Annotated in this window: 52 protein-coding genes (2 of these 52 cut by a window edge); 21 read left to right on the top strand and 31 right to left on the bottom strand. The window is 68.8% G+C overall.

What is annotated here, in order from left to right; translation table 11 throughout:
* The 4 genes in view from MNR00_RS05605 to sdhC are tightly spaced (at most 19 nt apart) and all read right to left on the bottom strand, a layout consistent with a single transcriptional unit that may run on beyond the window.
* On the bottom strand, positions 1 to 279 hold the 5' end (the start) of the coding sequence (locus MNR00_RS05605) for a succinate dehydrogenase iron-sulfur subunit (protein WP_241928177.1). Its footprint begins 510 nt before the window's first position; the window shows 279 of its 789 coding nt (coding positions 1-279); the start codon lies at positions 277 to 279; its stop codon lies beyond the left edge, outside the window.
* Positions 279 to 2,105, bottom strand: a complete 1,827-nt coding sequence (sdhA, locus tag MNR00_RS05610) for a succinate dehydrogenase flavoprotein subunit (protein ID WP_241928178.1) — start codon at positions 2,103 to 2,105, stop codon at positions 279 to 281. The genes MNR00_RS05605 and sdhA overlap by 1 nt, the downstream gene beginning before the upstream one ends.
* A gap of 19 nt (positions 2,106 to 2,124) precedes the next feature.
* Positions 2,125 to 2,565 carry a succinate dehydrogenase hydrophobic membrane anchor subunit gene (locus MNR00_RS05615; RefSeq protein ID WP_241928179.1) on the bottom strand — a complete coding sequence of 147 codons (441 nt, stop codon included), beginning with the start codon at positions 2,563 to 2,565 and terminating at the stop codon, positions 2,125 to 2,127.
* Positions 2,565 to 2,999 carry a succinate dehydrogenase, cytochrome b556 subunit gene (gene sdhC / locus MNR00_RS05620; protein WP_241928180.1) on the bottom strand — a complete coding sequence of 145 codons (435 nt, stop codon included), beginning with the start codon at positions 2,997 to 2,999 and terminating at the stop codon, positions 2,565 to 2,567. The genes MNR00_RS05615 and sdhC overlap by 1 nt, the downstream gene beginning before the upstream one ends.
* A 162-nt stretch (positions 3,000 to 3,161) precedes the next feature.
* On the opposite strand from sdhC, the gene MNR00_RS05625 reads away from it, so the two are divergent.
* The 9 genes from MNR00_RS05625 to MNR00_RS05665 all read left to right on the top strand — a co-directional run bounded on the left by MNR00_RS05625 (position 3,162) and on the right by MNR00_RS05665 (position 15,446).
* A complete protein-coding gene (locus tag MNR00_RS05625) occupies positions 3,162 to 4,274 on the top strand; it encodes a mannose-1-phosphate guanylyltransferase (protein WP_241928181.1) in 1,113 nt (370 codons plus the stop codon).
* 155 nt (positions 4,275 to 4,429) lie between these two features.
* Positions 4,430 to 5,527, top strand: coding sequence for a BMP family ABC transporter substrate-binding protein (locus MNR00_RS05630; protein ID WP_241928182.1), 1,098 nt, complete (start codon positions 4,430 to 4,432; stop codon positions 5,525 to 5,527).
* A gap of 96 nt (positions 5,528 to 5,623) precedes the next feature.
* On the top strand, positions 5,624 to 7,186 hold the full coding sequence (locus MNR00_RS05635) for an ABC transporter ATP-binding protein (RefSeq protein WP_241928183.1): 1,563 nt from the start codon (positions 5,624 to 5,626) through the stop codon (positions 7,184 to 7,186).
* A complete protein-coding gene (locus MNR00_RS05640; protein ID WP_241928184.1) occupies positions 7,183 to 8,445 on the top strand; it encodes an ABC transporter permease in 1,263 nt (420 codons plus the stop codon). The genes MNR00_RS05635 and MNR00_RS05640 overlap by 4 nt, the downstream gene beginning before the upstream one ends.
* A complete protein-coding gene (locus MNR00_RS05645; protein ID WP_241928185.1) occupies positions 8,442 to 9,725 on the top strand; it encodes an ABC transporter permease in 1,284 nt (427 codons plus the stop codon). The genes MNR00_RS05640 and MNR00_RS05645 overlap by 4 nt, the downstream gene beginning before the upstream one ends.
* 46 nt (positions 9,726 to 9,771) lie before the next feature.
* Complete coding sequence (locus tag MNR00_RS05650; protein ID WP_241928186.1) at positions 9,772 to 10,170, top strand: cytidine deaminase; 399 nt, start codon at positions 9,772 to 9,774, stop codon at positions 10,168 to 10,170.
* The gene (locus tag MNR00_RS05655; protein WP_241928187.1) at positions 10,167 to 11,471 is read left to right on the top strand and encodes a thymidine phosphorylase; all 1,305 of its coding nucleotides are present in this window, start codon (positions 10,167 to 10,169) and stop codon (positions 11,469 to 11,471) included. The genes MNR00_RS05650 and MNR00_RS05655 overlap by 4 nt, the downstream gene beginning before the upstream one ends.
* Complete coding sequence (locus tag MNR00_RS05660; RefSeq protein WP_241928188.1) at positions 11,468 to 12,583, top strand: adenosine deaminase; 1,116 nt, start codon at positions 11,468 to 11,470, stop codon at positions 12,581 to 12,583. Before MNR00_RS05655 ends, MNR00_RS05660 begins: the two co-directional genes overlap by 4 nt.
* Before the next feature lie 82 nt (positions 12,584 to 12,665).
* Positions 12,666 to 15,446 carry a BTAD domain-containing putative transcriptional regulator gene (locus MNR00_RS05665; RefSeq protein ID WP_241928189.1) on the top strand — a complete coding sequence of 927 codons (2,781 nt, stop codon included), beginning with the start codon at positions 12,666 to 12,668 and terminating at the stop codon, positions 15,444 to 15,446.
* 22 nt (positions 15,447 to 15,468) lie between these two features.
* On the opposite strand, the gene MNR00_RS05670 is transcribed toward MNR00_RS05665, so the two are convergent.
* The 13 genes from MNR00_RS05670 to MNR00_RS05730 all read right to left on the bottom strand — a co-directional run bounded on the left by MNR00_RS05670 (position 15,469) and on the right by MNR00_RS05730 (position 28,259).
* Positions 15,469 to 16,263: an HAD family hydrolase gene (locus MNR00_RS05670; protein ID WP_241928190.1), complete on the bottom strand. Its 795-nt coding sequence runs from the start codon at positions 16,261 to 16,263 to the stop codon at positions 15,469 to 15,471.
* Positions 16,263 to 17,675, bottom strand: coding sequence for an MFS transporter (locus MNR00_RS05675; RefSeq protein ID WP_241928191.1), 1,413 nt, complete (start codon positions 17,673 to 17,675; stop codon positions 16,263 to 16,265). The genes MNR00_RS05670 and MNR00_RS05675 overlap by 1 nt, the downstream gene beginning before the upstream one ends.
* Positions 17,676 to 17,782: 107 nt before the next feature.
* Positions 17,783 to 18,565: an alpha/beta hydrolase gene (locus MNR00_RS05680; protein WP_241928192.1), complete on the bottom strand. Its 783-nt coding sequence runs from the start codon at positions 18,563 to 18,565 to the stop codon at positions 17,783 to 17,785.
* Positions 18,566 to 18,574: 9 nt separating this feature from the next.
* Positions 18,575 to 19,522, bottom strand: a complete 948-nt coding sequence (locus MNR00_RS05685; protein WP_241928193.1) for an SDR family oxidoreductase — start codon at positions 19,520 to 19,522, stop codon at positions 18,575 to 18,577.
* Positions 19,519 to 20,511, bottom strand: coding sequence for a bile acid:sodium symporter family protein (locus MNR00_RS05690; RefSeq protein ID WP_241928769.1), 993 nt, complete (start codon positions 20,509 to 20,511; stop codon positions 19,519 to 19,521). Before MNR00_RS05690 ends, MNR00_RS05685 begins: the two co-directional genes overlap by 4 nt.
* Complete coding sequence (locus tag MNR00_RS05695) at positions 20,511 to 21,815, bottom strand: NAD(P)/FAD-dependent oxidoreductase (RefSeq protein ID WP_241928194.1); 1,305 nt, start codon at positions 21,813 to 21,815, stop codon at positions 20,511 to 20,513. The genes MNR00_RS05690 and MNR00_RS05695 overlap by 1 nt, the downstream gene beginning before the upstream one ends.
* Before the next feature lie 87 nt (positions 21,816 to 21,902).
* On the bottom strand, positions 21,903 to 22,622 hold the full coding sequence (locus MNR00_RS05700; protein ID WP_241928195.1) for a sulfite exporter TauE/SafE family protein: 720 nt from the start codon (positions 22,620 to 22,622) through the stop codon (positions 21,903 to 21,905).
* 47 nt (positions 22,623 to 22,669) lie between these two features.
* Positions 22,670 to 23,866: a mannitol-1-phosphate 5-dehydrogenase gene (locus tag MNR00_RS05705; RefSeq protein ID WP_241928196.1), complete on the bottom strand. Its 1,197-nt coding sequence runs from the start codon at positions 23,864 to 23,866 to the stop codon at positions 22,670 to 22,672.
* Complete coding sequence (locus MNR00_RS05710) at positions 23,863 to 24,297, bottom strand: PTS sugar transporter subunit IIA (RefSeq protein ID WP_241928197.1); 435 nt, start codon at positions 24,295 to 24,297, stop codon at positions 23,863 to 23,865. Before MNR00_RS05710 ends, MNR00_RS05705 begins: the two co-directional genes overlap by 4 nt.
* Positions 24,294 to 25,967, bottom strand: a complete 1,674-nt coding sequence (locus MNR00_RS05715) for a PTS mannitol transporter subunit IICB (RefSeq protein WP_241928198.1) — start codon at positions 25,965 to 25,967, stop codon at positions 24,294 to 24,296. The genes MNR00_RS05710 and MNR00_RS05715 overlap by 4 nt, the downstream gene beginning before the upstream one ends.
* Positions 25,968 to 25,993: 26 nt before the next feature.
* A complete protein-coding gene (gene ptsP / locus MNR00_RS05720; protein WP_241928770.1) occupies positions 25,994 to 27,592 on the bottom strand; it encodes a phosphoenolpyruvate--protein phosphotransferase in 1,599 nt (532 codons plus the stop codon).
* Positions 27,593 to 27,663: 71 nt separating this feature from the next.
* Positions 27,664 to 27,939, bottom strand: coding sequence for an HPr family phosphocarrier protein (locus MNR00_RS05725; RefSeq protein ID WP_241928199.1), 276 nt, complete (start codon positions 27,937 to 27,939; stop codon positions 27,664 to 27,666).
* Positions 27,936 to 28,259: a hypothetical protein gene (locus tag MNR00_RS05730; RefSeq protein ID WP_241928200.1), complete on the bottom strand. Its 324-nt coding sequence runs from the start codon at positions 28,257 to 28,259 to the stop codon at positions 27,936 to 27,938. The genes MNR00_RS05725 and MNR00_RS05730 overlap by 4 nt, the downstream gene beginning before the upstream one ends.
* 152 nt (positions 28,260 to 28,411) lie before the next feature.
* On the opposite strand from MNR00_RS05730, the gene MNR00_RS05735 reads away from it, so the two are divergent.
* Positions 28,412 to 30,328: a PRD domain-containing protein gene (locus MNR00_RS05735; protein WP_241928201.1), complete on the top strand. Its 1,917-nt coding sequence runs from the start codon at positions 28,412 to 28,414 to the stop codon at positions 30,326 to 30,328.
* A gap of 29 nt (positions 30,329 to 30,357) precedes the next feature.
* On the opposite strand, the gene MNR00_RS05740 is transcribed toward MNR00_RS05735, so the two are convergent.
* The 3 genes from MNR00_RS05740 to MNR00_RS05750 are packed head-to-tail and all read right to left on the bottom strand — an operon-like array spanning position 30,358 to position 33,193.
* Entirely contained in the window at positions 30,358 to 30,624 is a 267-nt protein-coding gene (locus MNR00_RS05740; RefSeq protein ID WP_241928202.1) for an HPr family phosphocarrier protein, read from the bottom strand.
* Positions 30,621 to 32,327 carry a phospho-sugar mutase gene (locus MNR00_RS05745; protein ID WP_241928203.1) on the bottom strand — a complete coding sequence of 569 codons (1,707 nt, stop codon included), beginning with the start codon at positions 32,325 to 32,327 and terminating at the stop codon, positions 30,621 to 30,623. The genes MNR00_RS05740 and MNR00_RS05745 overlap by 4 nt, the downstream gene beginning before the upstream one ends.
* A 32-nt stretch (positions 32,328 to 32,359) precedes the next feature.
* Complete coding sequence (locus MNR00_RS05750) at positions 32,360 to 33,193, bottom strand: purine-nucleoside phosphorylase (protein WP_241928204.1); 834 nt, start codon at positions 33,191 to 33,193, stop codon at positions 32,360 to 32,362.
* 48 nt (positions 33,194 to 33,241) lie between these two features.
* Here MNR00_RS05750 and MNR00_RS05755 point away from each other — a divergent pair, with 48 nt between their 5' ends.
* Positions 33,242 to 34,690 carry an NAD(P)H-quinone dehydrogenase gene (locus MNR00_RS05755; protein ID WP_241928205.1) on the top strand — a complete coding sequence of 483 codons (1,449 nt, stop codon included), beginning with the start codon at positions 33,242 to 33,244 and terminating at the stop codon, positions 34,688 to 34,690.
* An 86-nt stretch (positions 34,691 to 34,776) separates the two neighbouring features.
* On the opposite strand, the gene MNR00_RS05760 is transcribed toward MNR00_RS05755, so the two are convergent.
* Both MNR00_RS05760 and MNR00_RS05765 read right to left on the bottom strand, forming a co-directional pair.
* A complete protein-coding gene (locus tag MNR00_RS05760) occupies positions 34,777 to 36,546 on the bottom strand; it encodes a biotin carboxylase N-terminal domain-containing protein (protein WP_241928206.1) in 1,770 nt (589 codons plus the stop codon).
* 78 nt (positions 36,547 to 36,624) lie between these two features.
* On the bottom strand, positions 36,625 to 37,281 hold the full coding sequence (locus MNR00_RS05765; protein WP_241928207.1) for a Maf family protein: 657 nt from the start codon (positions 37,279 to 37,281) through the stop codon (positions 36,625 to 36,627).
* A gap of 34 nt (positions 37,282 to 37,315) precedes the next feature.
* Between MNR00_RS05765 and MNR00_RS05770 the strand changes: the two genes are divergently transcribed.
* Genes MNR00_RS05770 through MNR00_RS05785 form a run of 4 tightly spaced genes read left to right on the top strand, consistent with a single transcriptional unit; the run spans position 37,316 to position 41,498 of the window.
* Positions 37,316 to 38,554: a TRAM domain-containing protein gene (locus MNR00_RS05770; protein WP_241928208.1), complete on the top strand. Its 1,239-nt coding sequence runs from the start codon at positions 37,316 to 37,318 to the stop codon at positions 38,552 to 38,554.
* 58 nt (positions 38,555 to 38,612) lie between these two features.
* On the top strand, positions 38,613 to 39,275 hold the full coding sequence (locus MNR00_RS05775) for a response regulator transcription factor (RefSeq protein ID WP_241928209.1): 663 nt from the start codon (positions 38,613 to 38,615) through the stop codon (positions 39,273 to 39,275).
* Positions 39,265 to 40,500 (top strand): ATP-binding protein, encoded by a 1,236-nt coding sequence (locus tag MNR00_RS05780; RefSeq protein WP_241928210.1) that lies wholly within the window; start codon positions 39,265 to 39,267, stop codon positions 40,498 to 40,500. The genes MNR00_RS05775 and MNR00_RS05780 overlap by 11 nt, the downstream gene beginning before the upstream one ends.
* A complete protein-coding gene (locus MNR00_RS05785; protein ID WP_241928211.1) occupies positions 40,497 to 41,498 on the top strand; it encodes a hypothetical protein in 1,002 nt (333 codons plus the stop codon). Before MNR00_RS05780 ends, MNR00_RS05785 begins: the two co-directional genes overlap by 4 nt.
* Positions 41,499 to 41,842: 344 nt before the next feature.
* On the opposite strand, the gene MNR00_RS05790 is transcribed toward MNR00_RS05785, so the two are convergent.
* Together MNR00_RS05790 and MNR00_RS05795 are read right to left on the bottom strand one after the other, a co-directional pair.
* Positions 41,843 to 42,061: an acyl-CoA carboxylase subunit epsilon gene (locus tag MNR00_RS05790; RefSeq protein ID WP_241928212.1), complete on the bottom strand. Its 219-nt coding sequence runs from the start codon at positions 42,059 to 42,061 to the stop codon at positions 41,843 to 41,845.
* Entirely contained in the window at positions 42,058 to 43,647 is a 1,590-nt protein-coding gene (locus tag MNR00_RS05795) for an acyl-CoA carboxylase subunit beta (RefSeq protein WP_241928213.1), read from the bottom strand. Before MNR00_RS05795 ends, MNR00_RS05790 begins: the two co-directional genes overlap by 4 nt.
* 113 nt (positions 43,648 to 43,760) lie before the next feature.
* Here MNR00_RS05795 and MNR00_RS05800 point away from each other — a divergent pair, with 113 nt between their 5' ends.
* Positions 43,761 to 44,723: a nucleoside hydrolase gene (locus MNR00_RS05800; RefSeq protein ID WP_241928214.1), complete on the top strand. Its 963-nt coding sequence runs from the start codon at positions 43,761 to 43,763 to the stop codon at positions 44,721 to 44,723.
* A 12-nt stretch (positions 44,724 to 44,735) separates the two neighbouring features.
* On the opposite strand, the gene MNR00_RS05805 is transcribed toward MNR00_RS05800, so the two are convergent.
* Positions 44,736 to 45,581, bottom strand: coding sequence for an SDR family oxidoreductase (locus tag MNR00_RS05805; protein WP_241928215.1), 846 nt, complete (start codon positions 45,579 to 45,581; stop codon positions 44,736 to 44,738).
* Between the two features lie 200 nt (positions 45,582 to 45,781).
* Here MNR00_RS05805 and MNR00_RS05810 point away from each other — a divergent pair, with 200 nt between their 5' ends.
* A complete protein-coding gene (locus MNR00_RS05810) occupies positions 45,782 to 47,284 on the top strand; it encodes an HNH endonuclease signature motif containing protein (RefSeq protein ID WP_241928216.1) in 1,503 nt (500 codons plus the stop codon).
* A 78-nt stretch (positions 47,285 to 47,362) separates the two neighbouring features.
* Here the strand turns inward: MNR00_RS05810 and MNR00_RS05815 are convergent, their stop codons facing one another.
* From MNR00_RS05815 to MNR00_RS05835, 5 genes are all read right to left on the bottom strand, one after another.
* Positions 47,363 to 48,274, bottom strand: a complete 912-nt coding sequence (locus MNR00_RS05815) for an aminoglycoside phosphotransferase family protein (RefSeq protein WP_241928217.1) — start codon at positions 48,272 to 48,274, stop codon at positions 47,363 to 47,365.
* A gap of 75 nt (positions 48,275 to 48,349) precedes the next feature.
* Positions 48,350 to 48,655 (bottom strand): hypothetical protein, encoded by a 306-nt coding sequence (locus tag MNR00_RS05820; RefSeq protein ID WP_241928218.1) that lies wholly within the window; start codon positions 48,653 to 48,655, stop codon positions 48,350 to 48,352.
* Positions 48,656 to 48,732: 77 nt separating this feature from the next.
* On the bottom strand, positions 48,733 to 49,749 hold the full coding sequence (locus MNR00_RS05825; RefSeq protein WP_241928219.1) for a hypothetical protein: 1,017 nt from the start codon (positions 49,747 to 49,749) through the stop codon (positions 48,733 to 48,735).
* A gap of 84 nt (positions 49,750 to 49,833) precedes the next feature.
* Positions 49,834 to 50,526: a phosphocholine cytidylyltransferase family protein gene (locus tag MNR00_RS05830; RefSeq protein ID WP_241928220.1), complete on the bottom strand. Its 693-nt coding sequence runs from the start codon at positions 50,524 to 50,526 to the stop codon at positions 49,834 to 49,836.
* 288 nt (positions 50,527 to 50,814) lie between these two features.
* On the bottom strand, positions 50,815 to 51,660 hold the full coding sequence (locus MNR00_RS05835) for a hypothetical protein (protein WP_241928221.1): 846 nt from the start codon (positions 51,658 to 51,660) through the stop codon (positions 50,815 to 50,817).
* 25 nt (positions 51,661 to 51,685) lie between these two features.
* Here MNR00_RS05835 and MNR00_RS05840 point away from each other — a divergent pair, with 25 nt between their 5' ends.
* From MNR00_RS05840 to MNR00_RS05850, 3 genes are read left to right on the top strand one after another with little or no spacing between them, the layout of a single operon-like run.
* Complete coding sequence (locus tag MNR00_RS05840) at positions 51,686 to 53,062, top strand: ABC transporter ATP-binding protein (RefSeq protein ID WP_241928222.1); 1,377 nt, start codon at positions 51,686 to 51,688, stop codon at positions 53,060 to 53,062.
* Complete coding sequence (locus tag MNR00_RS05845; RefSeq protein WP_241928223.1) at positions 53,038 to 54,603, top strand: hypothetical protein; 1,566 nt, start codon at positions 53,038 to 53,040, stop codon at positions 54,601 to 54,603. Before MNR00_RS05840 ends, MNR00_RS05845 begins: the two co-directional genes overlap by 25 nt.
* Positions 54,604 to 54,657: 54 nt before the next feature.
* Complete coding sequence (locus MNR00_RS05850) at positions 54,658 to 54,924, top strand: DUF3039 domain-containing protein (RefSeq protein ID WP_045253497.1); 267 nt, start codon at positions 54,658 to 54,660, stop codon at positions 54,922 to 54,924.
* A gap of 12 nt (positions 54,925 to 54,936) precedes the next feature.
* Here the strand turns inward: MNR00_RS05850 and MNR00_RS05855 are convergent, their stop codons facing one another.
* Entirely contained in the window at positions 54,937 to 56,256 is a 1,320-nt protein-coding gene (locus MNR00_RS05855) for a nicotinate phosphoribosyltransferase (protein WP_241928224.1), read from the bottom strand.
* A 94-nt stretch (positions 56,257 to 56,350) separates the two neighbouring features.
* On the opposite strand from MNR00_RS05855, the gene MNR00_RS05860 reads away from it, so the two are divergent.
* Positions 56,351 to 56,842, top strand: the start of a protein-coding gene (locus MNR00_RS05860; RefSeq protein ID WP_241928225.1) for a glycoside hydrolase family 3 N-terminal domain-containing protein. The gene runs 1,023 nt beyond the window's last position; only the first 492 of its 1,515 coding nucleotides appear in the window; it begins with the start codon at positions 56,351 to 56,353; its stop codon lies beyond the right edge, outside the window.

Genomic DNA, 56,842 nt, shown 5'->3' on the forward strand with positions numbered 1-56,842 from the left:
GATGCGCATGGCATCGGATCCGCAGATGCCGTGGGCGCAGGAGCGCCGGAAGCTCAGTGAACCGTCGACCTCCCACTTGATCTTGTGCAGCGCGTCGAGCACGCGGTCGGTCGCGTACAGCTCGACGTCGTAGTCCACCCAGCGCGGCTCCTCATCGACCTCGGGGTCGAACCGACGGATGTTGAAGGTGACGAGGTAGGACTGAACACCGGAATCGGATGCTGCATCCGCGGCTTCTGCCGCGGCGGCCAGATCGGGTTCCACGAGTGCCTCGGACATCAGTACTTCCTCTCCATCGGCGGGTAATTGAACTCGCCCTTGTCGTTCTTCGTGAAGACGACGGGCTTCCAGTCCAGCTTGATGTGATCGGCCGGGGTCGACGAGTGCGGGTCGCCGGTCAGGTAGGCCATCGTGTGCTTCATGTAGTTCTCGTCGTCGCGGTTCGGGAAGTCGTCGCGCATGTGGCCGCCGCGGCTCTCCTCGCGGTTCTGCGCGGCGTAGACGACGACCTCGGCGATGTCGAGCAGGAAGCCGAGCTCGACTGCCTCGAGCAGGTCGGTGTTGAACCGCTTGCCCTTGTCGTCGACATGCACGTTCTTGTAGCGCTCGCGCAGCTCCTTGATGACGCCGAGCACATGCTCGAGCGACTCGTGGGTGCGGAACACCTGCGCGCCCTTGTCCATCTCGTCCTGCAGCTTCTTGCGCAGCACGGCGATGCGCTCGGTGCCCTGGTTGCTGCGAAGGCCCTCGATCATGCCACGCACGCCATCGACTGCGTCCTCAGGCATCGGCTGGAACTCTGCGGTCTTGACGTACTCGACTGCATTGCGGCCGGCGCGCTTGCCGAACACGTTGATGTCCAGCAGCGAGTTGGTGCCGAGGCGATTCGAGCCGTGCACGGACACGCAGGCGCACTCGCCCGCGGCGTACAGGCCGGGGACGGTCTCGGTGTTGTTCTGCAGCACTTCGGCGTTGTTGTTGGTGGGGATGCCGCCCATTGCGTAGTGCGCCGTCGGCATCACCGGCACCGGCTCGACGACCGGGTCCACGCCCAGATATGTGCGAGCGAACTCAGTGATGTCGGGGAGCTTCGTCTCGAGCACCTCGGCCCCGAGGTGCGTGCAGTCCAGGTAGACGTAGTCCTTGTGCGGGCCCGCTCCGCGGCCCTCCGCGACCTCCTGCACCATGCTGCGCGCGACGATGTCGCGGGGTGCGAGGTCCTTGATGGTGGGGGCGTAGCGCTCCATGAAGCGCTCACCCGAGGCGTTGCGCAGGATGGCGCCCTCACCACGGGCGCCCTCGGTGAGGAGGATGCCGAGGCCGGCGAGTCCGGTCGGATGGAACTGGAAGAACTCCAGGTCCTCCAGGGGCAGGCCCTTGCGCCACACGATGCCGACGCCGTCACCGGTGAGGGTGTGTGCGTTGGACGTGGTCTTGAAGATCTTGCCGAAGCCGCCGGTGGCGAAGATGACGGCCTTGGACTGGAACACGTGCAGCTCGCCGGTGGAGAGGTCGTAGGCGACGACGCCCGCGACCTGCGTCTTGCCCTCGGCATCCTTCACGGTGACGAGGTCGAGCACGTAGAACTCGTTGAAGAAGTTGATGCCGAGCTTCACGCAGTTCTGGAACAGCGTCTGCAGGATCATGTGACCGGTGCGGTCCGCGGCGTAGCAGGCGCGACGCACGGGAGTCTTGCCGTGTTCGGCGGTGTGCCCGCCGAAGCGACGCTGGTCGATCTTGCCATCGGGGGTGCGGTTGAACGGCAGACCCATGTTCTCGAGGTCGATGACCGCGTCGATGGCCTCCTTGGCGAGGATCTCGGCGGCATCCTGGTCGACGAGGTAGTCACCGCCCTTGACCGTGTCATAGGTGTGCCACTCCCAGTTGTCGTCCTCGACGTTGGCGAGCGCTGCGGCCATGCCGCCCTGCGCCGCACCGGTGTGCGAGCGAGTGGGGTACAGCTTCGAGATCACGGCGGTCTTCGCGCCGGGGCCCGCTTCGATCGCGGCACGCATGCCGGCGCCGCCGGCGCCCACGATGACGATGTCGAACTGGTGGTAATGCACGCCGTCGCGGACGACGGAATCTTGGGTCTGCGTAGTCACAGTCTGTTTGCCTTCTTCTCTAGCCCTGCGCCTGGCAGGTCTCCCACAGCGTGCTGGATTCGGTCACACCCAGGCAGGGGTCGAACGTGAACACCACGAGGGTGCCGAGGATGATCAGCAGGCCTGCGGCCAGGCCGAGAGCCCACACCAGCGCGGTGCGCACCTTGGCGTGGGTGACGTAGTCGTTGACGATGGTGCGCATGCCGTTCGCGCCGTGGATCAGTGCGAGCCACAGCATCAGCACGTCCCACCACTGCCAGAACGGGTCGGCGAACTTGCCCGCGACAAAGCCGAAGTCGAGGGCGTGGATGCCGTCGCCGAGCATCAGGTTGACGAACAGGTGGCCGAAGATCAGCACGACGAGCACGACGCCCGAGGCGCGCATGAACAGCCAGCCCCACTTCTCGAGGTTGAATCCGCGCTTGCGGCGCGCTGGTGCGACAGCGGTCTGGGTGGACATCAGTGCTCTCCTCCGAAGCCGGCGAACGCGAGGGCGAGGTGGCGGGGGATGAACCCGGCCATGATCACTGCCCAGACGCCGATCACGATCCAGAAGAGCTGGCGCTGGTACTTGGCACCCTTGGACCAGAAGTCCACCATGATGATGCGCAGGCCGTTCATGGCGTGGAACGCGATGCCGGCGACCAGCACGACCTCGCCGAACGCCATGATCGGGTTCTTGTAGGTGCCGATGACCGCGTCGTACGCCTCGGGAGATACCCGGATGAGCGCCGTGTCGAGCACGTGCACCAGCAGGAAGAAGAAGATCGCGACGCCGGTGATGCGATGCAGCACCCAGGACCACATTCCCTCTCGCCCCCGGTAGAGCGTGCCGCGCGGAGCCTTCGAGGTGGTCTCCGAAATCGACGGTGTCAAGCGTGTGCTCGTGGACACGTCGTCCTCCCTGATCGATGAGATGTCGGGTGCGTGCATCAGGGCACGCCCCGCCGTGTCCATCCTATTCCTGTCAGAACGCTGAGTGCGACGAAGGCGACCCTTAGCGCGTCACGCGGGCGTGCATCGTGCAGAGGCCCCGTCGCGGATAGGTTGGATGCCATGGGCAGAATCGACGACTTCTATGCCGTGATCCCGGCCGGCGGCATCGGCAGCAGGCTGTGGCCGCTCTCCCGAGCGGACGCGCCGAAGTTCCTGCATGACCTGACCGGGTCCGGGCAGTCGCTGCTGCGCGACACCTGGGATCGTCTGGTGCCGCTGACAGGGCCGGATCGGATTGCCGTGGTGACGGGTCGCGCCCACCGCGCCGCGGTCGAGGAGCAGCTGCCAGGCATCGCCGACCTGAATGTCATTCTCGAGTCCGAGCCGAGGGACTCGGCAGCGGCGATCGGTCTCGCCGCGGCGATCCTGCACAGGCGCGAACCCGACGTCATCATCGGCTCGTTCAGCGCCGACCACGTCATCCGCGGCACTCGGGTCTTCGAGTTCGCGGTTCGCGACGCCGTCGAGGTGGCGCGCGAGGGGTACATCTGCACGATCGGCATCTCGCCGACCGAGCCGTCTGTCGGCTTCGGCTACATCAAGCGCGGCGGCGAGCTGATCATCGAAGGCGCCCGCGAGGCGGCGCTGGTGGAGCGCTTCGTGGAGAAGCCGGATCTCGAGACGGCGAAGGCCTACCTCGCCGATCGCGGCTACCTGTGGAACGCGGGGATGTTCATCGCCAAGGCGAGCGTGCTGCTGGATGAGATCGCGGCGAATGAGCCGGAGCTGCACGCGGGCCTGCTCGAACTCGCCGAGGCATGGGATGACCGTGAGCGGCGCGGACCCGCCGTCGATCGCATCTGGCCGCGGCTGAAGAAGATCGCCATCGACTACGCCGTCGCCGAGCCCGCCGCCGAGCGTGGCCGTCTCGCCGTCGTGCCAGGGCACTTCGATTGGGACGACGTCGGCGACTTCGCCTCGCTCACCAAACTCATCACCCACGGCCGCAAGAACGACCTCGCCGTACTCGGGCCGAAGGCGCGGGTGCTGTCGGATGCTGCCAGCGGCATCCTGGTCAGTCAGACCTCCCGGGTGATCAGCCTGGTCGGCGTGCGGGACATCGTCGTGGTCGACACCCCGGATGCCCTGCTGGTGACGACCGTCGAGCACGCACAGCGCGTGAAGGGCGTTGTGGAGTCCCTCAAGCTCACCGGACGCGGGGACGTGCTGTAGCCCGACTTGGGCGCAATGGCGGGCGCATCGCGCGGTCATCATTGCAGCTTTGTAACCTTTCGCCAGCACATCAGGGGAAATGATGCGCACAGCGCGTAACAGTCGGTAATCTCGATCGATCCGCGATGTCCGCGGTTTCGTTCAGGGAGGCATGAGTGTCCATCTCCATCACCAAGAAACTGCTCGGCGCGACTCTCGCCGCCGGCGTCGTCCTCAGCCTGGCCGCGTGTGGCCAGGCGCCCACCGAGAAGCCCGCGGGCAGCGGGGCTCCCGAAGCACTCGACTTCCTGCCCTGCATCGTCTCCGACATGGGCGGATTCGACGACAAGTCGTTCAACCAGCTCTCGTTCGAGGGTGCGCAGAAGGCTGCCGATGAGCTCGGCGTCGAGCTCAAGGACGTGCAGTCCAACGCCGAGACCGACTACGGCCCCAACATGACCAACCTGGTCAGCGAGGGCTGCAACGCCATCGTCGCCGTCGGCTTCGCACTGTCGGCCGCCACGGTCGAGGCCGCGACCGCCAACCCGGACACCGACTTCATCCTCGTCGACGACGCTGCGGACAACGACTTCGACGGCACCAAGGACGCCGAGAACATCAAGCCGCTGCTGTACGACACCGCCCAGGCCGCGTTCCTCGCGGGCTACCTGTCGGCCGGCTACTCGAAGACCGGCAAGGTCGGCACCTACGGCGGCATGGAGTTCCCCACCGTCACGATCTTCATGGACGGCTTCCTCCAGGGCGTCAACCACTACAACGAGGTCAAGGGCAAGGACGTCAAGGTCATCGGCTGGGACGGCAAGACGGGCTCCTTCACCGGCGGCTTCGAGGCCAACCCCGACGCCAAGCAGGTCGCGGTCAACATCCTGAACCAGGGTGTCGACGTCATCCTCCCCGTCGGCGGACCGATCTACCAGTCGGCTCAGCAGGCCATCAAGGAGTCCGGCAAGGACATCGCCCTGATCGGCGCCGACGCCGACCTGTTCGTCACCGACCCGAGCACCGCTGACGTGGTGCTCACCTCGGTGCTGAAGGCAATGGACCTCTCGACGTACCAGGCCGTGCTGTCCAGCGGCAAGGACGAGTTCGACGCGACGGCATACGTCGGCACGCTCGAGAACGAGGGCGTCGGCATCGCCGACCTGCACAACTTCGCCGACAAGGTGGACTCCGGTCTGCAGGACGAGGTCAAGCAGCTGCGCCAGGACGTCATCGACGGCAAGGTCGAGGTCACTTCCTACCTGAACAAGTGACGCATCGGAATCGGGGAGGTCGGCGGACGCCGACCTCCCCGATTCTGCCTGTCGGGGGACTCCCGCTCAGGACGGTCTGCTGAATAGGATCGACACATGAAGCTTGAACTGCGCGGCATCACGAAGAGGTTCGGCGCGCTGACGGCCAACGACCACATCGACCTCACGGTCGAGCCAGGCGAGATCCACTGTCTTCTCGGTGAGAACGGCGCGGGAAAGTCGACGCTGATGAACGTGCTGTACGGCCTGTACCAGGCCGATGAGGGCGACATCCTGCTCGACGACGTCGAGCAGCACTTCGCGGGACCAGGAGACGCGATGGCCGCTGGCATCGGCATGGTGCACCAGCACTTCATGCTGATCCCGGTCTTCACCGTCGCCGAGAACGTCATGCTCGGCCACGAGCAGACCACATTCGGCGGACGCCTCGACATCGGCGCCGCGCGCGCCAGGGTGCGCGAGATCTCCGACCGCTTCGGGTTCGATGTCGACCCGGACGCACTCATCGAAGACCTCCCGGTCGGCGTCCAGCAGCGCGTCGAGATCATCAAGGCGCTCTCCCGCGAGGCGAAGGTGCTCGTGTTCGACGAGCCGACCGCGGTACTCACTCCGCAGGAGACCGACGAGCTGATGGCGACGATGCGCCAGCTCAAGGAGCAGGGCACCTCGATCGTGTTCATCACCCACAAGCTCCGCGAGGTGCGCGAGGTCGCCGACCGCATCACGGTCATCCGCCTCGGCAAGGTCGTCGGCGAGGCATCGCCCACCGCGACCAACGCCGAACTGGCATCGCTCATGGTGGGTCGCGCCGTCGAGCTGACCGTCAGCAAGGACGCTGCAGTGCTGCGCGAGAACGGACTCGTCGTCACAGACCTCACCGTCGCCGACGAGGTCGGCACGGTCACGGTGGACCGCGCCTCGTTCGAGGTGCGGGGCGGCGAGGTGCTCGCCATCGCCGGTGTGCAGGGCAACGGCCAGACCGAGCTCACCGAGGCGATCATCGGCCTGCAGAACGACGTGCGCGGCAGCATCCGCCTCGACGGGAAGGAGCTCGTCGGACGCACGGTCAGGCAGATTCTCGAGGCCGGCGTCGGATTCGTCCCTGAGGACCGGAGCGTCGACGGACTGGTCAAGGAGTTCTCCATCTCGGAGAACCTCATGCTCGACCGCTCGCATGGCGCACCCTTCGTCGTCGCCGGCACTGTCCAGCGGGGCCAGCTCGAGAAGTTCGCGCACGACAAGATCGCCGAGTTCGACATCCGCACGCAGGGTCCTGCGCAGTCGGCAGGGCGACTTTCCGGTGGCAACCAGCAGAAGGTCGTGCTGGCCCGAGAGCTGAGCCGTGAACTGTCGCTCTTCGTCGCAGCGCAGCCGACCCGCGGCGTCGACGTCGGCTCGATCGAATTCATCCACAAACGCATCGTCGAGACGCGGGACGCCGGAGTGCCCGTCGTGCTCATCTCCACCGAATTGGATGAGGTCTCGGCACTCGCCGACCGCATCCTGGTGATGTACCGCGGACGGATCGTCGGGATCGTCCCAGGCAACACCTCGCGCGAGAAGCTCGGCCTGATGATGGCCGGCATGTCCGAGGCGGTCGCCTCCGCCGAGAGCTCGACGCAGACGACCCCCGCCGACGCGAACGGAGAGATCGCATGAGCGCCCCGGAGACGCAGACCACGCTCGCCGAGCCGGAGACGAAGGTCGCGCCGTCACGGTGGCAGGTGACGCTGCAGGCCATCGTCACCGGCAACGGCATCATCTCGCTGCTCGCGGTGCTGATCGCGGTCGTCGTCGGCTCGATCATGATCGCCGCGACCGACGAGGACGTGCAGGCCGCGGCCAGCTACTTCTTCGCCCAGCCGATGGACACGTTCGCCGCGATCTGGCAGTCGATCTCGGGCGCATACGCGGCTCTGTTCCGCGGGGCGATCTACAACTACAACGCCGACACGTTCGCCCAGGGGATCAAGCCCCTCACGGAGACGCTCAAGTTCGCGACCCCCCTGATCGCCGCCGGTCTCGGCGTAGGCCTCGCCTTCCGCGCCGGTCTGTTCAACATCGGTGGCCAGGGGCAGATGCTGATGGCCGCAGCCGCGGCCGGGTACGTCGCCACAACGATGGACCTGCCGATCGTGCTGCACCTGATCGTCGCCGTCGTCGCCGGTATGGCAGCCGCCGCAGTGTGGGGTGGCATCGCCGGATACCTCAAGGCCCGAACCGGGGCGCATGAGGTCATCACGACGATCATGCTCAACCACATCGCCTTCTACCTGCTGGCCTGGATGCTCGCCACGCAGGGGCTGCTGCAGGCACCGGGTTCGAGCAACCCCAAGACCGCGCCGATGCCGGAGACGGCGCAGCTGCCGCTGATCCTCGGCCCCAGCTACAAGCTGCACGCCGGCTTCCTGCTCGCGCTTCTCGCCGTGGCATTCACCTGGTGGCTGCTCGAGCGCTCGGCGCTCGGCTTCCGGTTCCGGGCCGTCGGCGAGAACCCGGCTGCTGCCCGCGTGGCGGGAATCGACGTCGGCCGGATGTACTTCGTCGTCATGCTCATCGCCGGTGCGCTTGTCGGCATCGCCGGCGTCAGCCAGGTGCTCGGCACCGAGGTGAACGGCTTCGGCGGTGGGATCGACGCCGGCATCGGCTTCGACGCCATCACCGTCGCCCTGCTCGGACGCTCGTCGCCGCTCGGCATCCTCGGCGCCGGTCTGCTCTTCGGTGCATTCAAGACCGGTGGCTTCGCCATGCAGTCCTCGCAGGGCATCCCTGTCGAGATCATCCTGGTCGTGCAGTCCCTGATCGTGCTGTTCATCGCCGCGCCGCCTCTGGTGCGCGCCATGTTCGGGCTCCCTGAGCCCGGTCGTCCGCCTCGGCGCCGCAAGCGCGCCGCGGCCAAGAAGGAGGTGTCGGCATGAGCGTCACGACCGAGCTGAGCGAAGCGCAGATCGACGAGCCGCGTCGCGTCGCCGTCGTCTCCTGGAAGACTCCGATCATCTTCGGCATCTTCACCGTGCTGTTCGCCCTGCTGCCGTTGCTCGCGCCGCGCGAGGGCGTGACCACGTTCCGGCTCGCCGAGGACAGTGCGGCGATCCCCGTGCCCGACGTCGTGCTTCCGGCCACGCTGACCGCGTGGGTGGCGGTGGCGCTGCTGGCAGTGTGCACCGTGCTCGCCGCCGTCGCCGTGCGCAGCCGCCGCAAGATCTCGCTCTGGCTGATCGTCGGATACGTCGCGGTGCTGCTGATCGGATTCCTCGCCTGGGCAGCAGCCGGGGCGACTCTGCCGATGATCGGCCTTCTCGGCGGCGCGCTCGCGCTGGCGACGCCGCTCATCTACGGTGCGCTCGGCGGCGTGATCGGCGAGCGGGCCGGTGTCGTGAACATCGCCATCGAGGGGCAGCTCCTCGCTGGCGCCTTCACCGCCGCGGTCGCCGCAACCCTGGCCGGCACGCCGTGGGCGGGACTGATCGCGGCCATGGCAGCGGGCATGCTGGTGGCGCTCGTGCTCGGTGTCTTCACGATCACGTACTACGTCAACCAGGTCATCGTCGGCGTCGTGCTGAACGTGCTGGTCGTCGGCATGACCACGTTCCTGTTCCGTCAGGTGCTCGCACCGAACACCGAGACCATGAACAGCCCCGAGACCTTCGGTGTGCTGCCGATCCCGGTGCTCAGCGAGATCCCGGTCCTCGGTCCGATCCTGTTCCAGCAGTCGCTCATCGTGTACCTGATGTACGCGGTGGTCGCCCTCGTCGCCTTCTCGCTGTACCGCACCCGCTGGGGTCTGCGCCTGCGGGCAGTCGGCGAGCACCCGCAGGCGGCCGACACCGTCGGCATCAAGGTGGCGGCGACCCGCTACCGGGCGATCCTGCTCGGCGGTGCCGTCGCAGGCATGGGCGGTGCTTTCTACACACTGGTCTCGGTGCCGCGCTTCAACCAGGAGATGACAGCGGGCGCCGGCTTCATCGCCCTCGCCGCGGTGATCTTCGGCAAGTGGGATCCGATCAAGGCGACTCTGGCTGCGCTGCTGTTCGGCTTCGCCACCAACCTGCAGGGCGTGCTGAGCGTCATCGGGTCGCCGGTGCCGAGCCAGTTCATGCTGATGCTGCCGTACGTCGTCACGATCTTCGCAGTGGCGGGACTGGTCGGGCGTTCGCGACCGCCAGCCGCTGACGGCGAACCGTACATAAAGTCGTAGGCCGCGAGCCTCGAGTCATCAGCAGCAGGCTGGACGAAGGAGAGAGATGACCGACATCGACTGGGACGAGCTGCGTCAAGTCGCGACGGAGGCGATGCGCAAGGCATACGCGCCGTACTCCCGCTACAAGGTGGGTGCAGCGGCGCTCGTCGACGACGGTCGCATCGTCGCCGGATGCAATGTCGAGAACGCCTCGTACGGCGTCACCCTGTGCGCGGAGTGCGCACTGGTCGGAGACCTGCACATGTCGGGCGGCGGTCGCCTCGTCGCCTTCGTATGCGTGAACGGTGACGGACAGACGATCATGCCGTGCGGTCGCTGTCGTCAGCTGCTGTACGAACACGCGACGCCCGACATGCTGCTGGAGACGGTATCGGGCATCCGCACAATCGATGAGGTCCTGCCCGATGCGTTCGGACCGCGAGATCTGGAGGAAGCCCGTTGAGTGAGCCGTTCGACGCAATCGACGTCATCCGCGCGAAGCGCGACGGAGGAGCCGTCCCGGAGCCCGCGCTGCGCTGGATGGTCGACGCCTACACCCGCGGGTACGTCTCTGACGCGCAGATGGCATCCTTCGCGATGGCGATCTTCCAGCGCGGAATGGCGCGCGACGAGATCCGCGTGCTCACCGACGCGATGATCGCCTCCGGCGAGCGGATGAACTTCGCCGGCCTCGGCAAGCGCACCGTCGACAAGCATTCCACCGGTGGCGTCGGCGACAAGATCACGCTGCCGCTCGCGCCGCTGGTCGCCGTCTTCGGCGTCGCAGTTCCCCAGCTCAGCGGTCGCGGTCTCGGGCACACCGGCGGGACGCTCGACAAGCTGGAGTCGATCCCCGGCTGGCGCGCTGCGCTCTCGAACAACGAGATGTTCGCGCAGATGCAGGGTGAGGTCGGTGCGGTGATCTGCGCCGCAGGCTCGGGCCTTGCCCCCGCCGACAAGAAGCTGTACGCGCTGCGGGACGTCACCGGCACGGTCGAGGCGATCCCGCTGATCGCCTCGAGCATCATGTCGAAGAAGATCGCCGAGGGCACTGATGCGCTGGTGCTCGACGTCAAGTTCGGCGGCGGCGCGTTCATGCAGGACATCGACCGCGCCCGCGAGCTCGCCCGCACGATGGTCGCGCTCGGCACTGACTCGGGTGTCTCGACCACTGCGCTGCTGACCGACATGAACACGCCTCTCGGACTCGCGATCGGCAACGCCAACGAGGTCCGGGAGTCGGTCGAGGTGCTCGCAGGCGGGGGACCCGCCGACGTGCGCGAGCTGACCGTGGCCCTGGCTCGCGAGATGCTCTCGCTGGCAGGACAGCCGGATGCTGATGTCGAGGCTGCGCTGGACGACGGTCGCGCGATGGACCGCTGGAACGCGATGATCCGCGCTCAGGACGGCGACCCGAAGGCGCCGCTGCCGCAGCCCAAGGAGACGCACGCAGTCACGGCCGATCGCGACGGCGTGGTCACCCGCATGGATGCACTGCCGTTCGGCATCTCCGCCTGGCGCCTCGGCGCCGGTCGCGCCCGCGCCGAGGACCCGGTGATCCATGCCGCCGGCATCGACCTGGCGGTGAAGCCCGGTGACCGCGTCGTGGCCGGCCAGACCCTGTTCACGCTGTCGGCCGACGACGACGCCCGCTTCGCCCGCGCCCTGGAGGCGCTCGACGGAGCGTACGAGATCGGCGCCGCAGCGCCCGCCGCAACACCCATCGTGCGCGAGCGCATCACCGCTGAGGAGAACACCCGATGACCAGCGACCAGCACGACGACCGCAAGGTGCAGGGACTCTCCCTGCGGCGGCTGCCGAAGATCTCACTGCACGACCACCTCGACGGGGGAGTGCGTCCAGCGACGATCCTCGAACTGGCGGCAGAGGCCGGCATCCCCACCCCGGCGAACGACGCCAGAAGCCTTCGGCGCTGGTTCTCCGAGCAGTCCGATTCCGGATCGCTCACCGAGTATCTGAAGACGTTCGACCTGGTCACCGCCGTGATGCAGACCGAGCAGGCGCTCACCCGCGTCGCCCGCGAGTTCGTCGTCGACCTCTCGCAGGACGGCGTGATCTACGGCGAGGTGCGCTGGGCGCCTGAGCAGCACGTCGCAGGCGGGCTCACCCTCGCGCAGGCCGTCGACGCCGTGCAGCGCGGCATCGAGCAGGGCGAGGACGATGCGGATGCTGCCGGAAGCAGCATCCGGGTGACGCAGATCCTCTCCGCGATGCGGCACGAAGGCCGCGCCAAGGAGGTCGCCGAGGTCGCGGTCGCCTTCCGGGAGCGCGGCGTGGTCGGCTTCGACATCGCAGGCCCAGAGGACGGCTTCCCCGCCTCGCAGCACCGCGACGCGTTCGACTACCTCGCCGCGGAGTTCTTCCCGGTGACGGTGCACGCCGGTGAGGCAGCAGGGCCGGCATCCATCCGCTCCGCTCTCATCGACGGACGCGCGCTGCGGCTCGGTCACGGTGTGCGCATCGCGGAGGACCTGCAGGTCATCGAGCAGGAGGGCGACGAGGTGCAGGTGCAGTTCGGCGATCTCGCTCGCTGGGTGCGCGACCGCGAGATCCCGCTTGAGCTCTCGCCGTCTTCGAATCTGCAGACCGGCGCCATCGCGCAGTGGGGAGACGATCTGGCGGATCATCCGTTCGACCTGCTCTACCAGCTCGGATTCTCGGTCACCGTGAACACCGACAATCGCACGATGAGCGGCACCACTCTGACCCGCGAGCTCGGGCTGCTGATCGACGCGTTCGATTACGACCTCGACGACCTGGAAGCGTTCCAGTTCAACGCCGCGTCTGCCGCCTTCCTGCCTGTGGAGGAACGCGAGGAGCTGGTGGAGATGATCGCGGAGGGCTTCGAGCGCTGACCGGCTCAGCGCTGGCGCCGCTGCTGTGGTGACCCGCGGGGATACTGGCATCTCGGGGTGCGGCAGGCTAAACTCTTCGCTCATGTCCGGCGCGACCGAGGGGGATCCTGCCGCGAGCATCCGCGTTGCGGTTCTCGGCGGTGTGCAGGTGAGCGTCGAAGGAATCGACGCCACTCCGCACGGGCGACTGGCACGCATGCTGATCGCTGCGCTGGTCGTCGGTGTGACGGGCGTGGCAAGTGACGAACTGTGCCGCATTCTCTGGAACGATCTCGAGCAGACAGCGAAGCTGCATCTGCTGGTGCACCGCACCCGTGCCTCGCTGGGACGCGCGGATGCGATCGAGCGCACGGCTGATGGCTATCGGCTGGCTGAATCGACGTGGATCGATCTGGAGGCGCTCGACGACCTCGCCGACCACAGCCCGGTCACAGCGCTGCAGATGGCCGCCGCTGAGCCGTTCGCGGGCATCGCCGGGGAGTTCTTCGACCAAGCGCGACGCGATGTCGCCGACCGCGTCGCCGTGGTGCGGCGAAATGCGTTGCTGGCTGCCGTGCGCCGCGGGGACGATGAACTCGTGCTGCAGTACGTCATAGCGGCACGGGAGGAGGACCCCTACGACGAGGAGCTCACGGCGGCCCAGGTGACAGCGCTGGCCCGCACCGGTCGTTCGGCGGAGGCGCTCACCGAATTCGAGTCGCTGCGGCGTCGGCTCGCGGACGAGCTCGGCACGGCGCCGGGGGAGCCCCTTCAAGAACTGCACCTGCAGCTGCTCGATGGCCGCACTCCGCCACCGGTCACCGTGCTGGCGCAGCTTCCCGCGCATGTGGATGCGGTCATCGGACGTGAAGAAGAGCTGAGCGTCTTGGATGGCCTCGAGGACGGCGTCACGCGTTTGGTGCTGATCTGCGGCATGGGCGGCGCCGGCAAGACCACTCTCGCCCTCTCGTGGGCCGCCAGCCGACGCGAACACTTCGCCGATGGGATCCTGTACGCCGATCTGCGCGGATTCGGGCCGGGAGTCGAGGCTTCCCCGCAGACCGTACTGCAGCAGTTCCTGCGGGCACTCGGACACCGGGTCCCGGCTATGGGCGAGCCGGACGAGTTGGCGGCGCTGTTCCGCAGTGCCACTGCCGGCCGGCGGATGCTCGTCGTCCTCGACAACGTGCGCGCCGAAGCGCAGGCGCGGCCGCTGCTGCCGGGGGGCGACGGGCCGGTCACGCTGGTGACCAGCCGCGAGGCCCTCACCGGACTCGGCGTGCAGGCGCCGGCGCGGACCATCACCGTCGGGCCGCTCGGCGCCGAGGCCGCCGCGGTGCTTGCGGCAGATGCGCTCAGCGCGTCCGGTCGCGCGCCGGATACGGCGATGGCACGCCGTCTGGCGGTTGCCTGCGGAGGCCTGCCGCTTGCGATCGTCGTGGCCGCGCATGCCGCAGATGATGCGTCCGAGCGTGCGTTCCGCGCGCCGATCCTGCCACTGCTGGAGACCGGTGATGACGCGACAGACGTCGCGCAGGTGCTGTCATGGTCGTTGGACGGTCTCGATGAGGTGTCGCAGCGCGTCTTCCGGCTGCTGGGGATGCTGACCTCGCCGATGACCGCGTCCGCAGTCGTGGCGATGGCCGGTGGCGACGTCGCGGAGGCAGCCCGGGCTGTGCGGCGCCTTCGGCGCGCCAACCTGCTGCAGCGCTTCGACGACGCACGCCTGGCACAACACGATCTGGTGCGCGAGCTGGCGGTGCAGGCGCTGGACCACGCGGCTGATGCCGATGAGGTCGCTCGCGCGCGATCACGCCTCGTCGAGTACTACGCGCTCGCGGTCGATGCCGCTGCTGACCTGCTGGACGCCGGCAAGGATCTGTCGTCCATCAAGGTGTTGGATGGGCGGGCGCCGCAGGCGAGCACGCTGCCGGCCGAGGCGCGCCCCGAGGCGCCTGGTGATATCCAGCAGGCGAGCGCATGGATCGATCGGGAGCGGCAGACGATCGTCGACGTGGTGCGCGGTGCGGATGCGGCGGACGACGCTGTGGTCGTTCGGATGCTGCTGCGGTTGCGCGCCTACGCCGTCGGTGACAGCTATCTCAGTGAGGCTGCCGCCCTGTACGGCGAACTGCTGCACCGGGGTGAACGCATCGGTGACGTGGCTGTGCAGGCCGCAGCTCTTCGTCTGATCGGAGGGGTCGAGGTGCACACCAAGGGGCTGTCGGCGTCTCGGCGTCGATTGGAGGCTGCGCTGCCGTTGAGCAGACGGATCGGCGACGAGGAGGGAGAGAGTTCCTGCCTGAACAATCTGGGTGAAGTCGCCCGTCTGGCCGGCGATTTCACCTTGGCCGAGAGCCACTTCGGTGCCGCGCTGGACCTTGCGCGACAGCATCAGGATTACACCCGGATGACGCTGCACCTCGCCAACATCGCCCTGTGCAAGCTCGGGGCGGATCATCTCGCCGACGCCGAGGACTATGCGCAGCGGGCGCTCGAGGCGGCCGGCACCGCAGGATCCGAGCGCGGTCGATCGGTGGCGCTGCGCGTGCGTGCGGATGCGCGTCTGCAGCAGGGACGCCTCGAAGAGGCCACTGCCGATGCCAGGGCAGCGCTGGAGCTCAGCACCCGCATCGCGTATCTGGAAGGCGCCGCGCGGCTGCGCATCCTGCTCGTGCGGCTGCGATTCGCGGAGGGGGCCGAGGACGCGGCGTGCCGAGCGATGCGCGCTCTCGCCACACAGCTCGGGGACGAGGGACTGCCGTGGGAGCAGGGAGAGGCACTGCTCGCCCTCGCCACGCTGCTGGTCAGGACGGGTGCTGATCCCCTCCCTGCGCAGCAGGAGGCCGAGGCACTGCACCGACGGTTCCTGGAGGCCGCCTGACGAAAGCATCTCGCGCTCCGCGTCAGACAGACGAGCGCGCCGACGCGCGCAAGCGCTCCGGAAGCAGCCGGGCGGCCGCAAGCTGCAGGGCTGCCACGACGGCTGCGCTGTCAGAAGGCACCCGCCGCACGTGTGAGCACAGGTCGAGCTCCGGCAGCTGTTCGCCGATCACGATCCCCACGTCGGCGGTGAGCAGCAGGCCGAGGTCGTTGCGATCGTTGCCCAGAGCGAGCAGGCGATCGCCGGACGGATGCAGTCGCCTCACGCCGACGGCCTTGTCCACCCCGCGCGCGACGATGTCAGCATCCCCGGTCACGTGCGGGTACACCTCCGCGGCCGCCCCGACCAGCAGCGCCAGCATGTCGGACCAGATGGCGCCGGCCGCGATGCTGATCTTGAGGACGCCGTCCAGCATCGGCGAGGCCTCGCCGAGGGTGATCCGCTTCTCAGTGCCCATCCAGGGCAGGGCGTCGGGGTGACTGGCCGCGAACCGATCACCGTACTCGAGGCAGAACCCCTGGTCACGCTCGCGCAGCCAGCCGATCAGCATGCGCACCAGCACGGGGTCGAGTTCGGATCGCATGATCGTCGCGCGATCAGTGGCGACCATCGCGCCGTTGCAGCACACCCGCCCGAGATGCTCGCTCAGCGGTGCGAACCATTCGGTGACCACCCGCGGCGACCGCGCTGTCGCGATGGTGACGGCGACATCGTCGCGGTGCGCGAGATCCGTGAGCACTGCGAGGATCGTGTCGTCCGGTCGTCGTCCGCGAAACGAGATGGTGCCATCCAGGTCGGTGGCGACGTGCAGCCCCATCAGGCGACCCCCGCCCCCGCGGGGGCGGGGGTCGGCACGCGCGACGGTGCGAACAGCAGCACAAACGCGGATGCCGTGACGCCGATGCACGCGAAGCCCGCCGACCACAGCAGCGCCGCGGTCAGACCCTCACCCGGCCCGACACCGGCCGGGATCGCCCCGACCAGAGTCAGCACGGCGATGCCCAACGCGCCGCCGACGTTCTGTGCCGTGGTCAGCAGGCCCGCCGTCGTGGCGCGGAAGTCGGCCGGCGTGGCATCCACCGCCCCGACGGAGGCTGCGGGGAAGCACAGCCCGAGCGAGACGCCGACCCCGGCCATCGCCGGGATCATGGCCGTCCACACCGGCAGCGCCTGCTCAGGAAGCGTCTGCGCCTGCACCAGGAGATCCTGAGCCCAGGCCAGCCAGGTCAGACTGAGGACGAAGACGCCGGCACCGAGCGCGAACACCCGAGCCGGACCCCAGAACGTGACCAGCCTGGCACCGAGCCCCGCCGTGAGGCTGAACAGCACCGGCTGCGCCACGATCAGCAGAGCCACGGTCAGCCCGCCGTCGCCGGAGCCGCCGGCGTACGAGAGACTCAGCGCGTACATCGAGCCCACCACGCCGGCGAACAGCCCACCGAGGGCGAGGCATGCAGCGATGAAGCGCGGTTGAGCCAGGACGGCGCGAGGGATTCCCCGCACGCCGCCGCGGACCGCCAGGGCGCAGGTGGCGACGACCAGCACGGCGAGCTGGATCAGCATCCCCAGCGGCGCCGCCGTCGATGCCGAGCCGATCAGGTGCACGGCGAGCATCAGCGCCACGGTCAGCAGCACTCCGCCGATGACGTCGGGGCGTCGGCGCACGCGCTGTTGCGCCGAGGAGATGCCCATGGTCGCGATCAGCACGAGGATCACGGCCGGCACCGAGATGAGAAAGCTCCACCGCCATCCGAACCAGGTCACTGCCGCGCCTGGCACGACGAGCCCGAGTGAGAATCCGACGGCGCCCATGGCGCTGTAGATCGCGACGGCGCGGTTGCGCTGTGCACCCTCCGGCAGGCCAGCCGTGATCAGCGCCAGTGCTGCGGGGGCACTCAGTGCAGCCCCAGCACCCTGCACGATGCGTCCTGCGATCAGCGCCTCCGCAGACCAGGCCAGCGCGCACAGCACGCAACCGACACCGAAGAACACGATGCCGGTGAGGAAGACGCGACGTCGATCGAAGGCGTCGGCGAGACTTCCGGCAATGGGCAGCAGCCCCGCATAGGCGATGAGGAATGCGCTGGCCACGAACTGCAGCTGCCCTTCATCAAGAGCCAACTGCGCGCGCAGCGCACCCACCTGCACATTGATTCCTGACGTGCTCATGCCCTCCAGCAGCAGCGCCAGGCAGATGATGATCATCCGGAAGCGGCTCATGCCGGTCATCCGGACCCCCCTTCTCGGCCGGAGTTTCCGGCCCGCAGGGGAGTGTCACCCGCACCGCTTTCATGCGCCTTTCATGAACGACGTCGAGAAAGTCGGGTGCGGCGGCCTCAGTGCAGCGTCGAGGCGAAGTCGCCGACGAGTTCGGTGACGCGCGCATGCATGTCGTCATCGGAGATCGTCGGTGTGCCGTCACCGGGCTGAGGGCCGTAGTCGCCGAAGGAGGCGTGCGAGGCACCGTCGATCTCGATCATCTCGGCATCCGCTGGAAGCAGGTGTCTGGCGTCCGCGATCTTCTGGGGCGTGGACAGGCCGTCCTCGCTGCCGGACAGGCTCAGCACCGGCAGGTCGGAATCGGACAGGTCGTTCGCGCAGTACGAGGCGAACAGCAGCAGCGCGTCGGCGCCGTCTGCCAGCTGGCAGCCGCGCACACCGCCGAGGGAATGTCCGCCGACCATCCAGGTGTCGATGTCGGGGGCGGCGGAGGTGAAGGCGTCCAGGCCGCGCAGATCGAAGAACGCGAGGTTCAGCCAGGGTCGGGTGATGACGACCGTCACCCCGTCAACGGCTGCGACATCGTGCAGGATCGCGATGTATGCCTCGGGCTGCACTTTCGCGCCGGGGATGAACACGAGACCTTCCGTGGATGCGCCGTCGGCTGGTGTCAGCACGATGCCCTGCGGGGCATCCTCGATCACCAGATCAGGATTCGCCCGTGCCTTGGCGAGTGGCTCCGGCTCGGCGGACATCACGCCGATCTGACTCCACGCGATCGTCCCGACGATGACGAGCACCACGACGGCCAGCAGACCCCACAGCGTCCACCGGAGCGCCCTCGAGCGACGCTTGCGTTGGGCTGCGGGCGTGGTCCCGTCCGTGCGCGTGTTCGGCATCTCTCCAGGCTAATCGCGGGCGACGCCGGGGTGCGTGCGCAGATACTCCTCGAACGCCTCGCTGCTGCTCAGGCGCGGCACGTAGCCGAACGTCTGCTTGAGCCGGGTGTTGTCCAGCACCGGTCGGTAACGAAGGAAGCGCACCTGTTCCGGTCCGTGCGGCGTCATGCGCAGCGCCCTGCCGACGCCGAGGGCGGCGCCGAGGGCCCAGGCGGGCAGCGTCAGCATCCCCTTGCCGAGGCGCGCGGCGATCTCGGGCACGGTCATGCGCCCGTCGCCGGCGACGTTGTAGATGCCGGCGGGGCCTTCGGTGGCGGCCCGCGCCATGGCTCCGGCGACATCGTCGACCCAGACGAACACGAACGGCGAGTCGGAACCGGCGACGCGCAGCAGACGGCTGCCGTCCCAGAGCGCGGTGATCTGGTTGCGGACGGCGGGACCGAGGATCGTTCCGATGCGGAAGATCACCTGCTCGAGCTCGGGGTGGGCGCGACGGGCATCCGCCAGCATCTCCTCGACGAGCCTCTTGTGCTTCGAGTACGGGAACTCGTCGTTGCCGCGCACTGGATCGTCCTCGGTGAGCCAGTCCGGGCTGTCGGGATGGTAGCCGTACGCCGCTCCCGAACTGGAGACGACGATGCGCCGCACGCCCTTCTCGAGGCATGCCGCGAGCACGTTGGCAGTGCCCTCGACGTCGACGCGGTACTCCAGCGCGACGTCACGGCCGGGGTTGACGATCGCCGCCAGGTGCACCACGGTGTCGATGCGGTGCTCCGCGAGAACAGGGGCGAGGGACGCCGCATCCGTCACGTCGAAGCGCGCCGAGACGACGCCGGCCTCTTCAGAGTCGCGTACGTCGCCGCTGACGACGAGATCGACGGAGGGATGCTGCGCCAGCAGTGCCGTCACGTGGGAGCCGAGGAATCCGGCGCCGCCGGTGACGAGGACGCGTGTCATCGGGTGGCCTCAGGTTCAGTATCCGATGCCTCAGCATCCGATGCCTCGGCCGCGACGGCGTGCCGGCTCGCGTCGCCCTGCGCCGAGCCGGTGCGCTTCTTGGTATGCCTGGCCCACAGCGCAGCGACGATCAGCCCGGCGATGATGTCCCAGACGCCCCACCAGCCGGCGACGACGGCCATGCCGCCGAGGCCTCCGAAGAACGCGAAGATCAGGCCGAGTCCGAGCCCGGCGTTGCGGATGCCGACCTCGAAGGTCATCGCCTTGCGCTCTCGGGTGCCGAGGCCGCCGGCGACCGCCGTGCCGTAGCCGATGGCGAGGGCGACCGCATCGTGCACGGCGACGACGATCAGCACGGTGCCGATCACGCTGAGGAAGATGGCCCAGTTGCCGGCGAGGGCGCCGATGATGAAGCCGAGCAGCGCGATCAGGCTGAACCACCGCACGAAGGGCTGCACGCGCTTCGCGAAGCGGGGCAGCCAGGCGCGCAGCAGCAGGCCGAGGGCGAACGGCAGCCCGATGATCAGCACGATCTCCAGCAGCATCTTCCATGGGTCCAGCGCCACCGTGTGCAGGAGTTCGCGCCCGGTGGGGTGCAGCGAGCCCCAGAACGCGATGCTGATCGGCATCGCGACGATGTAGATCAGGTTGCCGACCGCAGTCATCGACACCGACAGGGCGACATTGCCGCCTGAGCGGTGGGTGAGCACCTGCGAGATGTTGCCAGGCGGGCAGCAGGCGACGACGATCATGCCCAGTGCCATCGATGCGCTGACCGGCAGCAGCAGGGTGAGGCCGAAGGTGACAGCCGGCAGCACCAGCAGCTGGGCGAGGATCGCGATGATGAATGGCCTCGGGTGGCGGGCCACCACCTTGAAGTCCTTCGGCGCGGTGTCCAGGGCGATGCCGAACATGATCAGGCCGAGCACGACGTTCAGGATCATCAGGGTGCCGGGGGTGAAGTTCAGCACCAGGTCATCGAAATCCATCACGCCTCCAGGCTGCGGGTCGCGGTGCGCACCGCAGAGCGGTATGCGTCCTTGTTCACGTAGTACGCCATCCTGTCCAGCCCCAGGTAGTTGTACCCGCCGGTGGTGTCGGGCCAGGGGCGGCCGGTCACTCGCGCCCGGAAGGCCGCCGCGGCATCGGGACGGTTCTCGACGGCATCCAGGTAGGCGGAGAGCAGTTCTGCCTGCTCGTAGCGGCCCTGCCAGCCGATGCCGGAGGCCTCGATCATGCCCATCACGTACAGGCCGTTGAACGACGGCGGGAACAGGTTCAGGAACAGGTTCGGCGACGCCTTCTGCCAGTGCAGGTGCTCGCGGTCGACGAACGGGTAGTCGAGCGTGTAGCCGGTGGCGAGCAGGATCAGGTCGTACTGCGCCGATGAGCCGTCCGGATAGTGCGCTGACGGACCGAAGTGCACGGTGTCGCCGTCGAAGCGCTCGATGTCGCCGCGGATGCTGAGATCACCCTGCCCGAGATGGTTCAGGATCAGCGTGTTGACGATCGGGTGCGATTCGTAGATGCGGTAGTCGGGCTTGGGGAACCCGAAGCGCGTCGGGTCGCCGGTGAAGGACTTCAGCACCCTGGTGTCGACGGCCTGCTTCAGTTTGGCCGGCAGTGGACGGCCCTGATTGAGGGTGTCGCTCGGCTTTCCGAACAGATAGCGCGGCACGAAGTAGTAGCCCCGCCGCACGCTCATGTCGACGGAGGCGGCGTGATGGACGGCGTCGACGGCGATGTCGCAGCCGGAATTGCCTGCGCCGATCACCAGCACGCGCTTGCCGGTCAGTTGCGAGGCGCGCTTGTACTGGCTGGTGTGCATGATCTCACCGGCGAATTCGCCGGGGAACGACGGGATGTTCGGTTCGGCGAGCGTGCCGTTGGCGAGCACGACCCCGTCGTAGTGCCGCGGCTCATCGCCCTCGGCGAGCAGCATCCAGCCGTCACCGGAGCCGCCGGACGGCTGCAGCCTCGTCACCTTGGTGTCGAAGCGGAACAGCTCGCGCAGCCGGAACTCGTCGGCGTAAGCGTCGAAGTAGCCCTTGAGCACGCGGTGCCCAGGGTAGTCGGCAGAGGAGTCCATCGGGAACTCCGTGAACTCCGTCGTCGTGCGCGATGAGATCAGATGCGCTGATTCGTACATCGTGCTGCGCGGGTTGTCGATGTCCCACAGGCCGCCGACGCCGGAGGACGCCTCGTAGCCGGTGACGTGGATGCCGCGCCGCTGCAGGGCGCGCGCGGCGGCGAGCCCTGAGGGGCCGGCGCCGATGAGGGCGTATCGGTTCATTTCACTCCTGCACGACGGCGTGCCTCGCAGATCATCCCCCCGGGTGATCTGATCGTATCGGGTACGGAGCGGTTCGAAACGCCGAACTCACACGACGAAGGCGATGATGGCGCGCACCAGCACCACCAGCGTGCCCGCCCAGGCGCACAGCAGCATCACCCGGCGTGCCACCGACGGCGGCACTCGGCGCGCCGCGTACACGCCGGCGAGCATGCCGGCGGCCGTGCAGGCGCCGAGCACCAGCAGGTCCGCTGGGGCGATCGTGGGCAGGCCGCGCAGGGCGACAGAGACGGCGCCGTAGCCGAGGAAGATGATCTGCGCGCTCGCCGCGAAGCGGCGCTGCGGCCAGTCGTCACCGAGGGCGAAGGATGCCAGTGCAGGGCCGGACAGCCCACTGGAGGCATGCATGAAGCCGGCCACTGCCCCAGCGCCGATCGCGCCAGGGCGTCCGCGCACATGTCGCGCGATCGGACCGAGTCGCTGCGCGCTCAGCGCCAGCACGCCCATGCCGCCGATCAGCAGCAGCAGTGCGGGCTCCGGCAACGCGGATGCCGTCAGCGCCCCCAGCGGTGCGGCCAGCATCCCAGCACCCAGCAGCCACAGGGTGCGCGGCCAGTCGACCTCACGCCACGCACCTGGCACGGCGAACAGCGAGGCGATCACGGCGAGAAGCACGGCGACGGTCACACCTTCGACGGGTCCGTACGCGAGCACGATCGGACCGATCAGCACCAGCACGAATGCGAGCCCGGTGACGCGCTGGATGACCGCGGCGAGCACGGTCACCGCGGCGGTGAGCACCAGCATCCGTCAGCGACCTCCCGGCGGCCCGCCCGTCGGGCCATCCGTCGATCCTAGGCCGAGGAGTGTCCAGCGCCCGCCACCTCGGCGGCGCGCGCGAGGAACGCGTCCCGCACGGCCGCGAAGAGCGGGTGTCCGTCATCGAGGCCGGTCACATCGGATGCCAGCGCGACGGCGTCCTCGGTGCGCAGCCGCTGCTGCAGTTCGACCGACTGCACGTCCTCGGGATCGTCGAAGGAGAGTGCCGCCGCGACGGCTGCCATCAGCGCACTGGTGGGCAGTTCGCGCTCCGCGGCCTCGGCGGCGGGACCGATGAAACGGTCGTGCCGTGACAGTTTGCGCAGCGGCTGCCGTCCCACCCGCCAGACGGTGTCAGGCAGCGCCGGATTCGAGAAGCGCCGCAGGATCGTCGCCCTGTACTCGGCCAGTTCGCCAGGGTCGAGGCCGTGCTTGGCGACCAGCAGGGCGGAGGTCTCCCGCAGTGCGGCGGCGACCTTCGCCTCGATTGCCGGGTCGGCGAGTGCCTCGGAGATGCGCTCGATGCCGGCCTGCGCACCGAAGTACGCCGTGGTGGCATGCCCGGTGTTGACGGTGAACAGCTTCCGCTCGATGTAGGGGGTCAGATCGTCGACGAAGTGCGCGCCGGGGATGTGCGGCGGGTCGCCGCCGAACGGTCCCCGCTCGATCGCCCATTCGTAGAACGGCTCGACGGTGACGTCGACGCCGCCCCCCTCCGGCTGGCCGGGGACGATGCGGTCGACCGCGGTGTTCGCGAACACCGCGCGGCCGGCGAGGGCCCCCCAGTCCTCGCCGGCTCGCGCGATGATCTCCTGCCGCAGCAGGTCGGTGGCGCCGATCGCGTTCTCGCACGCCATGACGCGCAGGGCAGCGGCATCCGGCTCGCGCCTGCGCAGCGCGTCGAGGATCGGCGCGGCCACGAACGGCAGCACGGTGGGGCCCACCGCGGTGGTGACGATGTCGGCGTCGGCGATCTCGGCGACCAGCGCGTCGGGGTGCTCGGCGCTGTTGATCGCCCTGAACCCGGTGACGACCGTGTCGACGCCGCCCTCGCCCACTTCGTGCACCGTGTAGCTGTCAGCCGCGTTGATGGCGTCGACGAGCGGAGCGGCGACGTCGGAGAATACCAGGTCGTAGCCGCCCTGGTGCAGCAGCAGACCCACGAAGCCGCGCCCGATGTTGCCGGCGCCGAAGTGCACGGCCCTGCCGCTCGTGCCCCGCTCGTCGCTCATGCCTCGTTCACCGCCGACAGCAGCGAGAACAGCTCCTCCGGCGTCGCCGCGGCGTTCAGCGCCGCCACGTCGTCGTCGTCCGAGAACAGGATCGCGATCTGCGAGAGGATCTCGAGGTGCTCGCCGTCCTTGCCGGCGATGCCGATCACGAACGTGGCGCTGTCGCCGTCCCAGTCCACCCCGCCGTCGTACCGCACGACGCTGAGGGCCGAGCCGAGCACGGCGTCCTTGGCGTCGTTGGTGCCGTGCGGGATGGCCAGGCCGTTGCCCATGAAGGTCGACACGGCCTTCTCGCGCTCGTGCATCGCGGCGAGGTAGTCGCCCGTGACGGCGCCGGCGGCGACGAGAGCGTCGGATGCCTCCTGCAGCGCTTCATCGCGGGTGGCGCTTCCGGGGTGGATGCGCACGCGGTCGAGTGTCAGAACGCTCATTTCTCCTCCTGGCTCGGATTGGTGTTGCGGACGATCTCCACGACCTCGTCGTAGCGCGGCGAGTTCATGAAGTTGTCGACGGAGACGTGCATCGAGTCCGGCGACTTCGCCCTCGCGCGGTCGGTGAGCTGCTGCTGGGTGATGATCAGATCGGCCGTGCCGTCGAGGTTGGCGATCGCCGCATTCGTGACGGTGATGCCCTCGATGCCGGCCTTCTTGATCTTGTTCCGCAGCACGCTGGCGCCCATCGCGGACGAGCCCATGCCGGCGTCGCACGCGAACACGATGTTCGTGATCTGCCTCGTCGCCAGGGTGCCGCCGTCGGAAGCCCCGCCGGTCTCGACCTGCGTCTCCAGCTTGTCGACGAGCTCTTCTGCCGCAGCCGTGTCCCCGCTGGTGCGCAGCGCGTCCATCGCGGCGGACTTCTTGCCCTTGTTCGCCTCGGTCTGCGCGATCGCCGCACCGAACGAGTCCGCCTCGGCCAGCAGGTCGCGGCGACGGGATGCCCGCAGGATGATGCCGGTGATGAGGAAGGTCACCACAGCGGCGATGACCACCGACAGGTAGACCACCATCAGGTTGCCGACGCCGGGGCCGACGGCGGCCGCGGTCACCGCGATGATGCTTCCGGGTGCTGCCGGGAAGGCGAGCCCGCCGCCGAGGAGCATGTTCGTGGTGACGCCGGCGGCGCCTCCGGCGATCAGCGCGAGAATCGTCATCGGCTTGCTCAGGGCGTACGGGAAGTAGATCTCGTGGATGCCACCGAAGAACTGGATGATGATCGCCCCTGGAGCAGACGCCTTCGCAGCGCCGATCCCGAAGAAGGTGAAGCCGAGCAGCAGCCCGAGACCGGGGCCGGGGTTGGCCTCGATCAGGAACAGGATCGACTTGCCCGCATCGGCCGCCTGCTCGATGCCCAGCGGCGTGAACACGCCGTGGTTGATGGCGTTGTTCAGGAAGAGCACCTTGGCTGGTTCGACGATGATCGACACCAGCGGCAGCAACTGCATCGACACCAGCCAGCCGACCGCACCGCCGAGCACAGCGCTGATGCCGAGCATGACGGGGCCGAAGGCGAAGAACCCGACGATCGCGAGGATCATGCCGAGGATGCCGGCCGAGAAGTTGTTCACCAGCATCTCGAAGCCGGGCCTGATCTTGCCGTCCCACAGTCGGTCCATCTGCTTGGTGATCCAGCCGGCGATCGGACCCATTATCATCGCGCCGAGGAACATCGGGATGTCGGTGCCGACGATGACGCCCATCGTGGCGATCGTGGCGACGACGCCGCCGCGCTCGCCGTAGACCATGCGGCCGGCGGTGTTCGCGATCAGCAGGGGCAGCAGGTACGTGATCATCGGGCCGACGAGTCCGACGTAGGCGGCGAAGTTGCCTGCGTCGCCCTCCGCGAGGGCCGTCATGGCTCCGCGCCAGCCGATCGCCTCCGAGTCGCCGCCGCCGCCGATGATCTCGGCGACCGGATACCAGTGCCAGGCCTGGCCGAACGGGCTGTTCGCGCCGAAGAATCCGGCGGGGATGAAGAGCATCGTGATGAAGCCCCAGGCGATGAACGCCGCGATGTTCGGCATGATCATGCCGGACAGGAACGTGCCGAAGCGCTGCACCGCTACGCGGGCTCCTCCGGGCTTGGTCGGTGACGTCGTCGTCATGATGTGTCTCTTTCTCGTGTCAGGTGTCACGGGGTGGGGGATATGGCGCCGGCGGCTTCGCGGGCGCCGGCCGCATCGTCGGCGGTCAGAGCGGCCTCGGCGAGGCGTCGCGCATCTGCCGCCGTGTAGCGAGTGAGAGAGCGGCGCACGTCGGCGAGGGCCGCCGGCGCCATCGACAGGCTCGTCGCGCCGAGGCCGACGAGCACGACCGCCAGCAGCGGGTCCGCGGCGGCCTCGCCGCAGATTCCCACCGGCTTGCCGGTCCGCGCGCCGGCGTCGCCGACCTCGCGCACGAGTCGCAGCACGGCCGGGTGCCACGGGTCCTGGAACGAGGCCACCGAGCCGAGCAGCCGGTCGGCCGCCATCGTGTACTGGGTGAGGTCGTTGGTGCCGATCGAGGCGAAGCCGGCGTGCGCGAGCACGCGGTCCGCGAGCAGGGCGCTGGCCGGCACCTCGACCATGACGCCGGCGGTCTTCAGGTCGTATTCGTGCGCCAGCGTCGTGAAGTACGCCGTCTCCTCGACCGTGGTGACCATCGGCGCCATCACCCACAGGTCGGCTGCGGTGGCGGCATCCGCTTCGGCGAGGGCGGTGAGCTGCTCGCGCAGGATGTCCTCGCTGGCGCGCAGCGCCCGAAGGCCGCGAAGGCCGAGGGCGGGGTTCTCCTCGTGCGCGTCGTTGAGGAAGGCGAGCGGCTTGTCGGCGCCGGCGTCGAGCAGTCGCACGACGACCTTCTTGCCCTCGAACGCCTGCAGCAGCTCGATGTAGCTCGCCCGCTGCTGCTCGATCGTCGGCGCCTGCCCCGCCGAGAGGAAGAGGAACTCGGTGCGGAACAGCCCCACACCCTCTGCCCCGCGGGCCACGGCGTCGGCCGCATCGGCAGGCTTGCCGAGATTGGCCAGCAGCCCGATCCGCGTGCCGTCCGCGAGCGCGCCTGGCGCGACGGGACCAGCCTCCTCCGCGGCGCGTGCGGCGAGCCGCTCCGCGACCGCGGCGAGCTGCTGCCCGGTCGGTGCGCCGTTGACCGTGCCCGCGGCGGCATCGACGATCACACTCTGCCCGTCGACGAGCGCCGCAGCCTCTGCGGTGCCGACGATAGCGACGATGCCCTTCTCCCTGGCGAGGATCGCCGTGTGCGAGGTGGGACCGCCGTCGGTGGTGATCAGAGCGAGCACCTGATCGAGGTTCAGCAGGGCGGTGTCGGCCGGGGCGAGATCGCGTGCGACGAGGACGAACGGATGCCCAGGGTCCGGCACGCCGGGGGCGGTGACCCCGCGCAGGTGCGCCAGCACCCGCTGTGCGATGTCATCGAGATCGGCCGCGCGCTCGCCGAGGTACCCGCCCACCGCCTCGAGCGTGGCGCGGAAGCCGGCGAACGCATCGTGCACGGCCCACTCGGCCGTGGTGCCCTCGTCGAGTCTGGTGTCGACCTCATCCTGCAGCGCGGGGTCCTCTGCGATCATCGCCTGGGCCTCGAGCACCTCCGCTGCGGCGCCGCCGGCAGCATCCGCCCGCCGCTGCAGATCGGCCGCGACAGCGCCGACCGCGTCGCGGACCCGCGTGCGCTCCGCCTCGACGTCGAGTGCGCTGCTCTGCCTCTCCGGCGCGGGCAGAGCCTCGGCCATGCGCACGACGATCCCTGTCGCGACGCCCTGGCCGATGCCGACGCCGCGAAAGAAGTGGGCAGACACCGTGCTCACGCCGACTCGTCGTGGTCGGTGGTCAGCAGTTCGGTGAGGGTGTCGAGCACCTGCTCGGCGTTCTCGCCGTCGGCGGTGATCACGACATGGTCGCCGAAGTCGATGCCGAGTGAGATGACGCTGAGGATGCTGGCGGCGTTGACGGCCTTGCCGGAGTCCTTCGCGATCGTCACCGGGATGCCGGTGTCCTTCGCCGCCTGTGCGAACAGCTTGGCGGGGCGGGCGTGCAGGCCGTGCGAGGAGCCGACGCGGACGGTGCGGGAGGCGGTCATGGTGTTTCCTTCTGGTCTTGCGGCGCGGCCATCGCGTCGCGGACGAGGCGCAGCGTGCGGCTGCCGTCGAGGTCGCTGAATGCGTCGTCGGGGAGGGTGACGACGAGAGATCGTGCGGAGAGGGAGGAGCGGATGCCGTCGGCGTGATCAGCCAGGTGCGGGCCGATCAGCACCACATCGACGCCGGCCGCGGAGAGCGCCGTGCGCTCGGTGCCGGCCTCGGTGGACCACGGCAGGCCAGCAGCTCCGGCCGCACGCGCCAGTCGCTGGGCGACGAACGTGCTCGACGCTCCGGCGCCGCACACCACGAGGATCCGCATCGATGCCCCTTTCCGCTCCCAGTGTGCCCAGCGGCCCGCCGCGGGATCCACCAGGGTTCCTTCCGCCCCTGCGGAACGTGGATTTCCGCCCTTGGCGTCGCCGCGGCTGGCATCATGGAGGCGCAGACGTCGTCGATGAGGAAGGCGAAGGGATGTCACGCCAGCGCCAGGATCAGCTCCTCGGTCTGCTCCTGCGCCAGGACTCCTGGTCGACCGCGTCGGGGCTGGCTGATCAGCTCGGGGTGACTCCGCGCAGCATCCGCTCCTACGTCGCCGGTCTCAACGCGCGTGTCCCCACCGCCGACGCCGTCGAGTCGGGCCCGGCGGGCTATCGGCCCGGTCCAGGAGCCGGCGTCGCGCTGGACGCGGCAGGGGCCGCAGGCACCCCGCGCGCCCGCCTGCACCGGCTGGTGCGCACGCTGATCGATGAGGCCGACGGCGTCGACGTGTACGACACCGCCCTCGCTCTGCACGTCAGCGAGACGACACTCGAGAACGACCTCGCTCGCGTGCGCGCCCTGCTCGACGGCAGCCCGGTGCGGCTGGAGCGCGATCGCGACCAGGTGCGACTGCGCGGCGACGAGCAGTCGCTGAGACGACTGCTGAGCAGGCTGGCTCAGGACGAGATGGATGTCGGTCCGCTGCGTGCCGACGCGCTGCAGCGCGCGCTCGCGCCAGAGACGGTGCCCGCAGGCGCCGTGGGCCCTTTCAAATCGGCGCTGGTCGCCGAACTCGGCGCACTGGGGTATTACGTCAACGAACTCGCGATCAGCGATGTGCTGCTGCACATCACCATCGCGGCCGAGCGGGTGGCGGCCGGGCGTGCCCTGGAGGCCCGCACGGTCGCCGCGGACGACGCTGTGGCCGCGGTGGGGACGGCGATCGCCGGCCTCGCCCAACAGCACTTCGGGGTGGTGCTCGGCGAGGGTGATCGCGAGCACCTCGCCGGCCTCGTGCTGACCAGGGTCGTCGCGCCCGGAGATCATGCCAGGCGCAGCACTGCGCCGCCGGTCGATCCCGCCGTCGCCGAAGCTGTGCGTGCCGAGATCGAGCAGGCCGCAAGCGACTACCAGGTCGATCTCATCGACGACGCGTTCTTGCTTCGACTCACCCTGCACGTGCAGAACCTGCTGCAGCGGTCTCAGCAGCAGGCGTGGACCCGCAATCCGCTCACCCGGTCGCTGAAGTCGTCGTATCCGATGATCTTCGAGGTCGCCGTGTCGATCGCCAGCGGCCTTCACGACCGGCTGGGCGTGCCGCTGCAAGAGGACGAGATCGCCTACATCGCCATGCACGTCGGCGGGCGTCTCGAGCGCAGCAGGGCGGCGGATGCCATCCTGACGGCGACCATCGTCTGCCCCGGGTATCAGGAGCTGCAGGAGCTGCTGCGCTCGAGTGTGGACCGCTCGCTCGGTCGGCTGATCGAGGTCGTCCGCGTCGAGACCAGCGTCGACCCCGACGGCAGCGCGCTCGACACCGACCTCGTGCTCAGCACCGTTCCGCTGGCGGGGGCCGACGAGCGCATCGTGCGCATCCAGCCGTTCCTCTCGGATGGCGACGTCGAGCGGGTGCAGCAGGCCGCCGGCCGCATCCGGCGGGCCAGGCGCCTGCGACGACTGCGGGACGAGCTGCAGCGCTACTTCTCTGCCGACGCCTTCCTGGTGCCGCTGCCGGATGCCGGCGAAGAGCGGATCATCCGTCTGCTCGGGGCGACACTGACAGCATCCGATCTCATCGGCGAGGACTACGTCGAGAACACGATCGCACGCGAGCGGATGTCATCGACGGCGTTCACCGACGCGCTCGCGGTGCCCCACGCGCTGCAGATGAGCGCGCAGCGCACCGCGATCGCGATCGGCATCGCGGACGGCTCTGTGGCGTGGGGGAGCGGCCGCGTGCAGGTGGTTGCGCTCGCCGCGTTCAGCGACAGTGACCGCGAAGCGTTCCAGACGGTGTTCGAGCAGCTCGTCGAGGTGTTCAGCGAGCCAGGCAGCGTGCACCGGATCGTGCGACGCTCCACCGACTTCGAATCCTTCCTCGACGAGCTGGTCGCGGTCATCGACGGCTGAGCGTCACGACCTCGCCGCCGCCGTGCCCGCTACGCCGGGTCGAGAACCGCCGAGAGCGCGTCCAGCAGGGACTGCGCGTGCGGTGAGTCGGCGACCTCGAGGGTCACCTCGTCACCCGAGGCGATGGCGAGATCCATCACCGCCAGCACGCTGGACAGGTCGACGGATTCGCCCTCGCTCGTCGACAGCAGCACGGGTGCGCCGTGCGCTTCTGCCAGTCGCACGAGTTCGGCCACAGGTCGTGCGTGCACGCCGTGGTCGACGGCGACAGTGACCCGCCGACGCAGCGTGCTCATCCCCGCTCCGTGAGCAGTTCCCGCACGGCGGCCTCGAGTTCGGCTGCCGCAGCGACCGCCTCTGTCGGCGTCTCCGCGTGCGTGTCGATGTACACCTTCAGCTTCGGCTCGGTGCCGCTGGGGCGCACGATCACCCGCGATCCGTCTGCGAGTCGGTAGCGCAGCACATCGCCGGACGGCTCGCCGGCGGCTGCCGCCGACAGATCTTCGGCACTCGCGACGGCACGCGCGCCGAAGGACGTCGGATGCTGTGCACGCAGCGAAGCCATCAGGCCGGAGATCACCGAGAGGTCATCGACCCGGATCGACACCTGCCCGCTGGCGAAGTGTCCGATCTCTGCCGCCAGCTCATCGAGCAGACCCGCGATCGTCGTCTCGCGCACACGGGCATCCGCCGCCAGGCTCAGCATCGCGACGGCGGCCGAGATGCCGTCCTTGTCGCGCACCGTCCCGGGGTTGACGAGGTACCCGAGCGCTTCCTCGAATCCGAACAGGATGCCGGGGGCGCGGGAGATCCACTTGAACCCGGTGAGCGTCTCATGGAAGTCCAGGCCGTACCGCTCGGCGATGGTGCCGAGCCCGGGGGAGGACACCAGCGAGCACGCGAGCGAGGCACCAGGTGCCGGAGACTCTCCGGCAGACCGCGCGGCGCGCCAACCGAGCAGCAGGCCGACCTCGTTGCCGGTCAGGCGGCGCCAGCCGCCGGCGGCATCAGCATCCGGAATCGCGACGGCGAGCCGGTCGGCGTCAGGGTCGTTCGCGATGATGAACTCGGCGTCGACGGCGCGGGCACGGGCGAACGCGAGATCCATCGCACCCGGCTCCTCCGGGTTCGGGAAGGACACGGTGCGGAACGTCGGGTCGGGGTCGCGCTGCTCGTCGACCACGCGCGGGGCCGGGTAGCCGGCCGCCTTCAGCACGCGCGAGAACGTCTCCCAGCCGACACCGTGCATAGCGGTGTACACCCAGCGCATCTCCTGCACGCCGAAGGGTGCGGGGGCGATGCCGGCGGTGGCGACGATGTACGCGTCGACGACCTCCTCACCCGCGGTCTCGTAGGAGGTCGAACGCGGCAGAGCGCCGATGTCACCGGCATCCGCCACGCGCGCGATGTGCGCGGCGATCTCAGCATCCGCAGGCGACACGATCTGCGCGCCGCTGTCCGCGCCGCCCAGGTACACCTTGTAGCCGTTGTCATCCGGTGGATTGTGGCTGGCGGTGACCATCACCCCGGCATCGGCGCCGTAGTGGCGCACGGCGAAGGCGAGCACAGGGGTCGGCAGCAGGCGGGGGAGCAGGATGGCCCGGAGCCCGGCACCGGCGAACACCTCGGCGGAGTCCTCGGCGAAGCGGCGGGAGCCGCGGCGCCCGTCGTAGCCGATGACCACGGTGGGGGTGCCTGGCGTGCGCTCACGCAGGTACGCGGCGAAGCCGGCGGCCGCCTGCGTGACGAGCACCCGGTTCATCCGGTTGCTGCCGGGTCCGAGCGCGCCGCGCAGCCCAGCGGTGCCGAACTCGAGTCGGGTGCGGAACCGGTCGTCGAGGTCGGCAGCGGCGGCGGCATCGCCGGCGGCCGCGCGCGTGATGATGCCGGCGAGCTCGTCGCGGGTCTCGGCGTCTGGATCCTGGCGGAGCCAGGCGCGGGCCTGGTCGAGACGCTCAGTCGCAGTGCCTGTCTCGTTCACGGTTTCCCTCTCGGTCACAGCGCTCTTCTCGGTCACAGGGCTCGTCTCGGTCACAGGGCCTCGATCACTCTGGCCAGCAACGCCGAGATGACCGGCTCTGCCTCGCGTCCGGCCTCGATGACCTCGGCGTGGCTGAGGGGGGTCTGCTGGATGCCCGCTGCGAGGTTCGTGATGAGAGAGAATCCGAGGATCTCCATCCCGGCCTCGCGGGCGGCGATGGCCTCCAGGGCCGTGGACATGCCGACGATGTGACCGCCGATGTGCTTCGCCATCTGCACTTCCGCCGGCGTCTCGTAGTGCGGCCCGCGGAACTGCGTGTAGACGCCCTCGTCGAGCGTCGGGTCGATCGTGCGGGCGACGTCACGCAGTCGCTTGGCATACAGATCGGTGAGGTCGACGAACTTCGCACCTTCGAGAGGGGAATCGGCTGTGAGGTTGATATGGTCGCTGATCAGCACTGGCTGGCCGGGCGTCCACGTCTCGCGGATGCCGCCGGCGCCATTGGTGAGCACCATGATCTTCGCCCCCGTGGCCGCCGCGGTGCGCACGCTGTGCACCACACGGCGCACGCCGTGATCTTCGTAGTAGTGGGTGCGGGCCCCGATGACGAGCACGTTCTTCCCGTCGGGGGTGCGGATGCTGCGCAGCGTGCCGACATGGCCCTCAAGGGCGGGCTTGGAGAAGCCGGTCACCTCGGTGGCGGGGATGGTGCTGACGGTCTCACCGATGAGCTCGGCGGCCTTGCCCCAGCCGGAGCCGAGGGTGAGCGCGATGTCGTGGTGATCTACCCCGGTCAGGCGCGCGATGTCGGCAGCGGCCTTGGCGGCGATCGCGAACGGATCGGCGTTCGGATCGTCGAGAGGGTTCAAGGATGTTTCAGGCATGAGACCACTCTATGAAGGTGGCGGCTGTGGAGCCAGGATTGCGGAAGAATGGAGAGCATGTCTCAGACTTCCTTCGCGAACCGGCAGAGCGTGGCCGTCCTCGGTGGCGGACCCGGCGGGTACGAAGCCGCTCTCGCCGCCGCGCAGCTCGGCGCCGATGTCACCCTGGTCGAGCGGGTCGGAGTGGGTGGATCCGCTGTGCTTACCGACGTCGTGCCGTCGAAGAGCCTGATCGCCACGGCCGACGCCGCAGTCGCGATCGCCGAGGCATCTGATCTCGGCGTGCAGTTCTACGCGAAGGGCTCGCATGACAAGCCCCTCAAGCCCGAGATCGCCATCAATCTCGCCGCCGTCAACAAGCGGCTGCTGGCCCTTGCCGGTCAGCAGTCCGAGGACATGCGCGCCACGCTGCTCGAGGCGGGTGTGCGCATCCTCTCGGGACACGGGCGGCTGGAGGGCCCGAACGCCATCATCGTGGCGACGGGTCCTGGCGGCACCGACTTCGACCGCGTCGAAGCGGACACCGTCGTCGTCTCGGTCGGCGCCTCGCCGCGCGAGCTGGACTCGGCCAAGCCCGATGGGGAGCGCATCCTCACCTGGACGCAGCTGTACGACATGAAGGCCCTGCCGGAGCACCTCATCGTGGTCGGCTCCGGTGTCACCGGCGCCGAGTTCGCCTCGGCGTACATGAACCTCGGCGCGAAGGTCACGCTGGTCTCCAGCCGCGACCAGGTGCTGCCTGGTGAAGACGTCGACGCCGCACAGGTGCTCGAGAAGGTGTTCAAGCGCGGCGGCATGCAGGTCCTCTCCAAGGCCCGCGCCGACAAGGTCGAGCGCACGGAGAACGGTGTGCTGGTCACCCTGGCAGACGGCCGCACCGTCGAGGGCAGCCACTGCCTGATGGCGGTCGGGTCGATCCCCAACACCGCAGGCATCGGCCTGGAAGAGGCCGGCATCGAGCTCGACGACTCGGGACACGTGCGGGTCAACCGCGTGGCGCGCACCTCGGTGCCCAACGTCTACGCCGTCGGCGACTGCACGAACTTCTTCCCACTGGCATCCGTCGCCTCCATGCAGGGGCGCACCGCGGTCTTCCATGCTCTCGGAGACATCGTGATCCCACTGGAGCACCGCAAGATCACCGCGAACATCTTCACCGCGCCCGAGATCGCCACGGTCGGCTACTCGGAGCGCGATATCGAGAACGGCGAAGCCGAGGGGGTCGCCTACAAGCTGCCGCTCGCGGCGAACCCGCGGGCCAAGATGATGGGCATCAAGGACGGCTTCGTGAAGATCATCGCCCGCCGAGGTTCGGGCACGGTGATCGGCGGTGTGATCGTGGCGCCGAAGGCGTCCGAGCTGATCTACCCGCTTGCGATGGCGGTCGAGCGTCGCCTGAACGTCGACCAGGTCTCGCGCGTCTTCGCGGCGTACCCGTCGCTGACTTCGAGCATCACCGACGCCAGCCGCGCGATGCACGAGGTCAACAGCGCCTGAGCGCAGCGCACTCGACGCAGCGCCCGCAACGACAGCGCCCGGCCCTCGATCACTCGAGGGCCGGGCGCTGTCGTTTGAGAGATGCGTCAGGAGATCGTCAGCAGCTGGTGTCCGGACGACACGGTGGCTCCGGCCGCGGCGTTGATGTTGCCGATGACGCCGTCCTTGTGGGCCTGCAGCGGCTGCTCCATCTTCATCGCCTCGAGCACGACCACGAGGTCGCCCTTGACGACCTGCTGGCCCTCCTCGACGGCGACCTTGACGACGGTCGCCTGCATGGGCGACTTCACCGCGTCTCCGGAGGCACCCGCGTTGGCGGTCGTGGTGTGGCTCCGACGCGACGGCGGGACGGCGGCGGGACGACCGGCGGTGCCGGCGACGGGGGCCGCGACGCGATCGGGCAGGCTCACCTCGAGGCGCTTGCCGCCGACCTCGACGACGACCGTGTGGCGACCGGCGGCGGGAGTCGGGTCGTCGAGCTCGCCGTCCCATGCCGGGATCTCGTTGATGAACTCGGTCTCGATCCAGCGGGTGAACACGCCGAACTCGCCGTCCTCAGCGATGAACGCCGGCTCGCGCACGACCTGACGGTGGAAGGGCAGCACCGTGGGGAGGCCGGCCACCTCGAACTCGTCGAGTGCACGGCGCGAGCGCTCAAGCGCCTCGGCGCGGTCGCGGCCGGTGACGATGATCTTCGCCAGCAGCGAGTCGAAGGCGCCCGAGACGGCGTCGCCGGCGGTGACGCCGGAGTCCAGACGCACGCCGGGGCCGCCGAACGTCTTGAATGTCGTGATGGGGCCAGGCTGCGGCAGGAAACCGCGCCCTGGGTCCTCGCCGTTGATGCGGAACTCGAACGAGTGTCCCTGCGGGGTGGGGTCGTCGTAGTCGATGGTGCCGCCGGCTGCGATGCGGAACTGCTCGCGTACCAGGTCGATACCGGTGACCTCCTCGGAGACCGTGTGCTCCACCTGCAGACGGGTGTTCACCTCGAGGAATGACACCGTGCCGTCAGCGCCGATGAGGAACTCACATGTTCCAGCGCCGACGTAGCCGACCTCCTTGAGGATGGCCTTCGACGCGGAGTACAGCAGGTCGTTCTGCTCGTCGGTCAGGAAGGGTGCAGGCGCCTCTTCCACGAGCTTCTGGTGGCGGCGCTGCAGTGAGCAGTCGCGGGTCGAGATGACGACGACGTTGCCCTCGGCATCCGCCAGGCACTGCGTCTCGACGTGACGGGGCTTGTCGAGGTACTTCTCGACGAAGCACTCGCCGCGACCGAAGGCCGTGACGGCCTCGCGGGTGGCGGACTCGAACAGCTCGGCGACCTCGTCGAGCTCGCGGGCCACCTTCAGCCCGCGCCCGCCGCCGCCGTACGCGGCCTTGATGGCGATGGGCAGGCCGAACTCCTGCGCGAAGGCGATGACCTCGTCGGAACCGGACACGGGGCCGGGGGTGCCAGGCGCCAGCGGAGCGCCGACCTTCTCGGCGACGTGACGCGCGGTCACCTTGTCGCCGAGCGACTCGATCGCCTCGGCGGACGGGCCGATCCAGGTCATGCCCGCACCGACGACCGCGCGGGCGAACTCGGCGTTCTCAGCGAGGAAGCCGTAACCGGGGTGCACGGCGTCAGCGCCGGAGCGGCGGGCCACCGAGAGGATCTTGTCGATCTGAAGGTAGGTGTCGGCGCTGGTGGATCCGTCGAGGGCATATGCCTCGTCGGCGAGTCGCGCGTGCATCGCGTCGCGGTCCTGGTCGGCGTACACGGCGACGGAGGAGATCCCGGAGTCCCGGGCGGCACGGATGATGCGTACGGCGATCTCGCCGCGGTTCGCGATGAGCACCTTGGCGATGTGAGGCATGAGCTTCAGCCTAGCGAGTGCCAGGGCGTTCGTTTTGACGACTCCCCACAAGAATTCCGCGAAATCGTGGTGCGTGGTTCACTGTGTGGCTGGCGAAGACCACAGGTCGGTCCAGCGCACCCCGAGGTCGCCGGTCAGGCGACGCACGGTCGACAGCGACATGCCGACCACTGTCGATGGGTCGCCGTCCACCTGCGTGATGAACGCGCCGCCCAGGCTGTCGATGGTGAAGGAGCCCGCAACGTGCAGCGGCTCGCCGGTGCCGATGTACGCCTCGATCTCAGCATCCGTCACGTCATCGGCGAAGGTGACGGCCGCCTGCGCCACCGCCGTCGCCTCGACGGCGTCGTGGTCGGGGCGGATGCGGAAGACGGAATGCCCGGAGTGCAGGATGCCCGTCGCACCACGCATCTGACGCCAGCGCGCGCGCGCGACCTCGGCGGTGTGCGGCTTGCCGTGCACCTGTCCGCCGATCTCGAACATCGAGTCGCCGCCGATCACGATCCCGTCGAAACCAGGATGCTGGTGCGGGAGGCTCTGCGCGACGTTGGCAGCCTTGGCCCTGGCCAGCAGCAGCACGAGTTCGTCCGGGGCGAGCGGAGCACCTCGCTCGGCCTCCGCGGCCGCGGCGACGGCGTCCTCGTCCACGTCGGGGGAGGCGATCAGCGGTTCGATCCCGGCCTGCCGAAGCAGCATCAGTCGGGCAGGGGAGGTGGATGCCAGGCACACGCGCATGCGTCCACGCTAGCCGGTGTGGGATCCTGGAAGGATGACCGCGCAGGCTCCAGTTCTCGATCTCGACATCACCGGCATCGCCCACGGCGGTACGTTCATCGCCCGCCACGAAGGGCGAGTGGTGTTCGTGCCCGATGCCATCCCCGGCGAGCGGGTTCGGGTGCGCGTCACCGACGACTCCAAGTCGAGCTTCTGGCGTGCCGAAGCGCTCGAGGTGCTGGAGGCCTCGCCGCTTCGCCGCGCCCACGTGTGGGCCGAGGCCGACATCTCGCGCGCACCGGATGACCGCGTCGGCGGCGCCGACCTCGGACACATCGCACTCGACCATCAGCGGGTCCTCAAGCGCCAGGTGCTGCAGGAGGCGCTCGACAAGTTCGCAGGCGCGGGGCTCACAGCTCCAGAGGTGCAGGCCGTCGACGATGGTGATGGCACCGGCTGGCGCACCCGCATGACGCTGCATGTCGATGGCGATGGCCGCATCGGGCCGTACGCGGCTCGCAGTCATCGCGTGATCGAGGTCGCGGATCTGCCGCTGGCAAGTGCCGCGCTCGCCGATGCCGCAGGGGCGCTGGAACGGCCAGAACCCGGTCGTATCGAATTCGTCGAACCCACGGACGGTCTTGCGCGCGTGCTGCGACGACCTGAGCGGCAGGCGGATCGCCCCGTCCGTGGTCGACGCGGCGCCCGACCGTCGCGTCGACCTTCGGCCGAGACGATCATCGAGCGTGTCGGCGACCGCGAATTCCAGCTCGATGCGGACGGATTCTGGCAGGTGCACCCGCTCGCGGCCACCGTGCTCGATTCGACGGTGCGCTCGCTGCTCACCGGGCGCGTCGACCCTGATGCCACGCATTTCGACCTGTACGGCGGTGTCGGGCTGTTCGCAGCCACCCTGGCGGACCTCGGTGCGACCGACATCGTCACCGTGGAGTCGAATGCGCGCGCCACTGCGCATGCGCGAGCGAACCTCGCGGCCCACGATGTCACGGCTGTCACGGCGCGGGTGGACCGCTTCCTGGCATCCGCTCCAGAAGGCACCCGCGCTGGCGCGGTCGTGCTCGACCCGCCGCGTGCGGGCGCAGGCCGGGAGGTCGTCGAGGCGATCACCGCGCTGTCGCCCGAGGCCGTCGTATACGTGGCATGTGACCCGATCGCCCTGGCCAGGGATCTGCACACCTTCCGCGGGCTTGGGTGGGACGCCGCCGCGTTGCAGTCGTTCGACCTGTTCCCGCACTCGCATCACTTCGAGGCCGTCGCCCTGCTCACGCGCTGAGCGCACTGCGGCGGCAGAGCGCACGGATCAGAACCGGAGCACTGAGTAGGCTGGACGGATGAGTACCGTCGCCCTCATCGACGACCACGAGTCGGTTCGCCTCGGCCTGGAGGCCGCGTGCATGCGCGACGGTGAGCAGCAGGTGGTGTTCTCGGGTGCCACGGTGAAGGAGTACCTCACCTGGCGGGCAGGATCCGCGCTGCCACCGGTCGACGTCGTCGTGCTCGATCTGACTCTGGGCGATGGCACAACTGTCACCGAGAACGTGGCCACTCTCGTGGCGGATGGTGCGAGCGTGGTCATCCACAGTGTGGCTGACCGCCCGGCCTCCGTCCGCGAGGCGCTGGTGGCAGGTGCCGCCGGCGTCGTCAGCAAGTCCTCGGCGCTCGACGACGTGCTCGATGCGATCCGCACGGTCGCGCGCGGAGATGCGCTGAACAATGTCGAGTGGGCGAGCGCCGTCGACGGCGATCGCGAGTTCGCCGATGCGCAGCTGTCCACCCGCGAACGCGAGGTGCTGCGCCTGTATGCCGCGGGTCTTCCGCTGAAGGCGGTCGCAGAGCGGCTCGGGGTGGCGTACTCCACCGCCAAGGAGAACATCACGCGCATCCGCGTCAAGTACGTCGAGGTGGGGCGTCCCGCCCCGACCAAAGTCGATCTGCTGCGCCGCGCGATGGAGGACGGCATCGTCGCCCCTGACGGGGTGCCGAGTGGCGGCTGACACTCGCAGCATCAGCGAGGCGTGGCAGAGCCTGCCGACGGCCGGCGAAGTCGGTGTCGGGCTGGAGCGCTTCACCGGGCACCGGATGGAGCGCATCCTCGCGATCGTCGCGGCGATCGGATGCACGGCTCTCGGGGCGCAGGCGCTGCTGGCGGCTGTGACCGATATCAGCGTCGTCGACGCGCCGCGCGTCGCGATGATGCTGCTGGTGTTCGGGCCGCTGCTGTGGATGATCATCGCGTGCATCAGCGCGCGGTGGATCAAGTCGGCCTGCGGCACGTTCGCGATCGCCTACGTCGTCGCACTCTTCCTGTGGCCGGTCATCGTCGACCGCACGCCGGATGAGCCGGCCAGCCAGCCGTGGATCTTCTTCCTGGTCAACATCGCGGTCGTGGCGGCCCTTCTGGCCTTCCGTCCGCGACTGCAGCTGCTGTGGGCGCTCGGCCTGCCGTTCGTGTACGGATACGTGCGGCTCGTCGAGGGGGACTTCTCGCGGGAGTTCTGGATCACGACCGGTTTCGACGTGTCGTTCACGCTCATCCTCGGCATGGTGATCGTCTCGCTGGGCTGGATGTTCCGGCAGGTGGCAGCCGGTGTCGATGAGGCGCGCGACAAGGCGGTGCAGACCTATGCGGCGGCAGCCGCAGCATCCGCGTCCGAAGAGGAGCGGGTGGCGATGTCGGCGCTGATGCACGACAGCGTGCTGGCAGCGCTGATCGCCGCCGAGCGAGCGGCCTCCGAGCGGGAGCGCGATCTGGCCGTCGTGATGGCACGCGAGGCGCTGACCCGCCTGGCGAACACCGAGGCATCCATCGCGCAGGAGGGCAACGACGAGCCGATCAGTCGCGCACAGATCGTCGCCGAGCTGCGCCGCACGCTCTCCGAACAGGGTGTGGATGCCGTCGTGGAGGAGCGCGGGGCGGCGGCGCAGCTGCCGGGGCGCGTGGCGCGAGCGATGGTGCTCGCCGCCCGCCAGGCGATCGGCAACGCCCTTGAGCATGCGGGTGGCCGCGGCCTGCACGTCATCGCGGCGTCATCGGCGACGGATCGCCTGACCGTGACGGTGATCGACGCCGGACCGGGATTCGACCCCGAAGCCGTCGGTGAGGATCGCCTCGGCATCCGCGCATCGATCGTGGCGAGGATGGCTGCAGTGGCAGGCACGTCCGAGATCAGGTCGGATGCTGACGGCACCATCGTCGTGCTGGGCTGGGAGCCCGCGTGAAGCGCACCGTACGCAGCATCACCACGGCGCTGGCACTCGGGTTCGCGCTGTACTTCGCCGCGCGCGCGATCTGGTGGATCGTGCAGCCGAGCGCTCCGCTGCTCATGGTGTCGGCCATCGGGCTGTATCTCGCCGCGACGCTGACGGTGGTGCTGGCCGGCGCGGCGCACAGCATCCGCCTGCCGGTAGGCCCGGCCATGCTCGCGCTCGGCACGAGTGTCGCGGTGCCGTCGCTGGTGAGCCTGTCGCTGGTGGCGACTGCACGCGAGGCGGGGTTCGCGACCTGGTACATCGGTGCGATCGGTCTGCTCGCCGTGGTGTGCATCGTGCGACGCCAGCCGCTGTGCGGATGGTCGATGCTCGTGGCGCTGATCGTGTCGGCGTCGATCTACCTCGGCCTCGGAAACGCGTTCACGCTGGGACTGGTCGGCTCGATCACGTGGGTGGTGGTGGCGCAGCTGCTGGTGCTGTTCTGGGATCGCGCCGTGCGCGACACCGAGCGGCTCGCCGACATCCAGCAGGCGGTGTCGGCGTGGAACGCCACACAGGAGGTGCGGCAGCGCGAGCGGCGCGTGCGCGCGCAGCTCGCGCTCGCGGTGGCAGGGCCCGTGCTCACCCGCACTGTGGCGTCGCGGGGGGACCTGACCGAGCAGGAGCGGCTCGATGCCCGCCTGGCCGAGGGGACGCTGCGCGATGAGCTGCGCGGTGCGGTTCTGCTCAACGATGCCGTGCGGAGTGCGATCTCGGATGCCCGCCGGCGCGGCACCATGGTGACCGTGTTCGACGAGGGCGGCATGGAGGGCCTCGACGAGGCGCGGATCGAGCAGATCCGCGATGAGCTCGCTGAAGTGCTCGAGAACGCGCGGTCGAACCGGGTGATCATCCGAGCCGGTCGTGATGACACAGTGGCGGTGACCGTCGTCGGTCGTGCGGCCGGCGGTGCGCATGACGATGATGCCGTCGATCTCTGGCACGAGATCCGGCGCGTCCAGGACTGAGCTGTTCGTCCGGGACCGAGACGTTCATTCGCCCGGGACGGAGATGGGCGAGGGGCGGCGAAGCCGCCCGCCCCTCGCCAGTGCGGAACAGCTACCCGAAAACTGTCCCGCTTGGGGGCGCATTGCGTCTGTCTACCCTGGGACAGAGCAACCGCCTAACGCGAAGCGTTGATATAAGTTTCCCGCGTAGATCGGTGTCTGTCTGTAGGTATTTTGGGGGACAAATTCACCTTTTTTCGGCCGAAATGACCGTTCTTGCCCCGCAATTGCTCGACTTTCAGAGAAGTCGCATTCGACCTTTGGCCAGGTCGTCGGTCCGCTGCTCGAAGCCGCAAGCCGCTCGGTCAGCCGGAGTACCGACCCCAGGGGATGTCCCGACGAAGGGGTGCCCGCAGGCCGCGTCGAGTGCGCTGCCACGCCGAGACGTGCGGCACCTCGGCGACAGCCTCGCTCCTCTCTCGAGCGTGCGCGTCGCTTACGACCGCGATGAGGGCGGCGAGTTCCTCTGCCGTGGGGGTCCCGCGAACGATCTCGATCGTGGCGGGCTGCTCTTCCTCGGTCACAGCGGGATGTTCCCGTGCTTCTTGGGTGGCAGCTCAGCGCGCTTGCCCCGCAGTGAGCGCAGCGCCTTGGCGATCGTGACGCGAGTGGCGGCCGGTTCGATGACGCCATCGATCTCGCCGCGCTCCGCGGCAAGGAACGGCGAGGTCACGCTGTACGTGTACTCATTGGCGAGGCGCGTGCGAACGGCCGCGACGTCCTCGCCGTTCTCCTCGGCCTTCTTGATCTCGTTGCGGTACAGGATGTTCACGGCACCCTGGCCGCCCATCACCGCGATCTCGGCGGTGGGCCAGGCGATGTTGACGTCGGCGCCGAGCTGCTTCGAGCCCATCACGATGTACGCGCCGCCGTAGGCCTTGCGCAGGATGACGGTGACGAGTGGCACGGTGGCCTCGGCGTAGGCATAGATGAGCTTCGCGCCACGGCGGATGACGCCCGTCCATTCCTGGTCGGTGCCGGGCAGATAGCCCGGCACGTCGACGAGAGTGACGATCGGGATCGAGAACGAGTCGCAGAAGCGCACGAAGCGGCTGGCCTTCTCGCCGGCCTCGATGTTCAGCGTTCCCGCCATCTGGGAGGGCTGGTTGGCGATGATGCCGACCGAGCGGCCCTCGACCCGACCGAAGCCGATCAGGATGTTCGGAGCGAACAGCGGCTGCACCTCGAGGAACTCGCCGCCGTCGACGACGTGCTCGATGACCGTGTGCATGTCGTACGGCTGGTTGGGGGAGTCGGGGATGATCGTGTTGAGCACATGATCGGCGTCCGTCGTCTCGAACTCGAACGCCGAGTCGTACGAGGGCACCTCTGCCATGTTGTTGTCGGGCAGGTAACTCAGCAGCGTGCGAACGTAGTCGAGGGCATCGTCCTCATCTTCGGCGAGGTAGTGCGAGACGCCGGAGCGGGTGTTGTGCGTGTACGCGCCGCCGAGCTCCTCCATGCCGACGTCCTCACCGGTGACGGTCTTGATGACATCGGGACCGGTGACGAACATCTGACTGGTCTTGTCGACCATGATGACGAAGTCGGTCAGCGCCGGGCCATACACGGCGCCGCCGGCGGCCGGGCCCATGATGATGGAGATCTGCGGGATGACACCCGACGAGCGGGTGTTGTGGCGGAAGATCTCGCCGTACTTGCTCAGCGCGAGCACACCCTCCTGGATGCGGGCGCCGCCCGAGTCGAGGATGCCGATGATGGGCATGCCGCCCTGCAGGGCGTACTCCATGACCTTGATGATCTTGTCGCCGGCGACCTCGCCGAGCGAGCCGCCGAAGGTGGTGAAGTCCTGCGAGTAGACGGCGACTGTGCGCCCGTGGATGGTGGCGACGCCGGTGACGACCGAGTCGCCGTACGGGCGGTTGCGGTCCATGCCGAAGGACGTCGTGCGGTGGCGGACGTACTCATCGAACTCGACGAAGCTGCCGGTGTCGACGAGCATCTCGATGCGCTCGCGCGCGGTCATCTTGCCCTTGGCGTGCTGCTTCTGCTGGGCGATCTTCTCGGGCTCGACGACAGCTTCATTGAAGCGGGCGCGGAGATCCGCGATCTTGGCGGCTGTGGTCGAGAGGTCAGGCGTTTCCGTCACGGATTCCACACTAGCGCCGGGGTGCGCCGCGCCGTTGGATGCTCGGCACAACGGGGACGCCATTCCTTTGGCCGTTCCCTGTGCTCGCGGTGGCTGTGCGTAGGCTCGTCTGCATGCCCACCCCTGTGATCATGGATGTCGACACCGGCATCGACGATGCCCTCGCTCTGCTGTTCGCCGTCGCGCATCCGGAGATCGATGTTCTGGGAGTGACGTGCGTGGCCGGCAACGCCGGGCTCGAGCAGGTCGTCGACAACACGCTGCGCATCCTCGACCTGGCCGGCGCCGCGGATGTACCGGTTGCGGCCGGCGCCGCGCGCCCATTGATCGCACCCGCGCGGTCGGCGTCGCACGTGCACGGTGCCGACGGACTCGGCGGCGTCGCCCTGCCCGCGACGACCCGGCAGGCGTCCTCGGAGTCGGCGGTTGCGCTGATGCGGCGGCTGATCATGCAGCATCCGACGCGGGTGACGCTGGTCGCGCTCGCGCCGCAGACCAACCTGGCGCTGCTGCTGCGCACCCACCCCGAGGTGGCGGAGCGGATCGAGCGGATCGTCTTCATGGGGGGATCCGCGAGCGTGGGCAACGCGACGGCCGTGGCCGAGTTCAACGTCTGGCACGATCCTGAGGCGGCGGCGATCGTGTCGGATGCCGGAGTGCCGACCACCATGTACGGACTCGACGTGTTCAACGTCGTCGCCGTGCCGTTCGATCGGGCAGCGTCCCTGGCGACCGGCTCGCACCGCGTGGGCCGGGTCGTGGGCGAGCTGCTGAGCCATCGAGTCGCGCTGAGCGAGGACGAGTCGCTGCAGTACACCGGGTTCATCGGCGACGCGGGTGCGGTGTGCGCGATTGTCGCGCCCCACCTGGTGCGCTTCGAGAGTCTGCCCGTGCGGGTCGAGCTCGCCGGCTTCAGCCGCGGTCAGACGATCGTGGATCGTCGGCCGTACGCCGGTGAGGACAAGCTGCATGGTCTGAGCGATGAGTGGTCGCGCTCCGAGGTGGCGCTCGGTATCGATGCGGATGCTGTCGCAGAGCTGTTCCTGGAGACGGTGCTGCAGCTGCCGAGGGACTGACCCTGCCGGGAATCAGCCGATCGGGGTCGTCGTGTCGATGGCTTCTCGAAGAGGTTTGCGCATCGCGGCCCAGTAGCGGGTCGGTGTGACGCGTGTCAGCACGTCGACGAGCCGGGCCTCCCGCCCGACCATGGTGCGTTGCCGCCGGCGCACGGTCGCCTCGACGATGCGCTCTGCGGCATCCGTCGGCTCCGTGCGGTACATCGCGGCCTGAGCATCCGCGGCGCGCTGCGCCACGGCGGGGTCGAGGGCGGCGGCGTAGCGCCCGTGCAGGATGATTCCGGTCCTGACTCCGGCCGGGTAGACCGCGCCGACCGTCACGCTCGTGCCTTCCAGTTCGTGGCGCAGTGCTTCGCTGAAACCGCGCACCGCGAATTTGCTCATCGCGTACGGGATGCGCCCGGCCGGTGCCCCGAGTCCGTAGAGCGAGACGAGGTGGGTGATGTGTGCCTGCTGCGCTCGCCGCAGCGCGGGCAGCAGCGCCTGAGTGATGTTCACGGTGCCCCACAGATTGACGTCCATGAGCCAGCGCATCTCATCCATCGTGAGCTGATCGATGTTGCCGAGCATGGAAGAACCAGCACACGTGATGAGCGACCGCACCTCGGGGTGCTGCGCCTCGATCTCGCCGGCGAGTGCGCGTACGGCGGCATCGTCGGCGAGATCAATCACGTGGGTGGTGTGGCCTGTGCCGTTCAGATCGGCGACGAGCGCGGCGAGGCCCTCGCCATTGCGGTCCAGCAGGGCCAGGCGTGCGCCGCGGCGAGCCAGCGATCGTGCGACCTCGGCGCCCATGCCGCTGGCCGCCCCGGTGATGACGCAGGTTGCGCCCTGCACGTCCAGTCGTGCTCGTGCCACAAGGCGTCCCTTCATCGTTGAAGCGCCCGGATGTCGGGTGTCACACCACACTAGGGGGCGCCACGAGGTGGAGCGTCCCGCGGGGTCCTCGGGACGGCGAGAGGGGGCGGCGATGTGGGGTTGAGCTTCTTTCAGAAAGTTTCTCTGATCAGCCGGATTCTGCCCTGTCAATGTCGGTGGCCCCGTGTTGAATAGTGGGTATGAACAGCACCGCAGCCATTCTCGATCGGGTCGTCGCCGACCTCGATCAGCTGCTCGGTACGGACGCTCTTGCGGTTCTCACGGATGCCGAGCGGATGGTGGTGCTGACCCGGGCCGGGGATGCGTTGCGGCGGGTGGAGGCTGTGGTCGTCGAGACCGTGGCGACCTCGGATCCGGTGGGGCTTGCGAATGGTGTCGGATGCCGGAGCATGAACGAACTGCTCCAGCGCACCCTGCGGGTGGATGCCCGTGCGGCGGCGCAAGTGGTGCGGGCCAGCCGGGTCGTGCATCGTGAGGCCGAGCTGACGTCAGGGACGTGGTTGCCGGCACGGTGGCCGGACCTGCGGCAGGCGATGCTGGACGGGGCGATCGGCGTGACCGGGCTGTTGGCCGCGACCGGCCCGGTCGAATCCGCTGGCGACCGGATCGGCGCCGCGGACCGGTGGAAGGCCGACGCGGTGCTCGCGGAGGTGGTGCGCGGGTACACGGCCACGGAGGGCGCGGATGCAGACGGTGGAGATACGGATGCCGATGATGGGGCGGATGCCGATGACGCGGCGCAGCGGGACAGGGTGCCCCCGGCGACGCCGGAGGATGTGAAGGCGATCGCGCATGCGATCGCTCTGCGGCTGGACCCTGATGGCGCGGAGCCGACCGAGCAGCGGGCGATGACGCGTCGGTTCCTGTCGATCGGGCGGATGCAGGATGGGGTGTATCCACTGCGGGGGAACCTGCTGCCCGAGACCTACGCGCAGTTGCAGCTGCTGCTGGATGCGCAGCTGAACCCGAAGACCGACGGGCCACCCGTTCCGGAAGGTGTCACCTTCCGCCCATCCGACGAGGAAGACGACCACCGCGCCGACGATGCTGACGACGACGGGGACAACGCCGGTGACGGGGACCCGTTCAACACCGACCCGCGCAGCGTGCTCGACACGCGTACACGGGGGCAGAAGCAGCACGACGCCCTCGCCGCGGCCCTGGGCATCGCGGCCCGGCATGCGGATATGCCGTCGCTGGGCGGTGCGGCGCCGACGCTGGTGGTGCACCTGGATTCCGCCGACAGCTCCTGGGCCACCATCCCCGGCGTCGAAGCCCCGGTGCACGCGGCCGCCGCCCGGCACACCGGGTGCACGGGGGCGATCCAGCGGGTGTTCACCGAGCAGGGCCGGATCGTGGGGATCACGGTCACCGACCGGATCTTCACCGTCCACCAGCGCCGGGCGATCACCCTGCGCGACAGGGAGTGTCTGATCCCCGGGTGTCACGTTCCCGCCACGTGGTGTGAGATTCACCACGTCACCGAATGGGCCAACGGTGGACCGACCAGCACCGACAACGGCGTCCCGTTGTGCTGGTGGCACCACCGCTCCCTGGAGTACTCCGGGTGGGAGATCCGCATGAACCACGGACTCCCCGAAATCCGCGGCCCCGCATGGTGGGACCCCGAACACCACTGGCGCATCCCACGCCTCTCACTGCCGGAGTTCGCCTACACGTAGCGGCGAATCCGGGGTGGACACCGGGCTGGCATCGTCCTCTGTGCTGTCCTCACTTGGAGACGCCTGACCGTGCCGGTCCTAGAGCGGGCTGGCCAGCACCTCGTCGAGCACGCGCCAGCTGTCGTCATCTCCCGATCCGGACCCATCGGCAAGGGTTACCAGCGCTTTCCATAGGGCCCATCCTCGAGCGCGCCGCCACGTAGCGACATCGAGGCCGACAGCGTCGCGGAACGCATCACGCGCTTCCCCCTCGAAGTACGTCCACGCCATGACGAGGTCGCAGGCAGGATCACCGACCCCGCAGGTGCCGAAGTCGATCATCGCCGACAGGCGGCCGTCGCTGACGAGGAGGTTGCCGACAGCAACGTCGCCGTGGAACCAGACGGGCGCAGAATCCCAGGCGCTGGTCGTCGCGGCGAGCCAGACACTCCGGCAGCGATCCGTATCCACTTTGCCATGCAGATGGTCAAGCGCGGCTTGAACTTCCTCGCTGTACGCGCTCGGATGTGAACCTCGGTAGAACGAGTGCCTGCCGGCCGCGGTACCCGCGTCGATGGGGAGCGACATCAAAGCGCGCAGGAGGCTCCCGAGATCGATGCCGAGTCGGACGCGGTCGAGCCCAGCTGATTCGTCGACGGTGTCGCCGGCCAGCCAACGGCGGATGGACCACGGAAACGGGCAACGCGGGCCAGGGGCCCCAAGCGCCACCACTGATGGGACAGAGACGGGGAGCCTTCCGTCAAAAAAATCGAGCGCTCTGCTCTCCTTCTGGACCCCCGCAGCATATGACTCCGCACTGGGGAGCCGAACCGACAAGTCGTCACCCAGACGAAATGTTCTGTTGTCCCATCCTTGACGCGCCACCGCGCGAACGGGCATGCCCGCCCAGCGGGGAAACTGTTCTTCGACGAGCTCTGCCACGACGCGCTCGTCGATATCGACGGGTCGACTCACCTCTCGATACTCCCAGACGACACGCGCGAACTGCATCCCGGCAATGCAATGGGCAGGCACACCCGAGCAATTCCTCCGTGGAGTGCCCGGCTCCGCGCTGACGATGACCCCTCACACCACGAACCTCCACACGTACTCGAGCCCGTCAGCCTGACGGAACCACGCGACCGTCACCACGACCTCATCCGGGTCCGAAGCGCACAGACACAACTCCATCGTTTCGGCCGGCAGCACCTGACCCCACAGATCCACCACCCTCTGGTCGTCGATGTCATCGCGGAACACCCGTACGAAATCGACAGGCTCACGACCCGCGTTCATCACGATCGGATGCTCGCGGTCACTGCGTGTGATCACCCACGGCACGCAGTAGGCCACGGGTCGGGCGGGCTGAGGGGGATCGATGGGATGCAGCATCCCGTCACGCTAAGAACGACCTCCGACGCCGGGCGGCATCTCAGCACAGCCCTGACGGACCTGTGGAGAAGTCGCGCTCAGCCGGCGGCTGTGGAGGACGAGTCGCCGGCCTCTGACCCGGCGTCCGCATCCGGCTCTGTGCCGGTATCCGATCCCGCCCCCGCAGGCTCCCCACGCGGCTTCCGCAGTTTGGCACCCAGCTCGCGTCCCGCCGACCCGATGCCACGTCCAGCCGCGCCGATCCCACGACCGACGCTCCCCGCGACACCGGCGACGCCACCACCGAGATAGCGTGCGCCCGACAGCATCCGCCGTTCGAGTCTTTCGCTGCCCGCGACCGGCTCCAGCTCCGCCGGCAGCACCGCGGGCGCTGCGCCGAACGCGCGCCGCGATGTGGTGAGCACCCGCCGACCGAGGATGTTGTTGCCGGCCCCGCCGATCACCGCGCCGATGCCGAACGGCAGCGCCTTGCCGATGAACGAGGCACCGCCCCGTGCCGCGAACTGGCGGATGAAGGCCGACTTCAGACGGTCCACGATGGGGCCGACGGCGGCGCGCGGCAGCGACTTCGTCACCATCTCGCCCCAGTACGACGAACGTGAGCCGCCGCGCCCGGCGGCCTGCTGCGCGAGCTGCGAGACGAGGTCGACGCCCTCCTTGCCGAGCATCAGAGTCATCACCAGCGCTCGCGCGCGATCCGGGTTCTCGATCGCGATGCCGTGCACCTCGGCGATCGACTGCGCGAACAGCGCCGTCGATTCCATGAATCCGATCGTCTCCACGCCCGACAGCGCGAGCGTCACCCCGGTGCCGATTCCTGGCACGACGGCGGTTGCGCCGACGGCGGCGCCGCCGGTGGTCACTGCGGCGAGATAGCGGGTCTCGAGGATCTTGACGATCTGCTCCGGCGTCGCGTGCGGAGAGCGCAGTCGGATGCTGCGGATGTGCGCAACGACGAGTGGACGATGCACAGCCATGACGCGATCGATACCGCGGACCGTGAGGGGATGCTCGTTCGACCCGACCGGCGGCACAGGGCCGTCCCACGGTGCGCCGTCGGGAAGCGAGTGGATCTTATGGACCTTCTCAGGCATGTGGTGATCCTATGCACAGCATCCGCAAGAAAGCCGAAAGCCGCGTCCCTCAGCGAGGGACGCGGCTTTCGCGAATGACCGATGTCAGACGTAGAGGTTCGCCCGCTCCAGGTCCTCGGCGAAGTCGACCTCGACCGCATACAGGTCGGAGACGTCCATCGGCTCGAGCAGCAGACCGTCTTCGGCGATCGCCAGCTCGAGGCCGCGCTCGAAGTAGTCCTGGTCCTCGACGCGCTGCAGCTGGCGCATGAACGCCTTCTTGTCAGCCGACGAGATGTAGTTGATGCCGACGGCCTCGCCGAGGCCGCCCTTGACCGTCTTCGACAGCTCCTTGATGAAGCCCTCGGCGGTGACGGTGTACTTGACCTCTTCGTCGCTCACCTTCGAGGTGTTGACGGTCACGAACGACTGGTCGCGCTCGATGAACTCGATCGCGCGGCCGAGGATGCGCGGGTCGAAGACCACGTCGCCGTTCATCCACAGCACGCCGCCCTTGCCCGTGACGCTCAGCGCGCGCAGCAGGCTCTTGGACGTGTTGGTGACGTCGTAGCGCTCGTTGTGCACGTACTTCGCCGTCGGGAACGCCTCGATAATCGTCTCGGCGCGATAGCCGACGACGGCGGTGATGCGGGCGTCGCCACCGAACGCGGCACGGATGTTGTCGTGCTGCTGGCGCATGATCGTGCGGCCGTCGCTGAGCTCGGTCAGCGGCTTGGGCAGGGCGCGGCCGAGGCGCGAGCCCATTCCAGCGGCCAGGATGACGGTTTGAAGAGTCACGATTTCTCCTAATAAGAACTGTGTTCACTGTCGATTCATCGACGGGACACCTCTTCGTGCCTCCGCAATGCTACTGATTGCACCTGAGAGGGCACGGAGCTTTACGGGCGCCGTTGCTGTTTCGTGATCTGTTGCACATGAGTCTGTCAGGCTCCGAGCCCGTCGACGAGGGGGTTGCGCTTTGTCGAAACTGGCCGTCACCGGCTCCGATGCTCTGTCAGGGCGGGTTGATACCGTAGTACGCGTGACAGCAGCTTCGGAATCAGACGACGACCGCACCGACACGGTTCAGACCGCGAGTGGGGATGCTGAGACCGCTCTCGCAGAGCAGACGACTCCTGCCGTGAAGCGTCGTGTTGAGCGAGCGGAGCGAGACGAAACGAAGGCAGCGCCGCGGAAGCCGGCCGCGAAGAAGCCGGCGGCCAAGAAGCCTGCATCGACCAAGGCGTCAGCGGCGAAGACCGCTGCCAAGACGGACGAGAAGCGGTCGGATGCTGTCGCGCCGCCGCTCGATGCGAGTGACTCCCCGTCGGCGGCGTCGACGTCGGCTGCGCCGAAGAAGCCCGCCGCGCCGCGCAAGCCCGCCGGTACTAAGGCTGTTGCCAAGCCCACTGGCACCAAATCGACGGCCACCAAGACATCCGCGGCCAAGGCATCTGCCGCGACGACGGCCGCCGCTGCGAACGCCACCGCTGAGAAGGCGCCTGCCGAGAAGGCGCCTGCCGAGAAGGCCCCTTCCGAGAAGGCGCCTGCCGAGAAGGCCCCGGCAACGAAAGCGCCCGCCAGGAAACCCCCTGTCAAGAAGGCGCCTGCGAAGAAGACCGCCGCTGCCTCGTCGAGCACGACGACGGCCGCAGCAGCGAAGGCGGCCGCTTCGACCACTGCTGCCGCTCGGTCGACCGCTGCCAAGACTGCCGCCGCCACTGCTGCGAAGAAGACCGCCGCCGTCAAGCGGGCAGCGACGACGACTGCGGCGACCAAGGCCACGACGAAGGCGACGGCGGCCAAGACCGCTGCCGCCAGGACGGCCGCAGCGAAGACCTCGGCCACTGCAACCGCAGCCAAGGCGACCGCGGCGAAGTCGGCGAAGAAGGCAGCAAAGAAGACGACCCCGACGCCTACCGCCGAGAACACCCCGCAGATCGTCACGACGGATGCGGTGATCGATCTGACCGCGCCGTCGGCGCGTCGCCTCGTCGCTGCATCGAACAGCGCGCCAGAAGCCGCAGAGGCGCGACCGCCACGAGCCGCTGCAGCAGAGGTCGCCGCGCCCAGCGCGGTGGAAGTCGCAGCACCACAGCCGGACGAGTTCACGGAACGCGAGCCCTCCGCCCGGATCATCGAGTATGTACCGGCCGTATCAGTGGCAGGAGCCGCGGCGACAGCGGCCGCTGTGATGGAACCGGCTGCGGCTGAGGTCACGGCACCTGAGGTCACGGAATCCGATGTCAGCGCACCCGAGGTTGTAGAGGCCGAGGTTGCACAGGCAGAAGTCGAGACCGCTGAGGCCGACACCGACGAAGGCGCGATCGAAGCCCCTGAGCTCGCAGCGACCGCGCACGTAGAGACCGAAGCCGCTGAAGCCGAGGCTGCGGGTGCTGACGCACCAGAGTCAGCGACCAGCGCCCCCGCGACCGCCGAGCCGGAAGCCGGCGCGGTCGAGGGCGAGGTCGAGGACCCAGCGCACGTCGAAGAAGCAGCGGCAGCGCCGGCATACGGCGTCAGGGCAGACGATGTGCCCACATCCGGGGTGCCATCTGCAGCACCGGCCGTCGGCCCGGCCGCCGTCCTCATTCGGGGCCTCGTGAAGCGCTTCGGCGACACCGCGGCCGTCGACGGCGTCGACCTCACCGTCCCGGCCGGCTCGTTCTACGGCCTCGTCGGCCCCAACGGTGCGGGCAAGACAACGACGCTCTCGATCATCTCGGGGCTGCTGCGTCCTGACGCAGGCACGGTGCACATCAGCGGCATCGACCAGCGCGCCAAGCCGCTCGAGGCCAAGCGCATGATGGGCGTGCTGCCCGACCGGCTGCGCACCTTCGACCGCCTCACCGGTCGACAGCTGCTCTTCTACTACGGCCAGCTGCGCGGGCTGAAGCGGCCGGTGATCGAGAGCCGAACTGCCGACCTCGCCCGTGCGTTCGATCTCACCGAGGCACTCAGCCGCGTCGTGTCGGACTACTCCGCTGGCATGACGAAGAAGCTCATGCTCGCAGGCGCGCTGATCCACTCACCGCGGGTGCTCGTGCTCGACGAGCCCTTCGAAGCGGTCGACCCCGTCTCGTCCGGCGTGATCCTCGACATCCTCGGTGCCTACGTCTCGCACGGAGGCACGGTCATCCTCTCCAGCCACGGCATGGACCTGGTCGAGCAGGTGTGCTCGCGCGTCGCGGTGATCGTCGGCGGCGAGGTTCTGGCCGAGGGCACGATCGACGAGGTTCGCGCGGGGCAGACCCTGACGCAGCGATTCGTCGAGCTCTCCGGCTCCGGTGGCGAAGTGGAGGGCCTCGAGTGGCTGCACACGTTCTCCGACTGAGGCTCGCGCTGCTGGTCGGCGCCGTGCGCGGGGATCGCGGCGTTCGCAGGGTGCTCGCGCTGCTGGCATCCGCCGCCGTCACCGTCGCCGTCTGCGTCGCGATCGTCAGCCTGGCCGGCGGACCGCCTGCCACTGCGCACGCGGTGCTCGTGCTGAGCGCAGCCGCGACGTTCCTCGCCTTCTTCCTCGCCCCGATGCTCACCGGCTCGCCCGATCAGCTCGACCCGCGCCGGTTCGCCCCGTTCGCCGTCGATCTGCGGCAGCTGCCGTGGATCCTCGCGCTGGCCTCATTGGTCAGCGTGCCGAGTTTCGCACTGATCGCGGTCACCACCTGTCTGGTCGTGGTCGCGATCGGACTGGGGGCGCCCGCCCTGCTCGCCGTACTCGCCGGCGTCGCCAGCGTCCTGACCACGGCGCTCGCCGCGCGCATCGGCATGGCCATCAGTGCGATCCTGCTGCCAGAGCGACGCTCTCGCGAACTCACGGTGCTGATCGCCATACCCGTGCTCGTCGTCGCGTTCCCCGTCGCCGCCTACTTCGCCTCGCTGAAATGGGACGGCCACGTGCCGACCGCCGTGGATGCGGCCACCACCGTCGTCGGCTTCTCGCCGCTCGCCGCGCCGCAGGCCATGCTGTTCCACATCGTCGCGGGTGACACCGCGGCGGCCTGGACGAGCGGGCTGATCGCGCTCGCCTCGCTTCTCGGCCTCCTGGCGCTGTGGGGCTACCTCGTCCGCCGACTTCTCACCTTCACCGAGCGCCCTTACGCCACGCGTGAGCGGTCGGGGCTCGGCTGGTTCGGGGCGCTGCCCACGAACGCGTTCGGCGCGGTCGCCGCGCGCAGCCTCGTGTACTGGCTGCGCGACCGTCGCTACATCGTCAACTTCATCGTCGTGCCGATCGCCGGCGTGCTCACCGTCTTCCCGCTGATCGTCGCCGGAGTGCCGGTGTGGGCAGCAGCTCTGGTGCCGGTGCCGCTGATGGCGCTGTTCTTCGGCTGGTTGCCCCACAACGATGTCGCGTACGACTCGACGGCCCTGTGGCTGCACATCGCGAGCGGTCTTCGCGGGCTGCCAGACCGCCTCGGCCGCCTCGTGCCGGTGCTGCTGATCTCGATCCCGCTGCTCGCGATCGCGATCTCGGTCACGTTGGCGTCGATCTCGCAATGGAGTCTGCTGCTGCCGATGATCGGTGTCGCCGCGGCGCTGCTGCTGAGCGCTCTCGGCATGTCGAGCATCGCGTCGGTCGTCTTCCCGTACGCCGTCTCGCGGCCGGGGGACAGCCCGTTCCAGCAGCCGCAGCGCTCATCCGGCCATGGATCCTTCGGGGCGGCAGGCACCTTCCTCGGCGCACTGGCGTGCAGCGCGCCGACCATCTGGCTGTTCGCGCTGACGATCGTCGAGGGCGATCAGCACGCCCCAGCTGCATTCTGGGTCGGAATCATCACCGGCGTGCTGGTGCTGTTCGGTGGTGCTGCGATCGGTGGAGCGATCTTCGAGCGCAGCGGCGAGCGGCTGATGGAGTTCGCCGAGACCACCTGATCCGTCGACTCAGATGCCCGAGCCGACGCCGCCTGCGGCCGCTAGACTCACGGCATGAGTACTCCGCTGGACAGCCCCGATCAGGGTGGCGTGGCAACACTTGATCGCGAACTCGAAGAGCTCCTCCGCGAGGAGAACCTCGAGCCAGGCGACCACGAGCGCTTCTCGCACTACGTGAAGAAGGACAAGATCCTGGAGTCGGCGATCACCGGCAAGCCGGTCCGCGCGCTGTGCGGCAAGAAGTGGACCCCGGGGCGCGACCCCGAGAAGTTCCCGATCTGCCCGACCTGCAAGGAGATCTACGAGTCGATGGTGCGCTGAGCACCTGTCGCGTCAGTCCGCGTCTTCGAACAGCGTCGGGATCGCCGGGTCGGACTTGCTGAGCGCAAGAGCGCGCACCGGCAGCTCCTCGCGAACACGCAGGTGGTGATCGCGAGCGGATGCCGTTCCTGCGGCACCCTCGTAGGCCGTGTCGATCTCGCCGTTCTCGACCAGCACGACCTGCAGCGCCCGGGCATCCGGGTGCTCCGATGCCGCATCGACGATCTCGAACCCGTCGGCCACTGAGACGGTCTCGGCCACAGCCACGCCGTTCCGCAGCGTGCGGAACGCGGCCTTGCGGCCGCCCTTGGAGCCCTTGTCGGTTGAGGCCTTCGCCACCGCGACCCAGCCGCCCGCCGGGTCCTGCCTGGCGACCAGCTTGTAGACCATGCCGGCGGTCGGGTAGCCGGACCCTGTGACCACTGACGTGCCGACGCCGTAGAAGTCGACGGGTGACGCCGCGAGGGCCGCGATCGCGTACTCGTCGAGGTCGCTGGTCACGGTGATCTTCGTCTTGGTCGCGCCGAGCTCGTCCAGCTGCTCGCGCACGGCGGCGGCGACAAGAGGCAGGTCGCCCGAGTCCAGCCGCACGCCGCCCAGCTCTGCGCCTGCCACGCGGATCGCCGTCTCGACGCCGGCGCGGATGTCGTAGGTGTCCACCAGCAGGGTCGTCTCCACCCCGAGGCTCTGCACCTGCGAGCGGAAGGCGTCCTCTTCGCTGTCGTGCAGCAGCGTCCACGAGTGCGCGGCGGTGCCCATCGTCGGGATGCCCCACTGCCGGCCGGCCTCGAGGTTGCTTGTCGCCGCGAATCCGGCGATGTACGCGGCGCGAGCGGCGGCCACGGCGGACTGCTCGGCGGCACGCCGTGAACCCATCTCGGCCAGCGGACGCTCACCGGCGGCGATGCTCATCCTCGACGCGGCCGTGGCGACCGCCGAGTCATGGTTCAGCACGCTCAATGCGACCGTCTCGAGCACCACGGCATCCGCGAACGAGCCCTCCACCGTGAGGATCGGCGACCCGGGGAAGTACAGCTCGCCCTCCCGGTAGCCGCGGATCGTTCCGGTGAAGCGGTAGTTCTCCAGGTACTTCAGCGCGGCAGCATCCACCACTTCGTGATCACGCAGGTAGCGCAGCTCGTCCTCGCCGAAGCGGAACTCGCGCAGCAGCGACAGCAGACGCCCCGTGCCGGCGACGACGCCGAACCGGCGCCCGCCGGAGAGGCGCCGCGAGAACAACTCGAAGACGCTGGGCCGTGCGGCCGTGCCGTCTTGCAGTGACGCGGCCAGCATGGTCAGTTCGTAGCGGTCGGTGAGGAACGCGGAGCTCATGCGCTCAGTGTATCCAGGCGGCGAATCGGGAATACTGATCACCGGGCCGGAACATTCCGCCCGACTCGAACGACGCGATGGTGGGGACCCGAGGATGGCGCAGGCCGACGAACTGATTCGACTGGCGAACGGCGTGCTGTGGCCCGGATTCCTCGGGAACGACGTGCCCAGCTGGCTGTCGGACGCGCTCGAGGACGGACTCGCCGGCGTCGTGTACTTCGCGCAGAACCTCGATGGCGACACCGCGGCCCTCAGCGCCGAGATCCACCGCCTCGCCCCGCACGCGCTGATCGGCATCGACGAGGAGGGCGGCAGCGTCACCCGCCTCGAGACGGCCACCGGATCGACCGTGCCCGGTGCTGCCCAGCTCGGTGCGCTTGACGACGTCGAGGCCACCAGGGCCACCGGCTACGAGATCGGCCGCCGCGTCGACCGCATCGGAGCCGACGTCGTGATCGGCCCGGTCGCCGACGTCAACACCGACCCCCGCAATCCCGTGATCGGGGCGCGCGCCTTCGGCTCCGACACTGCGCTCGTCTCACGGCACGTCGTCGCCGCCGTGCAGGGCATCCAAGCGGCCGGCGTC

This window comes from Microbacterium sp. H1-D42, from assembly GCF_022637555.1.
GTDB lineage: Bacteria > Actinomycetota > Actinomycetes > Actinomycetales > Microbacteriaceae > Microbacterium.

Excerpts from the sequence above, each read along its gene's own strand:
- MNR00_RS05680 (WP_241928192.1), bottom strand. The coding sequence starts at position 18,565 with ATGCCGAACACGCGCACGGACGGGACCACGCCCGCAGCCCAACGCAAG.
- MNR00_RS05640 (WP_241928184.1), top strand. The coding sequence starts at position 7,183 with ATGAGCGCCCCGGAGACGCAGACCACGCTCGCCGAGCCGGAGACGAAG.
- MNR00_RS05675 (WP_241928191.1), bottom strand. The coding sequence starts at position 17,675 with ATGACCGGCATGAGCCGCTTCCGGATGATCATCATCTGCCTGGCGCTG.
- MNR00_RS05695 (WP_241928194.1), bottom strand. The coding sequence starts at position 21,815 with ATGAACCGATACGCCCTCATCGGCGCCGGCCCCTCAGGGCTCGCCGCC.
- MNR00_RS05730 (WP_241928200.1), bottom strand. The coding sequence starts at position 28,259 with ATGCGGATCCTCGTGGTGTGCGGCGCCGGAGCGTCGAGCACGTTCGTC.
- MNR00_RS05810 (WP_241928216.1), top strand. The coding sequence starts at position 45,782 with ATGAACAGCACCGCAGCCATTCTCGATCGGGTCGTCGCCGACCTCGAT.
- MNR00_RS05775 (WP_241928209.1), top strand. The coding sequence starts at position 38,613 with ATGAGTACCGTCGCCCTCATCGACGACCACGAGTCGGTTCGCCTCGGC.
- MNR00_RS05665 (WP_241928189.1), top strand. The coding sequence starts at position 12,666 with ATGTCCGGCGCGACCGAGGGGGATCCTGCCGCGAGCATCCGCGTTGCG.
- MNR00_RS05760 (WP_241928206.1), bottom strand. The coding sequence starts at position 36,546 with ATGCCTCACATCGCCAAGGTGCTCATCGCGAACCGCGGCGAGATCGCC.
- MNR00_RS05725 (WP_241928199.1), bottom strand. The coding sequence starts at position 27,939 with ATGACCGCCTCCCGCACCGTCCGCGTCGGCTCCTCGCACGGCCTGCAC.
- MNR00_RS05755 (WP_241928205.1), top strand. The coding sequence starts at position 33,242 with ATGGAGAGCATGTCTCAGACTTCCTTCGCGAACCGGCAGAGCGTGGCC.
- MNR00_RS05705 (WP_241928196.1), bottom strand. The coding sequence starts at position 23,866 with ATGAGCGACGAGCGGGGCACGAGCGGCAGGGCCGTGCACTTCGGCGCC.
- MNR00_RS05850 (WP_045253497.1), top strand. The coding sequence starts at position 54,658 with ATGAGTACTCCGCTGGACAGCCCCGATCAGGGTGGCGTGGCAACACTT.
- MNR00_RS05815 (WP_241928217.1), bottom strand. The coding sequence starts at position 48,274 with ATGCAGTTCGCGCGTGTCGTCTGGGAGTATCGAGAGGTGAGTCGACCC.
- MNR00_RS05765 (WP_241928207.1), bottom strand. The coding sequence starts at position 37,281 with ATGCGCGTGTGCCTGGCATCCACCTCCCCTGCCCGACTGATGCTGCTT.
- MNR00_RS05800 (WP_241928214.1), top strand. The coding sequence starts at position 43,761 with ATGCCCACCCCTGTGATCATGGATGTCGACACCGGCATCGACGATGCC.
- MNR00_RS05855 (WP_241928224.1), bottom strand. The coding sequence starts at position 56,256 with ATGAGCTCCGCGTTCCTCACCGACCGCTACGAACTGACCATGCTGGCC.
- MNR00_RS05715 (WP_241928198.1), bottom strand. The coding sequence starts at position 25,967 with ATGACGACGACGTCACCGACCAAGCCCGGAGGAGCCCGCGTAGCGGTG.
- MNR00_RS05735 (WP_241928201.1), top strand. The coding sequence starts at position 28,412 with ATGTCACGCCAGCGCCAGGATCAGCTCCTCGGTCTGCTCCTGCGCCAG.
- MNR00_RS05670 (WP_241928190.1), bottom strand. The coding sequence starts at position 16,263 with ATGGGGCTGCACGTCGCCACCGACCTGGATGGCACCATCTCGTTTCGC.
- MNR00_RS05690 (WP_241928769.1), bottom strand. The coding sequence starts at position 20,511 with ATGGATTTCGATGACCTGGTGCTGAACTTCACCCCCGGCACCCTGATG.
- MNR00_RS05650 (WP_241928186.1), top strand. The coding sequence starts at position 9,772 with ATGACCGACATCGACTGGGACGAGCTGCGTCAAGTCGCGACGGAGGCG.
- MNR00_RS05625 (WP_241928181.1), top strand. The coding sequence starts at position 3,162 with ATGGGCAGAATCGACGACTTCTATGCCGTGATCCCGGCCGGCGGCATC.
- MNR00_RS05740 (WP_241928202.1), bottom strand. The coding sequence starts at position 30,624 with ATGAGCACGCTGCGTCGGCGGGTCACTGTCGCCGTCGACCACGGCGTG.
- MNR00_RS05825 (WP_241928219.1), bottom strand. The coding sequence starts at position 49,749 with ATGCCTGAGAAGGTCCATAAGATCCACTCGCTTCCCGACGGCGCACCG.
- MNR00_RS05700 (WP_241928195.1), bottom strand. The coding sequence starts at position 22,622 with ATGCTGGTGCTCACCGCCGCGGTGACCGTGCTCGCCGCGGTCATCCAG.
- MNR00_RS05750 (WP_241928204.1), bottom strand. The coding sequence starts at position 33,193 with ATGCCTGAAACATCCTTGAACCCTCTCGACGATCCGAACGCCGATCCG.
- MNR00_RS05660 (WP_241928188.1), top strand. The coding sequence starts at position 11,468 with ATGACCAGCGACCAGCACGACGACCGCAAGGTGCAGGGACTCTCCCTG.
- MNR00_RS05615 (WP_241928179.1), bottom strand. The coding sequence starts at position 2,565 with ATGTCCACCCAGACCGCTGTCGCACCAGCGCGCCGCAAGCGCGGATTC.
- MNR00_RS05635 (WP_241928183.1), top strand. The coding sequence starts at position 5,624 with ATGAAGCTTGAACTGCGCGGCATCACGAAGAGGTTCGGCGCGCTGACG.
- ptsP (WP_241928770.1), bottom strand. The coding sequence starts at position 27,592 with ATGGCCGAGGCTCTGCCCGCGCCGGAGAGGCAGAGCAGCGCACTCGAC.
- MNR00_RS05685 (WP_241928193.1), bottom strand. The coding sequence starts at position 19,522 with ATGACACGCGTCCTCGTCACCGGCGGCGCCGGATTCCTCGGCTCCCAC.
- MNR00_RS05820 (WP_241928218.1), bottom strand. The coding sequence starts at position 48,655 with ATGCTGCATCCCATCGATCCCCCTCAGCCCGCCCGACCCGTGGCCTAC.
- MNR00_RS05770 (WP_241928208.1), top strand. The coding sequence starts at position 37,316 with ATGACCGCGCAGGCTCCAGTTCTCGATCTCGACATCACCGGCATCGCC.
- MNR00_RS05645 (WP_241928185.1), top strand. The coding sequence starts at position 8,442 with ATGAGCGTCACGACCGAGCTGAGCGAAGCGCAGATCGACGAGCCGCGT.
- MNR00_RS05710 (WP_241928197.1), bottom strand. The coding sequence starts at position 24,297 with ATGAGCGTTCTGACACTCGACCGCGTGCGCATCCACCCCGGAAGCGCC.